52 protein-coding genes, 1 tRNA gene and 3 pseudogenes (1 of these 56 running past the window's edge) are annotated in these 57230 nt (G+C 72.4%); 32 read left to right on the forward strand and 24 right to left on the reverse strand.

Annotated elements, in window-relative coordinates; translation table 11 throughout:
* Positions 1 to 266 carry the start of a hypothetical protein gene (locus Aru02nite_RS07165; protein ID WP_239076473.1) on the reverse strand. It extends 451 nt beyond the left edge of the window, so 266 of the gene's 717 nt are visible here — the first part of the coding sequence; the start codon lies at positions 264 to 266; its stop codon lies beyond the left edge, outside the window.
* 210 nt (positions 267 to 476) lie between these two features.
* On the opposite strand from Aru02nite_RS07165, the gene Aru02nite_RS07170 reads away from it, so the two are divergent.
* On the forward strand, positions 477 to 1220 hold the full coding sequence (locus Aru02nite_RS07170) for a response regulator transcription factor (protein ID WP_203655891.1): 744 nt from the start codon (positions 477 to 479) through the stop codon (positions 1218 to 1220).
* A 28-nt stretch (positions 1221 to 1248) separates the two neighbouring features.
* Positions 1249 to 3180, forward strand: a complete 1932-nt coding sequence (locus Aru02nite_RS07175; RefSeq protein WP_373324854.1) for a sensor histidine kinase — start codon at positions 1249 to 1251, stop codon at positions 3178 to 3180.
* Between the two features lie 775 nt (positions 3181 to 3955).
* Here Aru02nite_RS07175 and Aru02nite_RS07180 read toward each other — a convergent pair.
* From Aru02nite_RS07180 to Aru02nite_RS07190, 3 genes are all read right to left on the reverse strand, one after another.
* Positions 3956 to 5893, reverse strand: a complete 1938-nt coding sequence (locus Aru02nite_RS07180) for a DUF2264 domain-containing protein (RefSeq protein WP_203655893.1) — start codon at positions 5891 to 5893, stop codon at positions 3956 to 3958.
* A gap of 579 nt (positions 5894 to 6472) precedes the next feature.
* Positions 6473 to 7600 (reverse strand): LacI family DNA-binding transcriptional regulator, encoded by a 1128-nt coding sequence (locus Aru02nite_RS07185; RefSeq protein ID WP_203655895.1) that lies wholly within the window; start codon positions 7598 to 7600, stop codon positions 6473 to 6475.
* 37 nt (positions 7601 to 7637) lie between these two features.
* Positions 7638 to 8687: a hydroxyacid dehydrogenase gene (locus Aru02nite_RS07190; protein ID WP_239076474.1), complete on the reverse strand. Its 1050-nt coding sequence runs from the start codon at positions 8685 to 8687 to the stop codon at positions 7638 to 7640.
* Positions 8688 to 8907: 220 nt separating this feature from the next.
* Between Aru02nite_RS07190 and Aru02nite_RS07195 the strand changes: the two genes are divergently transcribed.
* From Aru02nite_RS07195 to Aru02nite_RS07220, 6 genes are all read left to right on the forward strand, one after another.
* Positions 8908 to 9927, forward strand: a complete 1020-nt coding sequence (locus tag Aru02nite_RS07195) for an ABC transporter permease (protein WP_203655897.1) — start codon at positions 8908 to 8910, stop codon at positions 9925 to 9927.
* Positions 9914 to 10804 carry a carbohydrate ABC transporter permease gene (locus Aru02nite_RS07200; protein ID WP_239076475.1) on the forward strand — a complete coding sequence of 297 codons (891 nt, stop codon included), beginning with the start codon at positions 9914 to 9916 and terminating at the stop codon, positions 10802 to 10804. Before Aru02nite_RS07195 ends, Aru02nite_RS07200 begins: the two co-directional genes overlap by 14 nt.
* A gap of 32 nt (positions 10805 to 10836) precedes the next feature.
* Positions 10837 to 12510 carry an extracellular solute-binding protein gene (locus tag Aru02nite_RS07205; protein ID WP_203655899.1) on the forward strand — a complete coding sequence of 558 codons (1674 nt, stop codon included), beginning with the start codon at positions 10837 to 10839 and terminating at the stop codon, positions 12508 to 12510.
* Between the two features lie 29 nt (positions 12511 to 12539).
* Positions 12540 to 13511 (forward strand): gluzincin family metallopeptidase, encoded by a 972-nt coding sequence (locus tag Aru02nite_RS07210; RefSeq protein ID WP_203655900.1) that lies wholly within the window; start codon positions 12540 to 12542, stop codon positions 13509 to 13511.
* Positions 13496 to 13972, forward strand: coding sequence for a M1 family aminopeptidase (locus tag Aru02nite_RS07215; RefSeq protein ID WP_203655901.1), 477 nt, complete (start codon positions 13496 to 13498; stop codon positions 13970 to 13972). Before Aru02nite_RS07210 ends, Aru02nite_RS07215 begins: the two co-directional genes overlap by 16 nt.
* Before the next feature lie 184 nt (positions 13973 to 14156).
* A complete protein-coding gene (locus Aru02nite_RS07220; protein ID WP_203655902.1) occupies positions 14157 to 15434 on the forward strand; it encodes an alpha-L-fucosidase in 1278 nt (425 codons plus the stop codon).
* 355 nt (positions 15435 to 15789) lie between these two features.
* Here the strand turns inward: Aru02nite_RS07220 and Aru02nite_RS07225 are convergent, their stop codons facing one another.
* Entirely contained in the window at positions 15790 to 16251 is a 462-nt protein-coding gene (locus tag Aru02nite_RS07225; RefSeq protein ID WP_203655903.1) for a MarR family winged helix-turn-helix transcriptional regulator, read from the reverse strand.
* 57 nt (positions 16252 to 16308) lie between these two features.
* On the opposite strand from Aru02nite_RS07225, the pseudogene Aru02nite_RS37540 reads away from it, so the two are divergent.
* The 11 genes and pseudogenes from Aru02nite_RS37540 to Aru02nite_RS07275 form a co-directional block, all read left to right on the forward strand.
* Positions 16309 to 16632 (forward strand): annotated as a pseudogene (locus Aru02nite_RS37540) (NAD-dependent epimerase/dehydratase family protein); the annotation flags it as partial.
* Between the two features lie 134 nt (positions 16633 to 16766).
* Entirely contained in the window at positions 16767 to 17267 is a 501-nt protein-coding gene (locus Aru02nite_RS37160; protein WP_275408603.1) for an NAD-dependent epimerase/dehydratase family protein, read from the forward strand.
* Positions 17268 to 17356: 89 nt separating this feature from the next.
* On the forward strand, positions 17357 to 18529 hold the full coding sequence (locus Aru02nite_RS07240; RefSeq protein ID WP_203655904.1) for a Gfo/Idh/MocA family protein: 1173 nt from the start codon (positions 17357 to 17359) through the stop codon (positions 18527 to 18529).
* A gap of 313 nt (positions 18530 to 18842) precedes the next feature.
* The gene (locus tag Aru02nite_RS07245; RefSeq protein WP_203655905.1) at positions 18843 to 19202 is read left to right on the forward strand and encodes a hypothetical protein; all 360 of its coding nucleotides are present in this window, start codon (positions 18843 to 18845) and stop codon (positions 19200 to 19202) included.
* A gap of 33 nt (positions 19203 to 19235) precedes the next feature.
* The gene (locus Aru02nite_RS36495) at positions 19236 to 19586 is read left to right on the forward strand and encodes a hypothetical protein (RefSeq protein ID WP_239076476.1); all 351 of its coding nucleotides are present in this window, start codon (positions 19236 to 19238) and stop codon (positions 19584 to 19586) included.
* An 11-nt stretch (positions 19587 to 19597) separates the two neighbouring features.
* Positions 19598 to 20113, forward strand: a pseudogene (locus Aru02nite_RS37545) (hypothetical protein); the annotation flags it as partial.
* A 19-nt stretch (positions 20114 to 20132) separates the two neighbouring features.
* Positions 20133 to 22043, forward strand: a complete 1911-nt coding sequence (locus Aru02nite_RS07255) for a polysaccharide lyase family 8 super-sandwich domain-containing protein (protein ID WP_275408594.1) — start codon at positions 20133 to 20135, stop codon at positions 22041 to 22043.
* Positions 22044 to 22574: 531 nt separating this feature from the next.
* On the forward strand, positions 22575 to 23900 hold the full coding sequence (locus Aru02nite_RS07260) for a M60 family metallopeptidase (protein WP_203655908.1): 1326 nt from the start codon (positions 22575 to 22577) through the stop codon (positions 23898 to 23900).
* Between the two features lie 139 nt (positions 23901 to 24039).
* Positions 24040 to 26055, forward strand: a complete 2016-nt coding sequence (locus tag Aru02nite_RS07265; protein WP_203655910.1) for a S1C family serine protease — start codon at positions 24040 to 24042, stop codon at positions 26053 to 26055.
* A gap of 73 nt (positions 26056 to 26128) precedes the next feature.
* The gene (locus Aru02nite_RS07270; RefSeq protein ID WP_239076477.1) at positions 26129 to 27847 is read left to right on the forward strand and encodes a bifunctional 3'-5' exonuclease/DNA polymerase; all 1719 of its coding nucleotides are present in this window, start codon (positions 26129 to 26131) and stop codon (positions 27845 to 27847) included.
* Between the two features lie 100 nt (positions 27848 to 27947).
* Positions 27948 to 28670: an MgtC/SapB family protein gene (locus Aru02nite_RS07275; RefSeq protein ID WP_203655911.1), complete on the forward strand. Its 723-nt coding sequence runs from the start codon at positions 27948 to 27950 to the stop codon at positions 28668 to 28670.
* 15 nt (positions 28671 to 28685) lie between these two features.
* Here the strand turns inward: Aru02nite_RS07275 and Aru02nite_RS07280 are convergent, their stop codons facing one another.
* Positions 28686 to 29186: an Lrp/AsnC family transcriptional regulator gene (locus tag Aru02nite_RS07280; protein ID WP_203655912.1), complete on the reverse strand. Its 501-nt coding sequence runs from the start codon at positions 29184 to 29186 to the stop codon at positions 28686 to 28688.
* A 94-nt stretch (positions 29187 to 29280) separates the two neighbouring features.
* Between Aru02nite_RS07280 and Aru02nite_RS07285 the strand changes: the two genes are divergently transcribed.
* Complete coding sequence (locus Aru02nite_RS07285) at positions 29281 to 30570, forward strand: MFS transporter (protein ID WP_203655913.1); 1290 nt, start codon at positions 29281 to 29283, stop codon at positions 30568 to 30570.
* A 135-nt stretch (positions 30571 to 30705) separates the two neighbouring features.
* Here the strand turns inward: Aru02nite_RS07285 and glyA are convergent, their stop codons facing one another.
* Positions 30706 to 31980 (reverse strand): serine hydroxymethyltransferase, encoded by a 1275-nt coding sequence (gene glyA, locus Aru02nite_RS07290; RefSeq protein ID WP_203655914.1) that lies wholly within the window; start codon positions 31978 to 31980, stop codon positions 30706 to 30708.
* A 161-nt stretch (positions 31981 to 32141) separates the two neighbouring features.
* Positions 32142 to 32435, reverse strand: a complete 294-nt coding sequence (locus tag Aru02nite_RS07295) for a DUF4235 domain-containing protein (RefSeq protein WP_203655915.1) — start codon at positions 32433 to 32435, stop codon at positions 32142 to 32144.
* 169 nt (positions 32436 to 32604) lie between these two features.
* On the opposite strand from Aru02nite_RS07295, the gene Aru02nite_RS07300 reads away from it, so the two are divergent.
* The 4 genes from Aru02nite_RS07300 to Aru02nite_RS07315 all read left to right on the forward strand — a co-directional run bounded on the left by Aru02nite_RS07300 (position 32605) and on the right by Aru02nite_RS07315 (position 35648).
* The gene (locus tag Aru02nite_RS07300) at positions 32605 to 33312 is read left to right on the forward strand and encodes a Crp/Fnr family transcriptional regulator (RefSeq protein WP_203656081.1); all 708 of its coding nucleotides are present in this window, start codon (positions 32605 to 32607) and stop codon (positions 33310 to 33312) included.
* Between the two features lie 196 nt (positions 33313 to 33508).
* Positions 33509 to 33877: a group I truncated hemoglobin gene (locus Aru02nite_RS07305; RefSeq protein ID WP_239076479.1), complete on the forward strand. Its 369-nt coding sequence runs from the start codon at positions 33509 to 33511 to the stop codon at positions 33875 to 33877.
* Positions 33877 to 35052, forward strand: a complete 1176-nt coding sequence (locus Aru02nite_RS07310; protein ID WP_203655917.1) for a globin domain-containing protein — start codon at positions 33877 to 33879, stop codon at positions 35050 to 35052. The genes Aru02nite_RS07305 and Aru02nite_RS07310 overlap by 1 nt, the downstream gene beginning before the upstream one ends.
* Positions 35049 to 35648: a DivIVA domain-containing protein gene (locus Aru02nite_RS07315; RefSeq protein WP_203655918.1), complete on the forward strand. Its 600-nt coding sequence runs from the start codon at positions 35049 to 35051 to the stop codon at positions 35646 to 35648. Before Aru02nite_RS07310 ends, Aru02nite_RS07315 begins: the two co-directional genes overlap by 4 nt.
* A gap of 205 nt (positions 35649 to 35853) precedes the next feature.
* Here the strand turns inward: Aru02nite_RS07315 and Aru02nite_RS07320 are convergent, their stop codons facing one another.
* On the reverse strand, positions 35854 to 36636 hold the full coding sequence (locus Aru02nite_RS07320) for an isocitrate lyase/PEP mutase family protein (RefSeq protein ID WP_203655920.1): 783 nt from the start codon (positions 36634 to 36636) through the stop codon (positions 35854 to 35856).
* Positions 36637 to 36702: 66 nt separating this feature from the next.
* On the opposite strand from Aru02nite_RS07320, the gene Aru02nite_RS07325 reads away from it, so the two are divergent.
* The 5 genes from Aru02nite_RS07325 to Aru02nite_RS07345 all read left to right on the forward strand — a co-directional run bounded on the left by Aru02nite_RS07325 (position 36703) and on the right by Aru02nite_RS07345 (position 41484).
* On the forward strand, positions 36703 to 37662 hold the full coding sequence (locus Aru02nite_RS07325) for an ArsR/SmtB family transcription factor (protein WP_203655922.1): 960 nt from the start codon (positions 36703 to 36705) through the stop codon (positions 37660 to 37662).
* 129 nt (positions 37663 to 37791) lie between these two features.
* A complete protein-coding gene (locus tag Aru02nite_RS07330; RefSeq protein WP_203655924.1) occupies positions 37792 to 38712 on the forward strand; it encodes an ABC transporter ATP-binding protein in 921 nt (306 codons plus the stop codon).
* Positions 38709 to 39500: an ABC transporter permease gene (locus Aru02nite_RS07335; RefSeq protein WP_203655926.1), complete on the forward strand. Its 792-nt coding sequence runs from the start codon at positions 38709 to 38711 to the stop codon at positions 39498 to 39500. Before Aru02nite_RS07330 ends, Aru02nite_RS07335 begins: the two co-directional genes overlap by 4 nt.
* Positions 39501 to 39547: 47 nt before the next feature.
* Entirely contained in the window at positions 39548 to 40840 is a 1293-nt protein-coding gene (locus Aru02nite_RS07340; protein WP_203655928.1) for a sensor histidine kinase, read from the forward strand.
* Complete coding sequence (locus Aru02nite_RS07345) at positions 40837 to 41484, forward strand: response regulator (protein WP_275408596.1); 648 nt, start codon at positions 40837 to 40839, stop codon at positions 41482 to 41484. Before Aru02nite_RS07340 ends, Aru02nite_RS07345 begins: the two co-directional genes overlap by 4 nt.
* A gap of 37 nt (positions 41485 to 41521) precedes the next feature.
* Here Aru02nite_RS07345 and hutH read toward each other — a convergent pair whose 3' ends face one another.
* Genes hutH through Aru02nite_RS07375 form a run of 6 tightly spaced genes read right to left on the reverse strand, consistent with a single transcriptional unit; the run spans position 41522 to position 49437 of the window.
* Positions 41522 to 43060, reverse strand: a complete 1539-nt coding sequence (gene hutH / locus Aru02nite_RS07350) for a histidine ammonia-lyase (protein WP_203655930.1) — start codon at positions 43058 to 43060, stop codon at positions 41522 to 41524.
* Between the two features lie 4 nt (positions 43061 to 43064).
* A complete protein-coding gene (gene hutI, locus Aru02nite_RS07355; RefSeq protein ID WP_203655932.1) occupies positions 43065 to 44243 on the reverse strand; it encodes an imidazolonepropionase in 1179 nt (392 codons plus the stop codon).
* 34 nt (positions 44244 to 44277) lie between these two features.
* Complete coding sequence (locus Aru02nite_RS07360; RefSeq protein ID WP_239076481.1) at positions 44278 to 45651, reverse strand: formimidoylglutamate deiminase; 1374 nt, start codon at positions 45649 to 45651, stop codon at positions 44278 to 44280.
* Positions 45648 to 46874, reverse strand: a complete 1227-nt coding sequence (locus Aru02nite_RS07365) for an allantoate amidohydrolase (protein ID WP_239076483.1) — start codon at positions 46872 to 46874, stop codon at positions 45648 to 45650. The genes Aru02nite_RS07360 and Aru02nite_RS07365 overlap by 4 nt, the downstream gene beginning before the upstream one ends.
* A complete protein-coding gene (hutU, locus tag Aru02nite_RS07370) occupies positions 46871 to 48532 on the reverse strand; it encodes a urocanate hydratase (protein ID WP_239076485.1) in 1662 nt (553 codons plus the stop codon). Before hutU ends, Aru02nite_RS07365 begins: the two co-directional genes overlap by 4 nt.
* A gap of 56 nt (positions 48533 to 48588) precedes the next feature.
* Positions 48589 to 49437 carry a MurR/RpiR family transcriptional regulator gene (locus tag Aru02nite_RS07375; protein ID WP_203655934.1) on the reverse strand — a complete coding sequence of 283 codons (849 nt, stop codon included), beginning with the start codon at positions 49435 to 49437 and terminating at the stop codon, positions 48589 to 48591.
* Positions 49438 to 49568: 131 nt separating this feature from the next.
* Between Aru02nite_RS07375 and Aru02nite_RS07380 the strand changes: the two genes are divergently transcribed.
* Positions 49569 to 50414 carry a Gfo/Idh/MocA family protein gene (locus Aru02nite_RS07380; protein ID WP_203655935.1) on the forward strand — a complete coding sequence of 282 codons (846 nt, stop codon included), beginning with the start codon at positions 49569 to 49571 and terminating at the stop codon, positions 50412 to 50414.
* Positions 50415 to 50467: 53 nt separating this feature from the next.
* Here the strand turns inward: Aru02nite_RS07380 and Aru02nite_RS07385 are convergent, their stop codons facing one another.
* A complete protein-coding gene (locus Aru02nite_RS07385; RefSeq protein WP_203655936.1) occupies positions 50468 to 51247 on the reverse strand; it encodes a TIGR03089 family protein in 780 nt (259 codons plus the stop codon).
* 91 nt (positions 51248 to 51338) lie between these two features.
* Here Aru02nite_RS07385 and Aru02nite_RS07390 point away from each other — a divergent pair, with 91 nt between their 5' ends.
* Positions 51339 to 51758 carry an ATP-binding protein gene (locus Aru02nite_RS07390; protein WP_203655937.1) on the forward strand — a complete coding sequence of 140 codons (420 nt, stop codon included), beginning with the start codon at positions 51339 to 51341 and terminating at the stop codon, positions 51756 to 51758.
* On the opposite strand, the gene Aru02nite_RS07395 is transcribed toward Aru02nite_RS07390, so the two are convergent.
* From Aru02nite_RS07395 to Aru02nite_RS07410, 4 genes are all read right to left on the reverse strand, one after another.
* Positions 51721 to 52446 carry an SDR family NAD(P)-dependent oxidoreductase gene (locus tag Aru02nite_RS07395; RefSeq protein ID WP_203655939.1) on the reverse strand — a complete coding sequence of 242 codons (726 nt, stop codon included), beginning with the start codon at positions 52444 to 52446 and terminating at the stop codon, positions 51721 to 51723. The two genes, Aru02nite_RS07390 and Aru02nite_RS07395, sit on opposite strands and share 38 nt — an antisense overlap.
* A 32-nt stretch (positions 52447 to 52478) precedes the next feature.
* Entirely contained in the window at positions 52479 to 52703 is a 225-nt protein-coding gene (locus Aru02nite_RS07400) for an SHOCT domain-containing protein (RefSeq protein ID WP_203655940.1), read from the reverse strand.
* A gap of 142 nt (positions 52704 to 52845) precedes the next feature.
* On the reverse strand, positions 52846 to 53511 hold the full coding sequence (locus Aru02nite_RS07405) for a response regulator (RefSeq protein WP_203655941.1): 666 nt from the start codon (positions 53509 to 53511) through the stop codon (positions 52846 to 52848).
* 34 nt (positions 53512 to 53545) lie between these two features.
* A complete protein-coding gene (locus Aru02nite_RS07410; protein WP_275408597.1) occupies positions 53546 to 54712 on the reverse strand; it encodes a sensor histidine kinase in 1167 nt (388 codons plus the stop codon).
* 152 nt (positions 54713 to 54864) lie between these two features.
* On the opposite strand from Aru02nite_RS07410, the gene Aru02nite_RS07415 reads away from it, so the two are divergent.
* A tRNA-Arg gene (locus Aru02nite_RS07415) sits at positions 54865 to 54936 on the forward strand.
* A gap of 207 nt (positions 54937 to 55143) precedes the next feature.
* Here Aru02nite_RS07415 and Aru02nite_RS07420 read toward each other — a convergent pair.
* From Aru02nite_RS07420 to Aru02nite_RS07435, 4 genes and pseudogenes are all read right to left on the reverse strand, one after another.
* Positions 55144 to 55518 (reverse strand): site-specific integrase, encoded by a 375-nt coding sequence (locus Aru02nite_RS07420; protein WP_239076487.1) that lies wholly within the window; start codon positions 55516 to 55518, stop codon positions 55144 to 55146.
* Between the two features lie 92 nt (positions 55519 to 55610).
* Positions 55611 to 55697, reverse strand: a pseudogene (locus tag Aru02nite_RS37550) (DUF4259 domain-containing protein); the annotation flags it as partial.
* A gap of 58 nt (positions 55698 to 55755) precedes the next feature.
* A complete protein-coding gene (locus tag Aru02nite_RS07430; RefSeq protein WP_203655942.1) occupies positions 55756 to 56346 on the reverse strand; it encodes a hypothetical protein in 591 nt (196 codons plus the stop codon).
* A gap of 262 nt (positions 56347 to 56608) precedes the next feature.
* Positions 56609 to 57019, reverse strand: a complete 411-nt coding sequence (locus tag Aru02nite_RS07435) for a ribosomal maturation YjgA family protein (protein WP_203655943.1) — start codon at positions 57017 to 57019, stop codon at positions 56609 to 56611.
* Between the last annotated feature and the right edge of the window lie 211 nt (positions 57020 to 57230).

The following is a 57230-nucleotide window of genomic DNA, read 5'->3' on the forward strand; positions in this document are numbered from 1 at the left end:
CCGACCGGCGGTACCAGCGCGTCGAACGGGTCGGCGCTGCGGGCGCTAGCGATCAGCCGCTCCCCGTCGTACAGCGCGGCGGCGGTGTCCTCGTCGGTCTGCTCCACGTCGACGTCGAGCGCGCGCTCCAGCGGCGGCCGGGCGTGCAGGGTGACGACCGTGCCGTGCGGGCCGGGCGCGAGGCGGGCGAGCCGGCCCGCGAGGTACCCGCCGTTGGCGCTGTCGGCGGGGCCGCAGAAACGCGCGGGAATGGTCAGTTGTGTCATCAGATCGCCGTCCGTGTCCACGAGGTGTCCCTCACCGTACCCCCACGCTGTGTGACGCCGGACAGGGCATTCGGTGACTGCGAGGGTTCCTCGGCATGACCCCACGGTCTCACACGGCCGCCCGGGCGGCATCCGCTTACCCGTGCGATTTCCAGGCAACTCACAGGACTTCGTCAGTACCGGCCCAGCGCTCGTGGGCATCATGGACGCATGGCCACAGGTGCATCCGCGGGTACGAGTGACCTCACGCAGGGTCGGGTCGGTCAGCAGACCGAGGCCCGCCTGCTCGTCGTCGAGGACGACCCGAACATCCTCGAACTGCTGTCCGCGAGCCTGCGCTACGCGGGCTTCGAGGTGTCCACCGCGACCCGTGGTCAGGAGGCTACCGCGGCGGTCCAGCGCCGCCGCCCCGACCTCGTCGTACTCGACGTGATGCTGCCCGACCTGGACGGCTTCGAGGTCGCGCGGCGGATGCGCTCCGGCGGCGACCGTACGCCGGTGGTGTTCCTCACCGCGCGCGACGGTACCGAGGACAAGGTGCGCGGGCTGACCCTCGGCGGCGACGACTACGTGACGAAGCCGTTCAGCCTCGAAGAGGTCATCGCGCGCATCCGGGCCGTGCTCCGGCGCACCGGCGGCGAGTTCGAGCCGCCGGCCCGCCTCACGTTCGCCGACATCGAGCTCGACGAGGAGACCCACGAGGTGTACCGGGGCGGCCGGCTGATCAAGCTGTCGCCCACCGAGTTCAAGCTCCTGCGGTACTTCATGACCAACGCCGGGCGGGTGCTGTCCAAGGCGCAGATCCTCGACCACGTCTGGAACTACGACTTCCGGGGCGACGACTCGATCGTCGAGTCCTACGTGTCGTACCTCCGGCGCAAGGTCGACACCGCCGACCCGCGGCTGATCCACACCCTGCGCGGGGTGGGGTACGTGCTGCGCATGCCCAGCTGACCGCCGATACGAGCAGGGAACAGGGACCGTGACCGTCGCCGACAACGCACCGCCGCCGCACCGGACCGGAGTGGCGCGCGCACCGCGGATGCTGCGCGCCCTCGTCGGGCGGATGCCGCTGGCGACGCGGATGGTGGCGGCCGCGCTCATCCTGGTACTGATGGGGCTGCTGCTGATCAGCGCGGCCAGCGTGATGTTCCTGCGCAACTACCTGACCTCGCAGGTCGACGAGCAGGTCAAGTCGCTGTCGCACCAGGCGGTCAGCATCATCGAGGAGAAGATGGCGACCGGCCCGTCCGGCGGCGAGATCAAGGTCCGCGTCAGCGACCTGATCCCGTCCAGCCCGTCGAGCACGATGAGCCTGCGTGCGCAGTACGTGTTCGAGAGCCGGCTCGCCAACGGGAATCTCCGCGACCGGGTCAACACACAGACGCCGAAGCCGACCGTGTGGCCGGTGTACCCGCACTCCACCACGGCGCTGAACGCCATGGCGGACAAGCCTTTCAGTACTGGGTCGAACGCCGGCGGGCAGCGCTGGCGGGTCATGGTGCACCCGCTCACCCTGGGCGGCAGCAAGCAGTACCTGGTGGTGTCGGCGTCGATGGACTCGGTGAACCAGACCATCAGCCGGCTCATCAGCATCGAGGTCATCGTCGGCGCCGCAGTCCTGGTACTGCTCGCGATCGTCGGCGCCGCCGTCGTGACGTACAGCCTGCGACCGTTGCGGGACATCGAACGTACGGCCGGCTCGATCGCCAACGGCAACCTCGGACTGCGGGTGCCCGAACGCGATCCGCGTACCGAACTCGGCAGACTCGGCCGCGCGCTCAACGCGATGCTCGGCCAGATCGAGGCCGCGTTCGCCGCACAGGCCGGCTCCGAGTACGCGGCGCGCCGGTCCGCGGACTCCGCCCGGCGCGCGGCCGACGCCGCCCGCGAGTCCGCCGCCGCCGCACACCGGTCCGAGGCGAAGATGCGGCGCTTCATCGCCGACGCCAGCCACGAACTGCGTACGCCGCTGACCACCATCCGCGGCTTCGCCGAGCTGTACCGGCAGCGGCTCAACGCCAACCGGGCCGAGGACGTCCCCGCGACCACCGACGTACCGGAGGTGTCGGCGCCCGCCGCGCGGCCCGAGGAGGCCGACCGGCTGATGGCCCGCATCGAAGCCGAAGCGTCCCGGATGGGGCTGCTCGTCGAGGATCTGCTCATGCTCGCCCGGATGGACCAGCAGCGGCCGATCGCGCACGAGCCGGTCGACCTGCTCGCCGTCGCCGCCGACGTCGTGTCCGGCGCGCGCGCCGTCGCCCCCGAACGCGACATGTCGCTGCGCGTCGGAGCCGGCGCCGACGGACCCCCCGTCGTACTCGGCGACGAACCCCGCCTCCGCCAGGTACTCCGCAACCTCGTCGACAACGCGATGGCGCACACCCCAGCCGGCACACCGGTCGAAGTACGGGTGCGCACCGAGGACGGCACCGCCGTCGTCGAAGTCGCCGACCAGGGCCCCGGACTCACCGCCGAACAACGCGACCGCGTCTTCGAACGCTTCTACCGCGTCGACAAGGCACGGTCCCGCGAAGCCGGCGGCACCGGACTCGGCCTCGCCATCGTCGCCTCGCTCGTCACCGCACACCGCGGCACCGTCGAAGTCGACTCCGAACCCGGCGAAGGCGCCACCTTCCGCGTACGCCTGCCGCTCGCCCCCGACGAGGACGACACCGGCTACCCGCCGTCCCCCGAAGACGACGACCCCGGCTACGCCGACGGGCCCGAAGGCGACGACACCCCCGGCAACGGCAGCGCACCCGACGCCGCCGCCCCCTGGTACGGCACGGATCCCGGGCGTACCAACGGGTCTGGCGGGTCCGGGGCGGTCGGCGGGGGCGGTGGTGAACCGGGCGTGGAGCTTGGGCTGGTGACGCCCGAACGTGGCGATGGTGGGGCTTCGCGGCGCTGAGCGCGTGAGCGTGGCGTCGGGTGCTGGGTGCAGGTCGGGCTGATCGTGCCGTGCGTGCGTGCCGCCGGGTGGATTTCTGGTGCCGTGTCGGGTGTGTTCTGAGCGTGGGGGCGCTGCGCGGGGTCGGGTGATGGCGGTGCGGTGCTTGAGGCCGCAGTTCTGTTGTGTCGCTGGCGCATCTTCTGGCGTCTGATGGGCGCGGTACTGAGGTTCGGATACGCGCTGGCGGTTGTGTCAGAACGTTGTCCACTGTGGACGTTCAGTCACATTGTCCAACTGTCTCATTGTTCAACTGTCTCATTGTTGAACAATGAGACAATTGAACAATCTGTGGTGGCGTCGCGGCGACCGCGCCATGCCAGTCGCCGATCGCCGCGACGCTCTCGGCGGTCGCGCCCCCCGCGGTCGCGAATCGCGCCGGGCCCACGGGCGCGCGGCCGGGGTGGACTTCCCGTGGCTGCTCTACCGGGACCAGCTCGGGTTTGCCCGTGGAGCCGGCGCGGGCCCGGCCCGGCGTGCGCTGGATCCGTTGGACCACCGACCTTCCGAACGCTTCGAGTCGCGCCATGCCAGTCGCCGATCGCGCGACGCACTCGGGAATCGCGCCTCCTCCGTCGCGACTCGGGCCGGGCCTGCGACTCGCGCCATGTGCGTCGCCGATCGCGCCACGGTCTCGGGAATCGCGCCTCCTCCGTCGCGACTCGGGCCGGCCCGTCTGGCTCGTGCCGCCCGTCGCCGTGGCGCCCGGCACTTGTCCCAGCGACGCGCGTGTGCGTCAGGCGAGTACCGCGACGGGAGGCCCGTCGATGGGTACGCGGTGGTACCGGGCGGCCCCGGCCGGTACGTCTCCGAGGCGCAGTCGTACGAGTTCGCCGTCGGGGTACCGGATCGCGACGGTGCGGTCGGCGACGGACACCGCGAAGCCCCGCGCCAGCGCGTCGGGATGCACCGCGTCGGCGGACAGTACGACGAGGCTGACGTACACGGCGTCGCCGCCGGGATGCACGGCGCGGACGTACGGCGTGGCCGAGCGGGGCCCGAACGCGTTGGCTTCCGCCTCGGTGTGCGTGGCCGCGTTCGCCCAGCCGGACAGGCCGATCATCGCGGCGGTGAGCCCGTCCGGCGTGGTCGCGGCGGCCCATCCGGTACCGGTGGTGACGGTCGGCGCGGTCGCTGCGGCCACCGCGTACCCGCCGTCGCGGACGGTGCGGCCGGGTGCGCCGGAGACGAGGTGGATGCGGACCTCCCACGGGCCGCGCGCGACGGAAGCGGTTTCTATCCGGTAAGCGCTGTCATCGACGGTGGCGGTGTGCCAGGACGACGCGTACCGGTCGGCGACGGCGATGCGCTCGATCCGGGTACGCCGGGACGGCGTGCCCGCGGCGGACAGTACGGCGATGTGACCGTCCACGTCGCGGTTCCATGCGGCGGGCGCGGTGTCCGGCGCGGCATGCGTGGCGTACGCCAGCTTGGCGTAGTGCGGGTCGTCGCGTGCCGGCGCCGGCGCGGGAAGGTTGTGGTCGCTGCCGTGGTTGAGCAGGCGTACCACGCCGTCATGCACGGTGGACGACAGCACGAAACCGGGGCGGGGCAGGGCCATCACGGTGTCGTCGCGGTCGTTCGGCACCGACGCCTCCGGGTCCGTCCACACTGGAGCGTCCGGCGGCAGCAGCAACCCGAGAAAGCCTTTACTGGCCCAGTACGGTGAGCCGGGCCCGGAGTACTCCTGGGTGGTGGGCAGGTGCGTGTCGTACCAGCCGAGGGTGAGCAGGCCGCGTTCGTCGGGGACGCCGCGCTCGACGAAGTGCCGCACGACGTCGGAGGCGAGCCGCCGCGTCTGGCCCGGTGACAGCGGACTCGCGTCGAACAGCGCGCCGAGCCACAGCGGCGCCACGCTCGCGAAGCGGTACGTCAGCGACCGGCCCTGGTGCACCGGCGCCCCGTCCGCGCCGAAGAAGTACTGGTACTGCGCAAGGAACTCGCGCAGCCGCTGCCGGTACACCGCACCGCGGCCGCCGTCGTCCGCGACCATTCTGGTCCACAGCAACGGGTACAGGTGCATGGCCCAGCCGATGTAGTAGTCGTAGTTCGCGCCGGCGCCGTCCGAGTACCAGCCGTCGCCGCGGTACCAGGGCTCGATCGTGTCGAGGCCGCGCTCGATCTCCGCCGGGTCGTGCGGTCCGTCCACGGACGCGAGGAACTGCTCGGTGACGACCTGGAACAGGATCCAGTTGTTGTCCCAGGTGCGCTTGCCGACGAAGCCGCCGAGCCAGGACCGCACACTGTCCTGTGTGGACACGTCGAGCCGCTCGAACAGCCACGGCCGACTCTCGTGCAGCGCGATGGCGATCGCCGCCGCCTCCACCATCTGCTGCGAACGGTCCACAATGGACGGCCAGCTCCCGGCGGCGCCGGCGGCGAGACCCCGGGAGTATCGCTCGATCAGGTCGTCGACGCCCTCGCCGTTCGCGCCCGCGATCCGGAACGCGGCCAGCAGGAACGTGCGGGCGAAACCCTCCAGGCCGTCGGAGACCACCCCGGACCGGCTGTTCCGGCCGGGCATCCGGTACTGCGCGGCGTCGTCCGTCGCGTACGGCGCGACCGAGTCGAGCAGGTGGTCGGCCAGGGCCTCCCAGTGCAGGCGCCCCCATCCGGTCCGGGTGGAGCGCGCGCGGTCCAGCGGCGGCAGGTACAGGTACGGCGGGGTGCTCATCGGACTCCCGGGTCGGGCGGATGGAAAGCGCTTGCCTAGCCGACGCTATGCACCGGCGCCGCACCACGTCAAGAGCCCCGCGACCGGCCTTCGCCGTGTGCGTCCTCCGCGAAAGCCGCCGACCTCATCCCCACTCACCTTCGGCCGATCGCCCGCCTCCCACGAGCCCTCCCGACGAACGGCCGCGGGCACCGCTTACCGGGCCCGCCGGAGGAGCGCACTCGTTGCGATGTCGGAGGAGTGCCGCGGTCGGAAACGATCACGACGGGCCGTCAGCATCGACGCTCATGCTCGGCCGATCGCCCGCCGCCCGCGGGCTCTTCCGACGAACGAGCCGCGGACACCGCTCACCCGGGCTGGCCGGGGGCGCCGCATTCGTTGCGATGTCGGAGGAGTGCCGTGGTCGGAAACGGTCACGACGGGCCGTCAGCATCGACGTTCATGCTCGGCCGATCGTCCGCCGCCCGCGGGCCCTCTCGACGAACGAGCCGCGGACACCGCTCATCGGGCCCGCCGGGAGGAGCGCATTCGTTGCGGTGTCGGAGGAGTGCCGCGGTCGGAAACGGTCACGACGGGCCGTCAGCGCTGTCGACGCGCGCCTTTCGACGGCGCTGCAACGGATTCCCGTGCCACGATGTGGGTTCCGACGGTGACCGCCTGGGTGGGCGGCGCGTTGGTGTCGGTGTCCTCGCCAGCCAGCGCGAGCCGTACCGCCTCGCGGCCCATCTCCTCCAGCGGTACGTGCACGGTGGTCAGGCCGGGGCGCACCTCGGCGGCGACGGGAACGTCGTCGTACCCGACGATGGAGATGTCGTCGGGAACGGTGCGGGCGGCCTCGTGCAGGGCCTGCATGGCGCCGGCGGCGACGACGTCGTTGGCGGCGAACACGGCGGTGAAGTCGGGGCCGGCGGCGAGCAGCTCCTGCATCCGGTGGTAGCCGAAGCGCCGGCCGAACGCGCCGGTCTGGATCAGCTTGGGGTCACTGGGAATCCGGCGTGCCCGCAGTGCCTTGCGGTGGCCGGCGAGCCGGGCCCGGCTGGTGGACAGTTCGGCGGGCCCGCCCAGGTACAGGATGCGGCGGTGCCCGGCGGCGATCAGGTACTCGGTGATCGCCGCGGCGCCGCCCTCGTTGTCGTACCCGACCTGTGCGGTGGGTACGCCCGGGCCAAGGGACGGCCGGCCGCACAGCACGAGAACGGACCCGCCGGCAGCAAGCGCTTTCGCCCGCGCCGCCATCTGCTTCGTGTACGCCGGGTCGGCGACCGCGCCGCCGACCAGGACGACGGCGTCCGCGCGCTGCTCGTGCAGCAGGTCGACGATGGCCAGCTCGCGCCGGGAATCGCCCTGGGTGGCGGCGATCAGGCACATCCGGCCGCGCGCCGTCGCCTCCCGTTCGACCCCGCGCGCGATGTACGCGAAGAAGGGGTCGATCACGTCGTTGACCACGATGCCGACCGTCCGCGTCGTACTGCCCGCGAGCGCGCGGGCGTGCGCGTTCACCACGTATCCGAGGTCGCGGACGGCACGCTCGACGCGCGTGCGGGTGGTGGCGGCGACCGGATAGTTCCCGTTCAGGGTGCGGGAGACGGTGGCGGCGGAGACGCCGGCCCGGGCCGCGACGTCCTCGATCGTGACGGGGCCGCTGGCGCCGCCGCGCCGCCGGCCGGATCCGCCGCGACCGGTGGCGGCATGGGCTGGTTGTCTCATGCGGCAACAGTATCGTCCGGGTGGTAACGCCGGCGGCTCATGCGATGTGCGACAGTTCGTCGCCGTGTATGGGGTGGGCGAGCGGGGCGCCGGCGGCGAGCCGTTCGAGTTCCGCGACGGCCTGCTCGCCGAGCCGGTGCACCTCGTTGCCGAGCGCGCCGGCCACGTGCGGGGTGAGCAGCACGTTGGGCAGGTCGTACAGGGGGGAGTCGGGCGGCAGCGGCTCGGGGTCGGTGACGTCGAGGACGGCGTCGAGCCGGCCGGACACGAGTTCCGCGGTGAGCGCGCCGGTGTCCACAATGGATCCTCGCGCGGTGTTGATGACGACGGCGCCGTCGGGCAGCAGGGCCAGTCGCCGCGCGTTCAGCAGGTGCCGGGTGGCGGGGGTCTGCGGCGCGTGCACGCTGACGACGGTGCTGCGCCGACACAGCGTGTCGAGGTCGACCGCCTGGGCGCCGAGGGCGGCGGCCTCGGACGGCGTCAGGTACGGGTCGGCCACGAGCACCGTCGCGTCCAGGTTGCGCGCCAGCATGATCACGCGCCGACCGATCCGGGAGGCGCCGACGATGCCGAGAGTGATGCCGTTCGTGCCGATCTGCGGCAGTCCCTTGGTACTCCGGGTCGCGCGCCGGGTGCGCAGTTGGTGGGCGAACCGGCTGACGCGCTTGGCGCCGAACACGATCGCAGCAAGCGTGTACTCCGCGACGGGCACGGCGTTCGCGTCGGCCGCGGACGACACCTGAATGCCGCGGCCGAACACCTCGTCACCGAGGAACGTCTTGACGGTGCCGGCCGAGTGCACGATCGCGCGCAGCTTCGGCGCGTGGTCGAGGACGGCCGCGTCGACGCGCGGCGTGCCCCAACCGGTCAGCAGTACCTCGGCGGTGGCGAGCGCGGCGTACGCGTCGGCGGTGTCGAGCCGGCCGAGTACGTCGGGGGTGGTCAGGTCGGCGACCTCGTGCAGGCGGGCCAGGACCGGCGGGGTGAACAGCGCGCTCAGGTCGGCGTCACGCATCGAGATCGCGATGCGCAGCTTCTCCCGCCGGTCGCCGGGGAACACTCCGGCGCCGTCGAATCCTGACCGCAACGAACACCTCCACTGTAGTAACCGCTTACTACGACGGCCGACGGTATGGTGCCGCCGGCTCGATCGTCAAGTGTCAGGCACGTTGCGGTGTAAGGACGTCCGGTCGACGTCTTGACAACCGCTCCGGGACGGTCGTAACTTCGGGCGCCAAGCAGCAAGCGCTTTCTATCAAGCCAGCGTACCCGGGCGATCCAGGCGATCCAGCGGCAGGGAGACATCCATGAGCGGCACCGACCAGGCGCCCGCGCGGCACCGCACCGGGGACGACGCTCCGCCGGGCCCGCCGGTCGTCGCGCCGGAACGCCTCGTCGCGCGGCGCCGGAAGCTCACACTCTGGCAGCGGATCAAGCGGGACAAGGTGATGCTCGTCCTGATGCTGCCCGGCCTCGCGTACTTCGTCGTCTTCCACTACGCGCCGCTGTTCGGGTACGTCGTCGCGTTCGAGGACTACCAGCCGTACCTCGGGTTCGCGCAGTCGACGTGGGTCGGCATGGAGAACTTCGCCGCGGTGTTCGCCGATCCGGCGTTCTGGCAGTCGCTGGTGAACACGCTGGAGATCACCGCACTGCAACTCGTTCTGTTCTTTCCCGCGCCGATCGGTCTGGCACTGTTGTTGCACAGCATCATGTCCAGCACGGTGCGCCGGTTCGTGCAGAGCGTCGTCTACCTGCCGCACTTCATCGGCTGGGTCATCATCGTGTCCATCTTCCAGCAGGTACTCGGCGCGACCGGTGCGGTGCCCAACCTGCTCGACGCGGTCGGCCTGACGCGCTTCGACGCGATGACAACGCCGTGGTTCTTCCCTTTCCTGGTGACGATCCAGTCGATCTGGAAGGACTGTGGTTGGGGCACCATCATCTTTCTCGCGGCGCTGCTCAACATCGACCAGGAACTGTACGAGGCGGCCGCGGTGGACGGCGCCGGGCGCTGGCAACGGCTCTGGCGCATCACGCTGCCCGGCATCATGCCGGTCGTCATCCTGTTGCTGATACTCAACCTCGGCAGCATCCTGTCGGTCGGTTTCGAGCAGATCGTGTTGCAGCGCAACGCGGTCGGGCCGGAGCACGGCGAGGTGCTCGACACGTACGTCTACTTCCACGGCATCGTCGACGGGCAGTGGGGTCCGTCCGCCGCCGTCGGTCTCGTCAAGGGTGTCGTCGGCATGGCCCTCGTACTCGGCGCCAACCGGCTCGCCCATCTCTTCGGCCAGGAGGGGGTGTACGCCGGTGCGCGCCGCTGACGTCCGTCCGAAGTGGATGGAGCCGCCGACCCGGATCGGCCTGGCCGCAAAGGTACTCGCGCTCGCGGCCATCGCCGTCCTCGTCCTGTACCCGTTCGTCGCGGTGCTGTCGACCAGCCTGTCCAGCGAGGCCGAGATCTCCCGGCACGGCGGACTCGTACTGTTCCCGACCAGCCCGACGCTTGACGCGTACCGGGTGATCTTCGCCGGTGGGGTGGTCACCTCGGCGCTGGTGCGCAGCATCCTCATCACCGCCGTCGGGACCGCATGCTCGCTCGCGGCGACCGTCGGCATGGCGTACGGGCTGAGCCGGCGCGGCGTGGTCGGCGGCCGCTTCTTCCTGCTCGTCGCGCTGTTCACGATGCTGTTCAGCCCCGGGGTCATCCCGAACTTCCTCGTGGTCAAGCAACTCGGCCTGCTCGACACGTACGCGGCACTCGTGTTGCCGACGCTGATCAGCGCGTTCAACCTGGTCGTGCTGCGGTCGTTCTTCATGAACCTGCCGACCGAGCTGTACGAGGCGGCGCGGATCGACGGCGCCGGCGACTTCCGTGTCCTGCTGCGGATCGTGCTGCCACTGTCGAAGAGCGTGCTCGCCGTCGTCGCGCTGTTCTACGCCGTCGGTTACTGGAACGCGTTCTTCAACGCCATGCTGTACGTCAACGACGACAAGTGGCCGCTCGCGATGGTGCTGCGGCAGTTCGTCCTACAAGGACAGTCGCTCAACGACACCGTCTCGTCCAGCGAGACTTCCGTTCCGGCGCAAGCGATCCAGATGGCGGTCGTGGTGGTCAGCCTGGTGCCGATCCTCGTCGTCTACCCGTTCCTCCAGCGGTACTTCACCAAGGGCGTCCTGACCGGCGCGGTCAAGGGCTGAGCGCCCACCCACGTGTTCGGAAGGAGAAGCACGTGCCAGAAAACGCTTCGGGCCTGAGCCGTCGTACCGTGCTGCGTGCCGGTACCGGTGTCGCGGTCGCGGGCACCATCGGCGCCGGCGTACTGTCCACTGTGGCCGGTTGTGGTACGGACAGCGGCGCCGGCAAGGTGTCCAGCGCCGCCGACGTGACGCTGCCGAAGACCATCCCGTACGACGGGCCCACGCCCGACGTGCCCGGTACCCCGGAGGGTGTGCCGGCCGGTTTCTACGCGTACCCCAAGCCGGTGAAGGCGTTCGCGTCGCCGCCGCTGTCGAACGAGCGGATCACGGCCATCACCAACGTGATCGGTGCCCCGCCGCCGGACCGTTCGGCGAACCCGGCGTGGCAGGCGGTCGAGAAGCGCCTCGGCGCCAGCGTGGACATCACGTCGGTGTCCTCCGCGGACTACGAGACGAAGCTGAACACCGTCATCGCCGGCGGCAAGCTCCCCGACATCATGCTGTACGACGGTGGCGGGATGAGCGACCTGCCCGCGTTCCTGGCGGCCAAGTGTGCGGACCTGACGCCGCTGCTCCGCGGCGACAAGGTGAAGGACTTCCCGCATCTGGCGGCGATCCCGCAGCTCGTCTGGCAGACCTGCACCCAGGCCGGCAAGCTCTACCTGCTGCCCATCCCGCGCAACCTGGTGGGCGGAAGCGGTTTCTACAACAGCACCCTGTTCGGGCAGGCCGGCGTCAAGTCCACACAGGACATCAGGAACGCGGACGACTTCCTCGGCGTACTCAAGGAGCTGACCCGGCCCAAGCAGAACCGCTGGGCGCTGGGCAGCACCAACTTCGGCACCGTACCGTTCCACCACATCTTCGGCAGTCCGTTGAACTGGCGGCTGGACGGCGGCAAGCTCGTCCGCAGCTACGAGACCCCGGAGTACCAGGCGGCGTTGGAGTTTCTGGTCAAGGTGCACAAGGCGGGCTGCTTCGTGCCGGGCTCCGAGGCGTGGACCAAGCAGCAGATGATGGACGCTTTCCACACCGGCAAGGTCTCCATGGTGTACGACGGGTTGCCGGCCTTCGCCGGCCCAACCGGTTACTATGCGGCGCTTCCCGCCACGCACAAGGGATTCCAGGCACGGCCGTTCCTGCCGTTCGGGCACGACGGCGGCAAGCCGGTCACCTGGTTCGACAACAAGGCGTTCGGCTGGGTGATGCTGGCGAAGGCGGACGAGAAGCGGCTCCGCACCGTACTCAAGGCGTGCGACTTCTTCGCCGCACCGTTCGGCACCGAGGAGTACCTGCTGCTGAACTACGGGGTCGAGGGCACGGACTACCACCTCGACCCGCACGGCAATCCGGTCCTGACGGCCAAGGGGAACCAGGACACGCTCGTGCCGTGGAAGTACCTGAGCGCACCGACGCAGGTGGTGTACGACCCGACTTCCAAGGAGTACGTGGACATCCTGCACGACGCGTACGCCAAGCTGATCCCGACCGCGGTCGCCGATCCGACCGAGACGCTGTACTCGCCGACCAACGGTCGCAAGGGCGTCGCGCTCGGCCAGTTCATGAGCGACACGATCACGTCGGTGATCGCCGGCCGCAAGCCGTTCAGTGCGTTCACCGACGCGGTGAAGCAGTGGCGGAGCAAGGGCGGCGACACCATCCGCGGCGAGTACCAGGAAGCGCTGTCCAAGCAGAAGAAGCACTGAGCCGGCCGACCCGACGGGAGGGAGGCGCGATGCGTGGATGGTTGCGGTACGCGGTTGCTGTGGTGGTCGTGGCTGCGTCGCTGGCGTCGGGTGCGGCGGCGCACGCGGCACCGGACCCGCACGTACCGTCGCCGGGCGCGCCGGGTGTGGGGGATCCGTTGTACCCCACGCTCGGCAACGGCGGTTACGACGTGCGGCACTACGACATCGGGTTCGACTTCGATCCGTCCACACAGGACTTCACCGCCCGGACGGTACTGCGGGCAACGGCGGTGCACGCGCTTTCCACGTTCGACCTGGATTTCGACGGGCACACGGTGGATGCGGTGACCGTGGACGGGCGGGCCGCCGCATGGTCGCGGTCCGGCCGTGAGATGACGGTGACGCCGGCGGATCCGGTCGGCTACCGGCACCCGTTCACCACCGTCGTCACGTACCACGGGAACGTGCACGACAAGCTGGTCGGGCTGTCCGGCTGGGTGTACCCGTCGGACGGCGGCTTCGCCACCGCGGTGCAGGCGAGCCGCGCCGAGGGCGTGTACCCGTGCAACGACCATCCGTCGGACAAGGCGACGTTCACGTTCCGGCTGACCGCGCCGGAGGGCTGGACGGCCGCGGCGAACGGTGTCCGGACCGGACAGTCCACCGTGGACGGTCGGACGACGTCGACGTTTTCCATGCGGTACCCGATGGCGACGGAACTGACCGGGATGTCGGTGACCCGCTCGACCGTGGTGACCGGCACCGGGCCGCACGGGATCCGGTTGCGCAGCTACGTTCCGGCCGGCACCGAGTCGGTGTACGGCCCCATCGTGAACGAGAGCGGCGGCCAGATCGCCTGGCTGGAAAGCCAACTCGGGGCGCGGTACCCGTTCGACACCTACGGGCTGCAGATCGTGCGCAGCGGATACGGCGACGCGCTGGAGAACCAGACCCTGTCGCTGTTCGGGCCGGGCTGGTTCACCAGGCCGACGTACCGAACACGATGGTGCACGAGCTGACGCACCAGTGGTTCGGCGATTCGGTGTCGCCGGCGATGTGGCGGGACGCGTGGCTGAACGAGGGGCCGGCCATGTTCTTCCAGTACCGGTGGGCGGAGCAGCACGGCGGCACCCCGGTGACCGACGTGATGAAAGCCTTGTACGCCAAGGATTCCGGCTGGCGGCAGAAGCTCGGCCCGCCCGGTGCGACGCTCGGCCTCGGCGGCTCCAACATCTACGACGGCGCCGCACTCCTGCTGTACGCGTTGCAGCAGCGGGTCGGTCCGGCGACGATGACGCGGATCCTCGGCGAGTGGGTCTCCACGTACCGGCAGGGGACGGGGAGTACGGAGGGGTTCGTGGCGCTGGCGACCCGGGTCAGCGGCGACCCGGACGTAAGCGGTTTCCTCCGGCACTGGCTGTTCGACCAGGCGACGCCGCCCATGCCCGGGCATCCGGACTGGGTGCCGGGGATCGCCTAGACATCCGATGCTCGGCGGGTCACGTGGCGGCAGCCGCGGTACCCGTCGGGTCGGGCGTTCCCACGGATTGGGCGGACACGGTGAGGTGGAACGGGCGACAATCCTCGCGCGGACTTGACGCGCGCCGGACCGCCCGTGGAAAGATCGGATGAATCGACGGCGCGCTACCCGAGGAGTGATTGGCATGGCCGACGGCGCCGGCACCGTGGCGGACCGCACCCGCTGGCTGGTCGAAGACCGGTTCGGGCTGTTCATCCACTGGGGCATCTACGCCGCGGCGGCTCGCCACGAGTGGGTGAAGTCCCGGGAGAAGCTGACGGACGAGCACTACCAGCGCTACTTCGACCACTTCGACCCGGATCTCTACGATCCGGCCGAGTGGGCCGACGCCGCGTGGCAGGCCGGAATGCGGTACTTCGTCATCACGACGAAGCACCACGACGGTTTCTGCCTGTGGGACTCCGAACTCACCGACTACAAGGCGACGAACACCCCGTACGGCAGGGACCTGCTGCGCGCGATGGTAGACGCTTTCCGTGCTCGCGGCTTCAAGGTCGGTTTCTACCACTCGCTCCTCGACTGGCACCATCCCGAGTTTCCGGTCGACCTCTACCACCCGCAGCGCGACGACGGCGACGCGGGCGACCGCGACATCACGAAGTACGCCGAGTACCTGCACGGCCAGGTGCGCGAGCTGCTCACCAACTACGGCCGCATCGACGTCATGTGGTTCGACTTCTCGTACCCGGGGCGCGGCATGAACGCCAAGGGCCGCGACGACTGGCAGTCCGAGAAGCTGCTCGCGATGGTGCGCGAACTCCAGCCGCACATCATCGTCAACAACCGGCTCGACCTCGGCGCCGGCGACCTGGTCACTCCCGAGCAGGTGCAGCCGACCGGCGCCGTGGTCAACGCCGACGAGGCGCAGGTGCCGTGGGAGGCGTGCCAGACGCTCAACGGTTCCTGGGGGTACGACCGGGACAACCTGGACTGGAAGCCCACGGATCTGTTGGTACGCATGCTGATCGACGGCGTGTCGAAGGGCGGCAACCTGCTGCTCAACGTCGGTCCGACCGCCCGCGGCGAGTTCGAGCCGCGCGCGCTGGAACGGCTCGCCGGGATCGGTGAGTGGATGCGCCGGCACGAGCGGTCCATCCGCGGCGCCGGGCCGAGCGGGTTCGTCGCACCGCCCGACTGCCGGTACACCCAGGTCGGCAACCGGCTCTACCTCCACCTGTTCGCCTGGCCGATGCGGCACGTACACCTGGCCGGACTCGCCGGCAAGGTCGCGTACGCGCAGCTGCTGCACGACGCATCCGAGATCCAGGTACTGAACCAGGAGGGCGCCGAGCACGGCCACATGCACGTGTCGGGTGGCGAGGGTTCGCTCACCCTGGAACTGCCGATCCAGCGTCCGGACGTCGCGATCCCCGTCGTAGAGCTGTTTCTCAAGGAGTCGTGACCGCTTGTCGTGGTGGATCGGCTCAGCCGAGCCGATCCACCACGAGGCACAGCGGCCGTCGTCGGCGATCGGCGGGCGGCACCGCAGGCGTTGTACCGACCTGGCCCGCGTCGTCCTGGACGGCGCCCTGTCCCCTCCAGGTCCTGGCCGCGGCCCAGCCCGCGTCGTCCTCCGACGGCGCCTCGCCTCGGCGGGTGTTGGCCCCAGTTCGCGTGATCCGGAACGGCGCTTGGCCAGAACGGGTGTGGGACCGGCCCGCAGCAATCTGGACGGCGGCCGACCCGGTACGCAACGGACGGCCCGGATCGTGGAAAACGGTGACGGTCCCCGGTTTCCACGCACCGGCTGTCGGGTGTCAGCGGGTCGTGGTCGGCCGGCGGTCCGGACCGTCCTCATCGGACAGTCGATCGATGATCTTGGCTAGCGCGGTACGCAGATGGCGACGTTCGGTCGCCGTGAGGGTCGCGGTGGCGTGCTCGGCCAGTTCCCGGCGGGCAGCCTGAACGGGTACCCGCGCGGCGCGACCGGCGTCGGTGAGTCGCAGCCGTACCAGCCGGGCGTCGTCCGGATCGGGTTCGCGGGTGATCAGCCCGGCGGCCTCCATCCGGCGCGCGGTGTTGACGATCGTCGGCGTACTCACCTGCCAGTGTGCGGCGATCTCGCCGGGGGTGCGGCCGTCGCGTTCCCAGAGGCGGGAGAGGATCAGGTTCTGCCCGACCCGTACGCCGTGCTCGCTCATCGCCGTGTCCGCGGCCGCGCCGAGCAGCTTGTGTACGCGGGTGAACAGGGTCAGCAGCTCGGTCGGATCCTCGGTCATGCCGCCGAGGGTAACCGTTTGCATGCTAGCGAACCTCCCACTACGCTGATCGTTAGCATGCTAGTGAAATCCCGGGGTCCAGTTTCCTACCAACGCAAGGACCGCGCCGTGATACTCGTGACCGGCGGGCTCGGCTTCATCGGAAGCCACACCGCCCGCGCCCTGCTCGACCTCGACCGCGAGTGCGTGCTGACCCGGCACCGCTCCGCCGACGTACCCGATTTCCTGGCCGGCGTCCCGGTCGAACCGCTCGACTGCACCGATCCGGCCGCGTTCCGCGCGATCGCCGCGAAGTACCCGGTCAGCGGGATCGTGCACCTGGCGTCGGCGGCGGCCCGGAGCGGTGACCCGCTCGCCGCGTTGCGGGCCAGTGCGGCCGCGGCGCTGAACGCGCTTACCGTCGCCGGCGAGCTCGGCGTCCGCGTCACCCTTGCCAGCACGATCGGCGTGTCGCGGGGCTGCCGGGTCCACTGTGGTCGGAGGACGCGCCGCTGCCGATCGCCTCCCCGGGCTGGATTCCCGCGGCGAAGAAGGCCACCGAGGCGTACGCGGCGGCGTCGGGTGTCGACGCGGTGTCCGTGCGGCTCGCGGCGATCTGGGGTCCGCTGGGTCGGCCGGACTCGCCGTTCGTGGCGCTGCCCCGCCTGGTGCACGGCGCCGCCCGGGGCACCGTGCCCGACCGCCCGGCGTACGCGGAGGACGGGATCGACCTGTGCCACGTCGAGGACTGCGCCCGCGGGATCGCCCTGGTGCAGACCGCCGAACGGCTCGCGCACCGGACGTACAACGTGGGCGGTGGACGGGTCGTGCGTGACGCGGAGGTGGCCGACGCGATCCGGGCGGCACGGCCCGATGCGGCGCTGCCGCTACTCGCCGGGCGCACGCCGGGCGCACCGGACGCCGACGCCCACCTCGACCTTGGCCGCATCACCGCGGACACCGGATACCGGCCGGTACACGACATCCGGCCCCGGATCGCCGCGTACCTGGACTGGCTGGACGGGCATCCCCGGTAGTCGGCGCGTACCAGGGGAAGGCAGTATCACGGGGGAGTCAGAACACTGCTCGGCGGGCCGGCCGGGGCGGTCCGGATGGAGGACGAAACGTGGAAGACGTACGGCTGGGCGTCATCGGGTTCGGGCTGCGGCGCAGCCTCGCCGTGGCAGCGCACCGACCCGGCGAGGGGTCGCGGGTGGTCGCGGTCTGCGACCTGGATGAGGACATCCGGACAAAGGAGGCGGCGACCTTCGACGCCAAGCTCGTCACCGCCGACTACCGCGACCTGCTCACGTCGCCCGACGTGGACGCGGTCATCGTGAACACGCCCGACCACACGCACGAGGCGATCGCGCTCGACGTCCTGCGCGCCGGCAAGCCGGTGTACGTGGAGAAGCCGCTCGGCATCACCGTCGAGCAGTGCGACGCGATCCTCGGTACCGCAAGGGAAACCGGCACCCGGTTGTACGTCGGGCACAACATGCGGCACATGGGTGTCGTGCGACTGATGCGCGACATCATCGCCCGCGGTGACATCGGTACGCCGCAGACGGTGTGGGTGCGGCACTTCGTCGGCCACGGCGGCGACTTCTACTTCAAGGACTGGCACGCGGATCGCCGCAACACCACCGGTCTGCTGCTCCAGAAGGCCGCGCACGACATCGACGTGCTGCACTGGCTGGCCGACGGGTACACGGCGCAGGTCCAGGCGTTCGGCGACCTCAAGGTGTACGGCGACCTGCCGCGCCGCGCGCCCGGCGAGCCGAAGACCGACGACTGGCTCTCCCCGGCGACGAACTGGCCGCCCCGCTCCCAGCGCGGCTTCAACGACGTGGTCGACGTCGAGGACGTGTCGCTGGTGAACATGCGGCTCGACAACGGTGTGCTCGCCGCGTACCAGCAGTGCCACTTCACGCCGGACTACTGGCGCAACTACACGGTCATCGGCGACGCGGGCCGGCTGGAGAACTTCGGCGACGGGCCCGGCGACGTCGTGAAGGTGTGGAACGCCAAGCGATCCGGGTACCGGCCGGACGCCGACATCGAGTATCGGGTGCCGGACGCGGGCGGTTCGCACGGTGGTGCCGACCCGCAGATCATCGGCGAGTTCTGCCGTTTCGTGCGCGAGGGCGGCGTCACGGACACCTCGCCGGTGGCGGCGCGGATGAGCGTCGCGGCGGGCGTGCAGGCGACGAAGTCGCTGCGGGACAACGGAACCCCGTACGACGTGCCCGCGCTGGACGCCGACCTGCGCGCGTACTTCGAGCGCGGACAGGTCTGAGCCACACCGTTCCGGGCCCGTGTCCAGGGGATCGTTTCCCCAGGGCACGGGCTTTTCCGTGGGTACGCACGGGTGAGCTACACGCCGACGGGACGGCCTCCTCTCTCGATCTCGTACGACAATCGCTTACTACGGTGCGAAGCCAACGGCCCGGCGATCGAGCAAAACTGTGGACAGTACGTGGAACTTGGGGGTTGACGGGATAGAAAGCGTTTACCAAACTGGGTGCGCACAGGATATGGGCGGCGCGACCGCGCCGCGGTACCGAGCGGAACCAACGCCGACCGTCGTCGAGGACGAAGGGGTGTCTGCCATGTCCGGAACCCGTGCCGCACCGAGGATCGCCGCGATCGTGCTCGCCGTACTCGCGGCGGTCGTCGCGACCAGTCCGCCAGCCGCCGCAGCAGCCGCGGATCCGCACTACAACTGGCACTCCGGTGCCGCCGATCTGTGGAACGTCGACCAGACGGTGCGCATCACCGCGACCGCGACCGACCGGTTCTACGCCCACCAGATCGCGCAGTCCGGCACCGGCGCCGCGCTGTACATCGGGCTGCAGGACAACCAGAACGCGCCGCAGCACCGCCTGGTGTTCTCGGTGTGGAACGCGACCGGTGCGACCGGGCCCGGCGCGTCGAGCTGCCACATGTTCGGGAACGAGGGCGTGGGATGAACGTGCGTCCGCGAGTTTGCGTGGCGGGTGGGTGTGACATACACGCTGCGGGTGTGGCAGACGGCGAAACAGGCCGACGGCACCGTCACCTGGCTCGGCGAGCTGTACGACCCGGACACGGCGAGCTGGGTGGAGGCGGGCGAGATCACCAGCGCGGCCGGCGCCGACGGCCTCGGGTACTCGTCGAACTGGATCGAGAGCTTCGCCCGGCCGACCGGTTCGTGCGACACCGAACCCGCCGCCGCCGCGGTCGTCGGGTACCCGATCGGAAACGCGGGCGCGGCACCGGGGACACCGAACTACGGCGCGGACGGCACCTGCGGCACGCACCACAGCAGCGAGGTGCTCGATCCCACCGCGAGAACCGTGACGCTGACCCAGTGAAGGAGACCGCGATGACCGGCTTGAGCCGCAGACGGGCACTGTCGTGGGGAGCGGTCGCCGCGGGTGCGGTGGGGCTCGGATTCGGCCCCACGGCCGCGTTCGCCGCACCGCGGGCCGACGGCGCCGCGGATGCCGTGACGCCTGCCGACGACGCCGATCCGTACGAGACGTTGCGGTTGCGCTGGGCGGCGCTGCTGACGGGCGGCGACGCCGACGCGTCCGATCCCGACGTGGCCCGCGCACTGTCCACGGTGGACAGTGCCGCCGAGGACGTGTGGCGGACCATGGACACCGCGGCGGATGCGGCGACCCCGTGGCCGGACCTGCCGCTCACCGCGACCGACGGCGTCAACGCGAAGGCGTGCCTCAACCGGCTGCTGACCCTGGCGATCGCCTGGGCGACGCCCGGCGCCGCCCGCGCCGCCGATCCGGACGTGGCCAGGGCCGTCGTCACCGCGCTGGATCTGGTGTACCGCAAGCGGTACAACGAGAGCGCCCGCGAGGTCGGCAACTGGTGGAACTGGGAGATCGGCTGCCCGAAAACGCTTGCCCAAGGTGCTCGTGCTGCTGGCCGGTCAGGTACCGGCCGACCAGCTCGCCAACCACCTGCGGGTGATCGACCGGTTCGTACCGAACGCCGACCGGCGCACCAACTACCCGACGCTCGCCGAGACCGGCGCGAACCGGATGGACAAGGCAGTCATCGTGGCGCTGCGCGGGATCGTCGGCCGGGACGGCGATCGCATCGCCCTGGCCCGCGACGGCATCTCGGACGTCCGCGACAGCGGTCGCTACAGCATCTTCCAGTACGTCGCGAGTGGCGACGGTTTCTACCGGGACGGCTCGTTCATCCAGCACGACGCGGTCCCGTACGTCGGGTCGTACGGCACGGTGTTGCTGGACGACATCGCGCGGCTGTTCCTGCTGCTGGCCGGATCCCCTTGGGCCATCACCGATCCCAGCCAGAACGTGCTGCTCGACGCGGTCGGCGCGAGCTTCGCGCCGTTCGTCACCGACGGCGCGATGATGGACTGCGTACGCGGCCGTGCCGTGTCCCGGGAGTACAGCAGCGATCACGTGACCGGGCACGGGGTGATCGCCAGCGTGCTGATGCTCGCCGCCGGCGCGCCCGCACCGTACGCGGACCGGTTCAGGGCGCTGGCCAAGGGATGGATCGAGCGGGACACGGCGCTGCCCTATCTGGCGTCGGCGAGCGTGCCGCAGATCGTCGCGGCGAAGGTGGTGCTGGCCGACACGACCGTACCCGCCGAGCCGGAACCCTCGTACCACAAGCAGTTCCCGCACCAGGACCGGATCGTGCACCGCCGGCCGGACTGGTCCTTCACCCTCGGCCTCTCCTCGTCCCGAATCTTCCGGTACGAGTGCGGCAACGGCGAGAACCTGCACGGCTGGTACACCGGCGACGGCATGACGTACCTGTACACCGGGCGCGACCGGAACCAGTACGCGGACGGGTTCTGGCCGACGGTCGACCCGTACCGGTTGCCGGGCACGACGGTCGGCACCGAGCCGCGCAGCGACGCGGTCAGTACCGGGACCTCCGGGCCGATCGCGTTCGACCCGTGGGTCGGCGGCGCCGTGCTCGCCGACCGGTACGGTGCGGTCGGCGCGGCGTTCACCTCGTACGACCGGACCATCACCGCGCGCAAGTCGTGGTTCCTCACCGACGATGCGGTCATCGCGCTCGGCGCCGGGATCACCCGCACCGGCGACGACCATCCCGTACTGACCGTCGTGGAGAACCGCAACCTGCACGCCGACGGTACGGCGGGACTGGTTGTCGACGGGCACGCGCAGCCGGTCGAGCCCGGCTGGCAGAAAGCGTTTCCTTCCGCTCGCTGGGCCCATCTCACCGGCGTCGGCGGGTACGTCTTCGGCGACGGCGCGGCGCTGCATGCCGAACGCGCCGAACGTACCGGTCGCTGGTCGGACATCGACACGGGCGCCGACACCGGCGGCGGTGGCGAGGCGATCACCCGTCGGTACCTGACGCTCTGGTTCGACCACGGTGCCACGCCGACCGATGCGACCTACCAGTACGTGTTGCTGCCGAACGCATCGCCGGACGCCACCGCGCGCTGGGCCGCCGACCCGCCCGTCCGCGTCCTGGCCAACACCCCTGCGGTACAAGCGATCCAGGTGTCCCGGCCGTACCTGACCATGGCGACGTTCTTCGCCGCGGGCGAGGCCGGTCGGCTGTCCTGCGACGGTCCCGCCGCGGTACTCGTCCGCGTCGACGGCGACCGGATCACCGTCGCTGTCAGCGATCCAAGCCGTACCGCGGACACGATCCGGCTCACGCTGCCGTACCCGGTGCGCCGCGTCGCCACCGCCGACGACACGGTACGGCTGGAGTCGAGCCGGCCGCAGGCGGTGCTGTCGATCGCCGTCGGCGGTTCCGTCGGCGCCACTCACACCGCCACCCTGCTCCGCTGACCCGCCCGACCAGACCGACAGACGCGGGGCCGCATCGACCGTGGCACAACCGATCGCGATGCGGCTCGCGTCCACAACCAGGTCGCCGACCGCGGCAGCAGTCCGACGTCGGCGGCGCGGGCGCACCCTGGTCGCCTCCGGCCACCGGTCGCGGCGCCGACGACTCCCGACCGACGACTCCCGACCGACGACTCCCGACCGACGACCCCCGTCCGCCGACTCCCGCCCGACGACCCCCGTCCGCCGACTCCCGCCCGACAACCTCCGTCCGACCGCACCAACCTGCCGTCCGTCGGGTCGGCGGCATCTCCTGCGCTTGCCCTGCCAGGCGTAGAGCTCATCTGGCAGCCACCACCGCCCGGCCATCGGGAGGCTCCGTCTACTCGGCGGCGCCACGGCCGTCGGGCGACCTGACGTCACGCCACTTTCGACCGCACCGCACCGCACAGCAGCGCCGTGACAGCCGGAACGGCACCGGGCTGGTGCCGTCGATACGTACCACGACCTTGTCCATCCACTGTGGAGGTTCACATGACACCGTCCAGACGGGCATTCCTCGGTACGGCCACCGTCGCCGCCGCCGTCGCCGTGACCGGATCCGGTACGCGCCGGGCAGCGGCGGCGCCCGGTCCGGTCGACGACCGTACGGTGACGCTCACGGCGAAGCCGGATGCGGAGTCGGAACGGCTGCGGCTGGCGCAGGCGCTGCGGGCCACCGATGTCGAGTCGACGGGCTGGTACCTGCCGCCGAACACGCCGGTGACGGTGCGCGTGCCGCACGGGCCGGTGGTACCGACCGTCCACATCGGAGCGCCGGACGCCGACGACGCCGCGAAGACACCGCGGCAGTACGCGCTTGCCGTGGGGGACACCACGGTGCGCGATCCGTACGGCGGGATGATCTATCTCAGCGCGGTCGGCGACGGCGAGCCGGTGGCCGCGCGGATCGGTGCAGGCGCGGTCCGGGCGCCGTACTTCCGGCTCGGTGCAACGGATCCGGCGGAGTTCCGGGCGGCACTGTCCACCGTGGACACCCCGTACGCGGAGCTGACGGCGGACCACGTCATCCTCACGGTGAAGCGCGAGTCGGCGCTGGCGTACGCGGGGGAGGACCAGGCGGCGCTGCTGGCGCTGTTCGCGCGAATCGTGCGGATCGAGGACGAGGCGAGCGGGCTGGACGGCCGCAACCCGCGCGACCGGCGCAACGCGCACCCGTACCACTTCGTGAACATCACGGCGACGAAGCCGGGCGTCGGCGCGTACACCTCGCACGGCTACATGGCGTTCCCGAACGCGTACCTGAACCGGCTGCTCGCGGTGGCCGGGCTGCACGACAACGGCTGGGGCATGTGGCACGAGCTGGGCCACGAGCACCAGCAGTTCGCGTACAAGCCGGCGGTGCTCACCGAGGTCACCGTCAACCTGTACGCGCTGGCGGTGAACCGCGCGCTCGGCACCACGCCGCGGCTGACGGTGCCGGACGCGACGACCGGGCGCACGCCGTACGAAAGCGCTCTCACCAAGCTTTCGCAGTCCACTGTGGACTACGACACGACGTTCGACGGGTACGAGAAGCTCGTGATGCTCAACCAGCTGACGCTGGCGTACGGCGAGGGGTTCTGGCCGCGGCTGCACCGGCTGATCCGGCAGGAGAACCCGCCGACGCAGTGGGACGCGCCGGGTGCGGACGGGATCCGGTGGGGCTACCTCGCGGCGTACACCAGCCGGATCGCGCGGCACGACCTGACCGGCTTCTACGACCGCTGGGGCGTACGGCTGACCGACGACGCGCGCGCCACCGTCGCCGGCCTCGCCCTGCCCGCCCCGCCGGTGGACCCGAGCACGCTGCACGAGTGACCCCACGACGCCCGGGTACGCGCCGTTCGTACCGGGTGCGTACCCGGGCCGTCACGCAGTGATCGTCATCGTTCCCTCTCCCAGGCGATTCCCAGGGTTGGCTCAGGCCCGGCGCAGCCTAACGGGACAATCTGGGGCCATGAGTGAAGAGGACCGCGACACCAGCCGTGCCGACGAGCCGGCCGCGGCGGAGTCGACCAAGCCCGCGCAGCCGGACGCCGGCGCGGCCCCCGCGGCCCCGGCAACGCCCCGGCCCGCGGCCGCGAACACGCCCGCCGCGCCGTCGGAGGCCCCGTCCCCGGCGGACGCCGGCCCGGCGCGCCCCGACGAGCCGACCGAGACCCTGCCCGCCGCGGCGACGACCGGGCCGACCAGCGCCACGCCGGCCACGCCGACGGCTGCCGACACGCCCGCAACGCCGGCCGCTGCCACGCCGGCCGCCGACGGCACGCCCGCCGTACCCGCAGCCGACACCACGCCCGCCGCGGCGGACGCGACGCCGAGCGGCGACGAGTCCACCGAGATCCTGCCCTCGGCGTACGCGACGGACGACCTGGGCGCGCAGCCCACGGCGGCCGCTCCCCACCAGCCGGCGCCCGGCGCGGGATGGCCGCAGCCCGGACAGCCCGGCGGTGAGCCGCAGCCCGGCGTACCGGCGCAGCCCAGTGGCGAGGCGCAGCCCGGCGTGCCGGGGCAGCCCGGTGGCGAGGCGCAGTGGCCGCAGCCGGCCGGCGACCAGCCCGGGTGGGGCGCGCAGTCCGACCCGACCGGCTCCTACCCGCAGCCCGGCACCGAGGCCGCGTTCGCCCAGCCCGGCCAGCCCGGCCGGGCCGGTCAGCCGGGGCAGCCCGGTGGCGAGGCCGCGTTCGGTCACCCCGGACAGCCGGGACCGACCGGGGAGTACCCGACGCAGCAGGTGCCGCCGATGGGTCCGGGCGGGTGGCAGCAGCCGGGACCGTACGGGCAGCAGCCGCCGAAGCGTCCGGCGCGGCGCTGGCTGGCGGCGGGCGCCGCGGCGCTCGTACTCGTGCTGGGTGGGGGTGTGGTCGGTGGGGTGACCGTGCACGCGCTCGGCGGCAACGGGGTGACCGAGAGCCCGGTCGTGTCGAGCCCGGTGTCGAGCAAGGGCGGCTCGCTGGCCGACATGGTCGCGCAGGTACAGCCGAGTGTCGTGTCGTTGAAGGTGCAGCCGGACGGCAGCCAGTCCGGTGACGAGGGTTCGGGTGTCGTGATCCGTTCCGACGGCATGATCCTGACGAACAACCACGTGGTGTCGTCGGTGGCCGACGGCGGCGGCACGATCACCGTGACGTTCTCGGACGGCAAGCAGGCGTCCGCGAAGGTCGTCGGTACCGACCCGGCCGGTGACCTGGCGGTGGTGCAGGCGCAGCGGCAGTCCGGGCTGAAGCCGGCGACGCTGGGCGACAGTTCGAAGATGCGGGTCGGGGACGGTGTGGTCGCGATCGGCAGCCCGCTCGGCCTGGAGGGTTCGGTCACCGAGGGCATCGTCTCGGCGCTGAACCGCAGCTACAGCGTGGCGGCCGAGGACCAGCAGCCGCAGCAGCAGAACCAGAACCCGTTCAACTTCGGCCAGCCGAAGAAGAACCAGCAGAACCAGCAGAACCAGGGCGGCGGCAGCACCGTCACCATCCCGAACGCGATCCAGACCGACGCCGCGATCAACCCCGGCAACTCGGGCGGTCCGCTGCTGAACATGGCGGGCCAGGTCATCGGCATCAACTCGGCGATCCGCGGCTCGGACAGCAGCAGCGGCCAGGCCGGCAACATCGGCATCGGCTTCGCCATCCCGATCAACACCGCGCACGCGACGGCCAACCAGCTGATCCAGGGCAAGAAGGTGCAGCACGCGCTGTTCGGCGTGAAGGTCGGCGACGCGGTGAGCGACGGCCAGGGTGCCAGCGGTACGCCGCAGGGAGCGCTCGTCGCCGACGTCACCAAGGGCGGCCCCGCCGCGAAGGCCGGCCTCAAGAAGGGCGACGTGATCACCTCGATCGACGGTACGAAGGTGACCGACTCGGCGTCGCTGGTGTCGATCATCAGCGAGCACAAGCCGGGCGACAAGGTCAAGGTCACGTACACCCGGAACGGGTCGTCGAAGACCACCACGGCGACGCTCACCAAGTCGCCGAACTGACCCACCCGCACCAGCACGACGGCCCGCCGGTCCCGCACCGGCGGGCCGTCGTCGTACCTGCGCCGGACTGTCGGTGGGTGGGTGCAGGATCTGGGGTGTGTGGTGGGCGGTGCACCCCGACCGGGAGTCCGGCGGTGACCTGACCGAGCTGGATGCCGCGGGCGTACCGGCCGGTCCGGTCGCCGTGCCCGACCTCGCCGCCGCCGTCGCCGACCGGGAGCCGGCCGGTGGCCGCTGGATCTGGCCCGACACCCCCGACTGTTACGGGCCGCTGCACCGGCGCGGCGTCCGGGTGGCGCGCTGCCACGACCTGGCGCTGACCGAGACCCTCCTCCTCGGGTACGACGGGCGGTGGGGTGAGCCGCGTTCGCTCGCCGCCGCCTGGGCCCGGCTGCACGACCTGCCGGTACCGGACGACGCGCCGGTCACCGTGGCCCCGCAGCCCGGCCGGCCGACGCAACCCGCGCTGTTCGAGCCGGTCGCCGACGAGCTGCCGGGCGCCGCGTCACCCCTGGACGCCGTCGTCGCCGTGTACGCGGACCAGCGGCGTCGCATCGCCGCGCTGCCCGCGCCGGAGCGGTTCCGGCTGCTGGTGGCGGCCGAGTCGGCCGGCGCGCTGGCGGCGACGGAGCTGGGCGCGGTCGGCCTGCCGTGGCGGGCCGACGTGCACGACCGGCTGTTGACCGAGCTGCTCGGGCCCCGTCCGGTCGGTGGCGGCCGGCCGCCGGTGCTCGCCGGGCTGGCCGCCGAGATCGAGGCGGGTTTCGGCTTCCGCGTCAACCCGGACTCGCCGGCCGACCTGGTCCGCGCGTTCCGCCGGGCCGGTGTCCCCGTCACCTCCACCCGGGCGTACGTGGTGCGGCAGGTGGACCATCCCGCGGTGCCGCCGCTGCTGCGGTACAAGGAGTTGGCGCGGCTGCACAGCGCGAACGGGTGGCAGTTCCTGGCCGACTGGGTGATCGGCGGCCGCTTCCGCGCGGAGTACGTGGCGGGTGCGGTCGTCTCCGGTCGCTGGGGTACCCGGGGCGGCGGGGCGCTGCAGATCCCGAAGGCGGTGCGCCGCGCGGTGGTCGCCGACCCGGGCTGGGCGCTGGTCGTGGCGGACGCCGGCCAGCTGGAGCCGCGGGTACTGGCCGCGGTGTCCGGTGACCGCGGCATGTCGGCGGCGGCGGGCATCCCCGCGGACGCCGCCGCGCCCGGCGCCGGCGACATGTACGGTGCGCTCGCCGCGGACGCGTTCGGCGGGGACCGGCAGAAGGCGAAGATCGCGCTGCTCGCCGCGATGTACGGCGGGACCAGCGGGGACGGTGGCGCGCTGCTCGGCACGCTGCGCCGCCGGTTCCCGGACGCGGTGGAGTACGTGGAGTCGGCGGCGCGGGTCGGCGAGCAGGGCGGCCTGGTCCGTTCCGTACTGGGGCGCACGTGTCCGCCGGCATCGGCGGCCTGGTCGGGTACGGGTGAGCCCGGGGAGGCGGTGTCGACGTCGGCGGCGTCGGCGCGCGCCCGCGGCCGGTTCACCCGCAACTTCGTCATCCAGGCGACGGCGGCGGAGTGGGCGTTGCTGCTGCTGGCCGATCTGCGCGGCCGGCTGCACCGCCTGGGTGCGGGCGCGGAACTGGTGTTCTTCCAGCACGACGAGGTGGTGGTGCACTGCCGGCGGGAGTTGGCGGGCGAGGTGACGGCGGCGGTGTCGGCGTCGGCGGAGGAGGCGACGCGGCTGCTGTTCGGGTCGACGCCGGTACTGTTCCCGCTCGACATCGCCACCGTCGACTGTTATGCCGATGCGAAGTAAGCGCCACCTGATGGGATGAACAGCAGAAGATCACGGGATGAAGGTCTAACCTGGTCTGCCTCGCCCCCGATGCGAGAGGAAGCGAGGACCCTCTACCGGTATGACCCATCTGTTGGCTTTCGGCGAACCCACCGGCCAGGGCTGGACGCAGGTCGGCGAGCTGGCACTGGCGCTGCTGCTCTGCAGCGCCATCGGCCTCGAACGCGAGCTCGCCCAGAAGAGCGCCGGCCTCCGTACGCACACCCTGGTCGGCGTCGGCGCCGCCCTCATCATGCTGATCTCCAAGTACGGGTTCACCACCGTGCTCGGTCCGCACGTCTCCCTCGACCCGTCCCGGGTCGCCGCGCAGATCGTGTCGGGCATCGGCTTCATCGGCGGCGGGCTCATCTTCGTCCGCCGCGACGCGGTCCGCGGCCTCACCACGGCGGCCGTGATCTGGATGTCCGCCGCGGTCGGCATGGCCTGCGGCGCCGGCCTGTGGCTGCTCGCGCTCGTGGTGACCGCCGGCCACTTCCTCGTCCTGTACGGGTACCCCGCGATCGGTCGTCGGCTGCCGCGGTCGAAGTGGGCGCCGTCCACGCTGACCATGACGTACCGCGGGGGGCAGGGGGTGTTGCGGACGGCCCTCGCCGCGTGCACCGACCGGGGGTTCGCGGTCAGCGAGATCTCCACCGACCAGGTCGACCACGGCGACGACGGCCTGGTTCGCGTCGCCCTGACCCTCCAGGGTGTACGGATGCTCGCGGACCTCGCCGCCGCCCTCACCGAGATCGACGGGGTGGTCGCGGTCCGCGCGGGTGACGTGAACGTCGAGTCCGACTAGGTGGCGCCGGCCGGGTCACCAGCCGTCGGCGGGGGTGACCCGGTCCGGCTCGTCCGGCGGCGGCTCGATCTCGTGCCGCTCGTACTGGGTGGACAGCACGATGTGGGAGCGGAGCTCGCCGTGCCGTTCGCCCATGCGTTCGAGGAAGCCTTCGAGGTGGGCCATGGACGTGACGCGCACCTTGAGCAGGGCGCACGAGTCGCTGCCGAGCTTGTGTACCTCGGTGATCTCCGGGTAGTCGGCGGCCCGACCGGTCCGCAGCAGGCAGCGGCCGGACGCGCACCGCAGCATCAGGAACGCGCTGAGCGGCAGCCCGGCCCGCGCCGGGTCGACGCGCGCCTGGTAGCCGGTGATGACGCCGGTGTCGCGCAGCCGCCGCACCCGGTCGGCGACCGCCGGCGCCGACAGGTTCACCCGACCCGCGAGCTGCTTGTACGACAGGCGTCCGTCCTGTTGCAGCTCGTGCAGGATGCGCCAGTCGATCTCGTCGAGCGGTACGTCCGACCGGAAGGTCATCGGCCGATCATTCCTTCCGTACGACAGGTGATGGCGCCCGAACGCCTGCCACAGGCCATTCAGATCGGGCCCCGACTTTTCTAACCTGCCCGACATGGAACTGTCCAGGACACGGTCGCTGGTGGCGCTGTTCGCCGGGGCCGCGGCGGTGAACGCGGCGACGGTGACCGCGAGTACGGCGTCGGCGTTGCTCACCGCGGACACGCTCGGCGCCGGCTGGAGCGGACTGCCCGGCGCCGCGAGCGTCGCCGGTACCGCGGCCGGGGTGGCGGTGCTGTCGCGGCTGATGGCGCGGTGGGGCCGGCGTACCGGGCTGCTCGCGGGCGCCGCCACCGGTACGGTCGGCGCCGCGGTGGCCACGGTCGCGGCGGCGACCGCGACGGTGCCGCTGCTCGTGGTCGGCATGGTGCTGCTCGGATCCGGCAACGCCGCCGCCCAACTCGCCCGGTACGCCGGCGCGGACCTGTACCCGCCGGCCCGGCGCGGGTTCGCGCTCGGCGCCGTGGTCTGGGCCGGTACGGTCGGTGCGGCCGGCGGCCCGCTGCTGCTCGCCCCGGTGACCCGGCTCGCGGGCGCCACCGGCTGGCCGCCGCTGGCGGGCGCGTTCGGGTTCGCGTTGCTGTGCGTCGGCGCCGCCGCCGCGACCCTGACCCTCGTCGTACGCCGGCCGGCGCCGGAGCCGGAAACCGGTGTGCGGCAACCGATCCGGCCGCTGCTGGGGCACCCGACCGTACGCCTGGCGCTGGCCGCGATGGCGACCGCGCAGGTCGTGATGGTGGCGATCATGACGGCGGCCCCGGTCGACATGCACGAGCACGGCCAGCCGATGAGCATGGTCGGGCTGGTCCTGTCGACGCACACGCTCGGCATGTTCGCGCTGGCGCCGCTGTCCGGGAAGCTGGCCGACCTGATCGGCGGCCGCTCGGTGATCGCGCTCGGGCTCGGCGTCCTCGCGCTGTCCGCCGTCCTCGTCGTCACGACCGTACGCACCGGCGTGCCCGGCCTGCCCGTCGCCCTGTTCGCCCTCGGGTACGGCTGGAACCTGGCGTTCGTCGGCGGCAGCACCCTGCTGGTACGCGGGTTGCCGGCCGCGGCGGAGGCCCGCGTACAGGGTGTGGTGGAGACGATCTCGTGGTCCGCCGGGGCCGCCGCGACCCTCGCCTCCACCGCGGTGCTCAGCGTCACCGGGTACCCGCCGCTCGCGGCAGCGGCCGGTGCCCTCGTCCTGCTCCCCGCCGTACTGCTCGTCGTCCCGCCGCGCGGGCCGGGGCACCCCGACCGGCGGGACGCGGACGAGCAGGTGACCGACCCCGCACCGGACCCGGAGGTACCGGCGGTCGACCGGGCCGGCCACCGTGGCGGCCGGCCCGGACCGTCGACCTAGAGCGTGCCTGCACAGGTTGCTGGCCGGCTGCGCCGGGCCCGTTCGTCGTCTCGCCGCGTTGTCGGCACGAGCAGACAACGCACTCGCGCCTCCGGCTTGCGAGACGACGAATCGCTCGACCGAACCTGTGAGGACCTAGAGCGTCGGGTAGAGCGGGTACTTGCCGGCGAGCGCGGCGACCCGGTCGCGCAGCGCGGCGGCGCGGGCGTCGTCGAACCCGGGCAGCAGCGCCTGCGCGATCACGTCGGAGACCTCGGCGAACGCGTCGGCGTCGAAGCCGCGGGTGGCGAGCGCGGGCGTACCGATGCGCAGGCCGGAGGTGACCATCGGCGGGCGCGGGTCGAACGGTACGGCGTTGCGGTTGACGGTGATGCCGAGGTCGTGCAGCCGGTCCTCGGCCTGCCGCCCGTCCAGTTCCGAGTCGCGCAGGTCGACGAGTACGAGGTGCACGTCGGTGCCGCCGGTCAGCACGCGTACGCCGGCGGCGGCCAGCTCGGGCTGGCTGAGCCGGTCGGCGAGGACCGACGCGCCGGCCAACGTACGCCGCTGGCGGTCGGCGAAGTCGTCGGACGCCGCGACCTTGAACGACACCGCCTTCGCGGCGATGACGTGCTCCAGCGGCCCGCCCTGCTGTCCCGGGAACACCGCCGAGTTGATCTTCTTGGCCAGCTCCGGCGTGTTCGTCAGGATGACGCCGCCGCGCGGGCCGCCGAGGGTCTTGTGCGTGGTGGTGGTGACGATGTCGGCGTGCGGCACCGGGTTCGGGTGCAGGCCGGCGGCGACCAGCCCGGCGAAGTGCGCCATGTCGACCAGGAGCAGCGCGCCGACCTCGTCGGCGATCTCCCGGAACGCCGCGAAGTCCAGGTGCCGCGGGTACGCCGACCAGCCGGCGACGATCATCTTCGGCCGGTGCTCCACCGCGAGCCGGCGTACCTCCGCCATGTCGACGCGGTGGTCGGACTCGCTGACGTGGTAGGCGACCACGTTGTACAGCTTGCCGGAGAAGTTGATCTTCATGCCGTGGGTCAGGTGGCCGCCGTGCGCCAGGTCGAGGCCGAGGATCGTGTCACCCGGCGTCAGCGTGGCGAACATGGCGGCGGCGTTGGCCTGCGCCCCGGAGTGCGGCTGCACGTTCGCGAAACCGGCGCCGAACAGGCCCTTCACCCGTTCGATCGCCAACTTCTCGATCACGTCCACGTACTCGCAGCCGCCGTAGTAGCGACGGCCGGGATACCCCTCGGCGTACTTGTTGGTGAGCACGGAACCCTGCGCGGACAGTACCGAGACGGGCGCGAAGTTCTCCGAGGCGATCATCTCCAGCGTCGACTGCTGGCGGTGCAACTCGGCGCCGATGGCCTCCGCGACCTCCGGGTCGGTGTCGGCGAGGGAACGGTTGAGCAGATCGGTCATGCCCCCATCCTCCCCGCTCCGGCCCGCGCCGACCGGACGGGGTCCGGGCCGTCCACCGTGCGGCACCGCGACCGGGTCGGTACCGGCGGCCCCGCCCCGGGATCAGGGCAGCATCGTACGAACCGGGCACCGTCCGCGCGGTGCCCGGGAGTACGCGGGGGTCAGGCTTCGATCTCGGCGGGTTCGTGCTCGTGACCGGGGGGTTCGTTGCCGGTCAGGGACCGCCAGACGACCGCGGCGCCGCGCGCGGCGACCAGCTCGGCCGCGGCGATGGCGACCCCGGACACGGCGGCCCAGACCAGGGTCTCGCCCCAGCCCGCCTCGAAGTCGTTGTGGTGCTCCGGCGGGTCCTCGTGCCGCACCGCACGCCAGCCGGCCGCGACCGCCTTGCGCGCCGCGAACCCGAGCGGCAGCGCGAAGGCCAGCGCCGTCACCTTCCAGCCCAGCTTGCTCATGGCCGCCACGGTACGGCCCACCCCCTCGCCAGTTCCTGATGTGCATCGTGCCACGCCGGTACGGTTCGGGTGACGCCGCACGGGGCGTTCTCTTCGCACGACGCTCCGCGGGACCAGCAACCCCGCTAACCTGGACATGCACCTCTGAAGGGGGAGGTCGGGGCGGTTGGTGGACTGGCGTGCTGTTCCGGGCGATCCGTTGCGGGGGATCGCCCTGTTCGCCGGGCTGGATCAGCGGATCCGGCGCCGGCTGGCCGCCAGTGCCGAGACCCGGGCGTACCGGGAGGGGCAGATCATCTTCGCCGAGGGCGACCCGGGCGACGCGCTGCTGGTGGTGAAGCGGGGCGCGGTCGCGGTGTTCCGGTCCGGGCCGTCGGGCGACCGCGCGGTGCTGACGCTGGTCCGCGCCCCCGGCGTACTCGGGGAGCTGTCGTTGTTGGACGGTGCGCCCCGGTCGGCGTCGGTGGAGGCGGTCGGGGCGACGGAGGTGCTGGCGCTGCCGCGTACCGCGTTCCTCGACCTGGTGCACTCGGACCACCGGCTGCTGGAGGAGGTGTTCCGGGCGCTCGGCGAGATGGTGCGGCGGCTGACCGAGCAGAAGACCGACCACATCTTCCTGGACCTGCCCGGGCGGGTGGCGAAGACGCTGGTCCGGTTGCTGTCGCCGACCGAGGACGAGCTGGAGCCGATGCACCTGAGCCAGGGCCGGGTGGCGGAGCTGGTCGGTGGTTCCCGGCAGAGCGTGAACCAGGTGATCCGGACGTTCGCGCACCGCGGGTGGCTGCGTACCGAGGGGCGGGCGATCGTGCTGACCGACCTGGCCGCGCTGCGGCACCGCGCCGGTCTGCCGACCCAGCCGCCCGATTCCGGCGGGTGACCGTCCGCCAGCTCCGCGCGTCCGCCGCGCACCGTCCGGTGCCGGCTCGTACCGGGCTGTGCACCGCGGCCCCGTCCGTACCGTGACGGGTCGCTTTCCGCGGGGTTCCGGGGTGTTGCCCGGACCGTACCGTCACTAAACTCCATCGACCGTCGTCGATCTCTCTGGTCGGCGGGACGGATTCGATGGAGGAAACGTGGCGGACGAGGCGACAACCGACTACGCGCGGATCGGCGGCGGGGACGCCGTCCGGCAGGTCGTCGGCCGGTTCTACGAGATGGTCCTGGCCGACCCCGAACTGGCCGGCTACTTCACCGGCGTCGACCTGCCGAAACTCAAGCGGCACCAGGCACTCCTCATCTCCCAGGTACTCGGCGGGCCCGCCGAGTACGACGGGCGGGACCTGAAGGCGGCGCACCGTGGCATGGCCATCAGCAAGGACCACTTCGGGCGGGTCGTGGTGCACCTGGTCGCGGCGCTGCGCGAGGCGGGCGTACCGGAGGACGTGATCGGCCGCGTCGGCCAGGCGCTGGGCGGCACCGAGGCGGACATCGTCGAGGGCTGATGGACCCGCGGGCGCTCAAGGAGAGCTGGGCCGCGCTGGCCCGGCACGGCGACGAGGTGCCGCTGTTCTTCTACTCGCACCTGTTCCTGGCGTGCCCGGAGACGCGGGGCATGTTCCCGATGTCGATGGCGGGCCAGCGGGACAAGCTGGTCGGCGCGCTCGGCCGGATCGTCAGCAACGTGGACCAGCTCGACGAGGTGGTCCCGTTCGTCCAGCAGCTCGGCCGGGACCACCGGCGCTTTGCGGTGGTCGCCGAGCACTACCCGGCGGTCGGTGCCTCGCTGCTGGCCACGCTGGCGCACTTCCTCGGCCGGGCGTGGACCGACGACCTGGCCGCGCAGTGGGCCGAGGCGTACGGGCTGGTCGCGAAGGTGATGACGGACGCGGCGGAGGAGGCGGCGGCAACCAGGCCCGCCTGGTGGAACGGCGAGATCACCGCGGTGGACCGGCGCGGCATCGACGTCGCGGTGCTCCAGGTACGCACGGACGTGCCGTACCCGTTCGCGCCGGGACAGTCGGCGGCGGTCGAGTTCGCCCGGCGGCCGCGGCTGTGGCGCTGGCTCACCCCGGCGAACGCGCCGCGCTCGGACGGCAGCCTCGAACTGCACGTGAAGATCGTCGACGGCGGCCAGGTCAGTCCGGCGCTGGTGCAGTCGGCGGCGGTCGGCGACACGCTGCGGATCGGGGCCCCGGTCGGCGACCGGCTGGTACTCCCGGCCGACGAGCGGGACCTGTTGATGGTGGCCGGCGCGACCGGCCTGGCGCCGCTGCGCGCGGTGCTGGAGCAGATCGACCGGGACTGGCAGTCGAACCGCGCGCAGCGTCGGGTGCACCTGTTCCACGGCGCGCGTACCGGGTGGGACCTGTACGAGAACGACCTGCTCAGCGAGCTGGCCGCGGCGCGCGCGTGGTTCGAGTACACGCCGGTGGTGTCGGACGATCCGTTCTTCCGTGGGGAGCGCGGACTGGTCGGCGAGACCGCGGTACGCGCGGGCCGGTGGACGGACCGGGACTGCCTGGTCTGCGGTCCGCCGGCGATGGTGGAGCACACGGTGGCGCAGCTGGCCACCGCCGGCGTACCCGACGAGCGGGTGCGGTTCGACGAGTTCACGCCCGGCGCCGCCGCCGAACCGGTGCCGGTCGCTCCGGACGGTGGGGAGAGGTGGGGCCGATGACCGGTGAGAGCAGCGGGACGCCCGGACGGGCCCCGCTCAGCGCGGACAAGGTCCGTACGACCACGTTCTCCCGGCCGCCGTTCGGTCGCCGCGGGTACCACGAGGACGAGGTGCGGATGTTCCTGTCCCGGGTGGCGGACGACATCACCGCGGCGGACGCGGAGAAGGCGGCACTGCGGGCGGAGATCTCCCGGCTGGTGAACTACTACCGGGAGCACGGGCAGGATCCGAACGCGGAGTCGATGCGCGAGCGGATCAGCGTGGACGCGGTGAACCTGATGAGTCAGGCGCAGCAGGCCGCGGACAGCCAGGTCGCCCAGGCCGAGGAGTACTCGCGGAGGTTGGTGGGGCAGGCCCGCCAGCGGTACGAGGAGCTGTTGCGGCACGCGCAGGAGCAGGCGCGGCAGGCGGCGGACGAGGCGAGCCGGGCGTCGGCGGAGCTGGACACCGGCGCCAGCCCGCTGGAACGGCAGGCGCTCGAACAGAAGATCGCGTACCTGCGGACGTTCGCCGAGGTCACCGAGGTCCAGCTGCGGTCGGTACTGACCGCGCTGACCCGGGAGGTGGACAAGCTGGGCGACGTGTCCAAGCCCTGAGAGGTCCTGGCAGAGAGGCGTCGGATGGCTGGCGAGGCTCAGGGCGGGGCTGCCAAGGCGGAGGTGCGGTTGCATACCGGTGTTGTATGCGTCTGTGCCGACAACGTCGGCAGCGTCGTCCTGAGTCCGCCAGGCGCCGACAGTCCTTACTGTCAGGACCTCTGAGGTGGTGCGGCGGCGGGCGGGCCCGTCGCCGCACCAGCGGTCAGGACAGCAGCCCGTCGACCGTGCCGAAGTCGAGCGCGCCGTCCAGCGCCGTCCAGGTGCCCGTGGCGTACGCCTCGGTGGCGGCGCGGCGGGCCACCGTGTACGCGGCCTGCGCGACGGCCGAGCCGACGCTGACCCGGGCGACACCCAGCTTCGCCAGTTCGCCCACGGCGGGGGCGCCGGGCCCGGCCATCACGTTGACCGGCGCGGCGATCCGCTCGACGAGTACGGCGATCACGTCCGGCGCGGTGACCCCGGGCACGAAGACGCCGTCGGCGCCGGCCGCCAGGTACGCGGTGGCCCGCTCGACGGTCTCGGCGACCCCGCCCAGCCCCCGCAGGTACGTGTCGATGCGGGCGTTGAGGAAGACGGTGTCGTCGGCGGACCGGGCGGCGGTGAGCCGGGCGCACTGGTCGGCGGTGTCGCGCAGGCCGCCGGTCGCCGGGTCGACGTCCTCGATGTTCACGCCGGCGGCGCCGGCGGCGACCACCTCGCGCACGGTGGCGGCCACGTCGGCCGGCGCCGCGCCGTACCCGGTCTCGATGTCGGCGGTGACGGGGACGGAGACCGCACCGGCGACCCGGCGTACGAGGGCGAGGGCGGCCGCGCGGTCGAGGTGGTCGCCGTCGGCGGTGCCGAGGCTCCAGGAGACGCCGGCGCTGGTGGTGGCGACGGCGGGGGCGCCGGCCGCGGCGACGATCCGGGCGGACGCCGCGTCCCAGGCGTTGACCAGGACGAGCGGGGAGCCGGGGACGTGCAGGGAACGGAAGGCATCGGTCATGCGGCCAGTCTCGGTTCTGTCGGTGCGGCCACCTAACCTTTCGAACTGAGCTGAAAGGAACGGGTGATGGTCTCGATCGGGCTGTCCGGCGACGCCGTGTCCCGGCTGCGGTTCGCGCTGTCCTGCCTGTGGGAGGTCGTCGCGAGCGTCCGCGTACTGCGCGAGCCGGGCGCGCACGCGGTGCACCTGCCGTGGGTGGCGGCCGTACGGAACCGGCTCGATCCCGACCTCGCCGACGGCCTGCTGTGGCGCCTCGTGCCCGCCGGCCGGCGGTACCTGCCGGACTTCCTCACGCCGCCGCCGCAGGGCCTCACCCCCGACCTCGACGCCGAACTGGCCGCGCTGTGTGCCACGCCCCCGGCCACCGTCCGCGCCGAACTCGACCTGTACGGCGGCGCCGGGCTCACCGACCTGTACGACGATCCGGTCGGCGGGCTGCACCGCCTCGCCACCGAGATCCGCCGGTACTGGGCGGTCGCGCTGGCGCCGGACTGGCCGCGCATCCTCGTCCTGCTGGAGGCGGAGGTGTTCCGGCAGGCGCGGCGGCAGGCCACGACCGGCGCCGCGGACCTGCTGAACGACCTGCACGAGTGGGTGCACTGGTCGGACGACACGCTGTCGATCGCGCAGCGGCACTGCGCCGCGCCGGACGTACCGGGTGGGACGGGGCTGGTGCTCGTCCCGTCGGTGTTCGTCTGGCCCACGGTGCTCAGCGTCGCGGCGGGCACCGTGCCGCAGCTGGCGTACCCGGCGCGCGGGGTGGCGACGCTGTGGGAGCCGACGGGTGACGTGTCCGGCGCGCTCGGCCGGCTGCTCGGGCAGGGCCGCGCGGCGCTGCTCGGCGCGCTGTCCGCGCCGCTGTCCACGAGCGAGCTGGCCCGGCGTACCGGGATGTCGGTGGGCGGGGTGTCGCAGCAGCTCGACACGCTGTCCGCGACCGGGCTGGTCCGTCGTACGCGGCAGGGCAAGGCGGTGCTGAACAGCCGGACGGCGCTGGCCGACGCGTTGCTGTCCGCGGCGCGCTGAGCATCAACCGATCGGTGGACCGGCCGGATCAACCGGGGTTCGGTGCGCCGGCCGTACGCGCGGTCGATCCGTTGCGGCGGCCCGGAAAATAGCGTCGGTCCCGACGGTGGACGTCGGGAGGAGCCGGGCATGCCGGTCATCGAGGTACGCGGACTGCACAAGCGGTACGGCGAGAAGGTCGCCGTGGCGGACGTGTCGTTCGCGGTGGAACGGGGCGAGATCTTCGGCATCCTCGGCCCGAACGGGGCGGGGAAGACCACCACGGTCGAGTGCGTGGCGGGGCTGCGCGCGCCGGACGGCGGCGGGATCGACGTACTGGGGCTGGATCCGCGGCGAGAGCGGGACGAGCTGCGCCGGGTACTCGGCGTGCAGTTGCAGGAGAGCGCGCTGCCGGACAAGATCACCGTGACCGAGGCGCTGGAGCTGTACGCGTCGTTCCACCCGGATCCGGCGGACTGGCGGGCGCTGGTCGAGCGGCTCGGGCTGGGCGACCGGCTGCGGGCGCAGTACCGGCGGCTGTCGGGTGGGCAGAAGCAGCGGCTGTCGGTGGCGCTGGCGCTGATCGGGAAGCCGCGGATCGCGGTGCTCGACGAGCTGACGACGGGGCTGGATCCGCAGGCGCGGCACGACATCTGGGACCTGATCGAGGAGATCCGGGCGGGCGGCGTGACGGTGCTGCTGGTCACGCACTTCATGGCCGAGGCGGAACGGTTGTGCGACCGGGTCGCGGTGATCGACGCGGGCCGCGTCGCCGCGCTGGACACCCCGGCCGCGTTGACGTCCACTGTGGACAGTGAGCAGCGGATCACGTTCCGGCCGTCCCGTCCCGTCGACGACGCGGTACTCGCGGCCCTGCCCGACGTCACCGCCGTCACCCGTACGCGGGGCGGCGACGAGCTTCTGGTGACCGGTACCGGGAACGTGCTCGCGTCGGTGGTCGGCGCGCTCGCCTCCGCCGGCATCGTCGCCGAACACCTGCGTGTCGAGCAGGCCAGCCTGGACGACGCGTACCTGGCCCTGACCCACCGCGGCGAAGGAGAGCAGCGATGACCGCAGTCGACGGTACGACGACCGCGCGGGGACGGCGCGGACCACGGGCCGCACCGTTCGTCCGGCTGGTACGTACCGAGGCGCGGTTGTTCCTGCGGGAGCCGATGGCCGTGCTGTGGGCGCTGGTGTTTCCCCCGGTGCTCCTGGTGATCCTGGGCTGCGTGCCGTCGTTCCGGGAACGCAGCGCCGATCTGCACGGCCTGCGCGTGATCGACCTGTACGTGCCGATCATGGTGATCTTCGTGGTGGCCATGACGGCGGTGAACGTGCTCCCGGCGACGATCACCTCGTACCGGGAGAAAGGGATCCTGCGGCGGTTGTCCACGACGCCGCTGCCACCGTCCCGGCTGCTGCTCGCCCAGGTCGTCCTCAACGTCGTACTCGAAACCCTGGTACTGGTGCTCGTCGTGGCGGTCGGCCGGATCGGGTTCGGCGTCGCGCTGCCGAAGCAGCCCGTGGCGTACGCGATCGTGTTCGCGTGCGCGGTGCTCGCGTTGCTGGCGCTCGGCATGGTCATCGCCGCGGTGTCGCCCAACGCCAAGGTGGGCAACGCGCTCGGCATGATCCTGTTCTTCCCGCTGATGTTCTTCGCCGGGCTGTGGCTGCCGGTCGCCGCGATGCCCGCGGTCCTGCGCCGGATCGCCGAGTACACGCCGGTCGGTGCGGCCACGCAGGCGCTCGGGCAGGCCGCCGCCGGCGACTGGCCGAACCCGGTGCACCTGCTCGTGCTCGTCGGGTACGCGGTGGTGTTCAGCCTGGTCGCGATCCGCTTCTTCCGGTGGGAGTGAGAGAATCCCGCCGGGCGGCGCCACTCGGAACGGAACGGGGGATCGCGATGACGTGCCAGACCGCGTACCCGACGCCGCGGGCCGTCGACGGGCCGGACTGGGAACGCCGGGCGGTGCTGTTCTACCGGATCCTGCCGTACCCGCTGCTCGCCGCGTCGCTCGGGCTGGCCGCCCTCAGCGTCGGCCAGGGCTGGTCCGACTGGAACCGGTTCGCCCTGGTCGCCGCCGTGTCCCTCGTCGCCGGCGGCGTCGTGCTGTGGTTCTCCACCCTGCACCCCGACTGGGAACGGCACCGCGGCCGGATGACCGGGTACCTGGCGCTCCGGCTCGCCCTCACCGCCGTACTGGTGGTGCTGAACCCGTGGTTCGGCATCTTCGCCTGGATCGGGTACGTGGACGCGATGCGGCTGCCGGCGTACGGCGGGCGCGCCGCCTCGGTGGTCGTCGTCCTGGTCACCGCCGGGCTGATGGCCGGCACCGAGATCGGCGGCTTCTTCGCGCCCACCCCCGCCCGGATCGCCGCGTTCGTCGTGGCCTTCCTGCTGAACATGCTGCTGGCCGGCACGATGGGCGCCATCTTCGCCTTCGTACAGGCGCGGAACGAGCAGCGCCGGATCGCGCTCGACGAGCTGGCCGCGGCCAACGAGAAGCTGTCCGCCACCCTCCGGGAGAACGCCGGGCTGCACGCGCAACTGCTGTCCGCCGCCCGCGAGGCCGGCGTACTCGACGAGCGGGCGCGGCTGGCGCGCGAGATCCACGACACCATCGCGCAGGGACTCACCGGCATCATCACCCAGTTGCAGGCGGCCAAGGGAGTACCCGAGAAGGAGCGGTACCTGGAGACCTCGCTCGGGCTTGCGCGGCAGAGCCTCGGTGAGGCGCGCCGTTCGGTACAGGCGCTGCGGCCGGCGCCGCTGGAGGACGCGCACCTGCCCGAGGCGGTGACGCAGGTCGTCGCCGACTGGTCCGCGCTGCACGGGGTGCCCGCCACCGCCGACACCACCGGTACGCCCCGGCGGATGCACCCGGAGGTCGAGGTGACCCTGCTGCGCGCCTGTCAGGAGTCGCTCGCCAACGTGGCCCGGCACGCGCGGGCCGGCCGCGTCGGCGTCACACTGTCGTACATGGAGGACGTGATCACGCTGGACGTGCGGGACGACGGGGTCGGCTTCGACCCGGACGACCGGCCGGAGGCCGGCGCCGACGGCGGTTTCGGCCTGACCGGGATGCGCCAGCGCGTCACCCGGCTCGGCGGCTCGCTGAGCGTCGAGTCCGAACCGGGCGCCGGTACCGCGATCTCCGCCATCGTCCCGGCCGAACCCGCGGCGGGGTCGGCGTGAGCGCCCCGGCGGCGACGATCCGGGTGCTGCTCGTCGACGACCACCCGGTCGTACGGGACGGGTTGCGCGGGATGCTGTCCGGTGCGGCCGACATCGAGGTCGTCGGGGAGGCGTCGGACGGCGCCGAGGCGGTCGACCGGGCCGCGGTGGACCGGCCCGACGTCGTACTGATGGACCTGCGGATGCCGAACGTGGACGGCGTCACCGCGATCCGCCGGCTGCGCGAACGCGGCCTGCCCTGCCGCGTCCTCGTCCTCACCACGTACGACACCGACCAGGACGTGCTGCCCGCGATCGAGGCCGGCGCCACCGGGTACCTGTTGAAGGACGCGCCGCGCGAGGACCTGTTCCGCGCCGTACGGTCGGCGGCGCGCGGCGAGGCGGTGCTCGCCCCGTCGGTCGCCACCCGGCTGATGGGCCGGGTGCGTACCCCGGTGGCGGAGCCGTTGAGCCAGCGCGAGCTGGAGGTGCTGTCGCTCATCGCCGCCGGGAGTACGAACCGGGACGCGGCGTCCCGGCTGTTCATCTCCGAGGCGACGGTCAAGACGCACCTGCTGCACATCTACGCGAAGCTCGGCGTGAACGACCGGGCCGCCGCGGTGGCCGCCGCGTTCCACCGGGGGCTGCTCCGCCCCGACACCTGATCCCCTTGGTACGCAAGGGGATCAGGTGTCGGCGCGGTCAGGCGAGCGGGCCGACCGCGGCCTCGATCTCGGTGCGCAGACCGGGCTCGGTGACCAGGGTCCGGGTGTGTTCCAGGATCGGCGCGAGGAAGGCGTCCGGTCCCGGTTCGCCGGCGTACGCGGCGAAGTGGCGGACGGCGATGGCGCCTGCCGGGCTCGGCGTGAGCGGCGCGCGCAGCTGGAGTCCGCGGCAGGCGGCGAGCAGCTCGACGCTCAGCAGGTGCGACAGGTTGGTCAGCACCGTACGCAGCTTGCGCGCGGCGGACCAGCCCATCGACACGTGGTCCTCCTGCATGCCGGAGGTCGGGATCGAGTCCGTCGACGCCGGTACGGCCAGGCGCCGGTTCTCCGCGACGATGCCGGCCGCCGTGTACTGCGCGATCATCAGGCCGGAGTTGACGCCCGGGTCCGGCGACAGGAACGCGGGCAGCTCGCGCGAGCGCGTCACGTCGAGCAGCCGGTCGACCCGCCGCTCGGAGATCGAACCGACCTCGGCGGCGGCGATCGCCAGGTAGTCGCAGGCGAAGCCGAGCGGCGCGCCGTGGAAGTTGCCGGTGGACTCGACGCGCCCGTCCGGGAGTACGACGGGGTTGTCGACGACGGACACCAGTTCGCGGTCGGCGACCTGTGCGGCGAAGTCGAGCGTGTCCCGCGCGGCACCGGCCACCTGGGGCGCGCACCGCATCGAGTACGCGTCCTGGACGGCGTGGGTCAGGTCGTCGCGGTGCGAGTCCATCACGCCGGACCGTTCGAGCAGGCGGTGGATGTTCGCGGCGGACGCGGCCTGGCCGGGGTGCGGCCGGATCGCGTGCAGTTCGGGCAGGAACGGGCGGTCCGAGCCGAGCATCGCCTCGACCGCCAGCGCGGCCGTCACGTCGGCCATCGTGAACAGGTGCCGGGCGTCGGCGATCGCCAGCAGCAGCATGCCGAGCATGCCGTCGGTACCGTTGATCAGCGCCAGACCCTCCTTGCTGGCCAACGTGATCGGGCTCAACCCGGCCCGCCGCAACGCATCCGCGGCCGGGACGCGGCTGCCGTCGTCCGCGCGTACCCAGCCCTCGCCGAGGAGTACGAGGGCGCAGTGCGCGAGCGGGGCCAGGTCCCCGGATGCGCCCAGCGACCCGTGCTCCGGTACCCACGGCGTGACGTCCGCGTTCAGCAGGTCCACCAGCGCCTGCGCGACGAGCGGTCGTACGCCGGAGCGGCCCATCGCCAGCGAACGGACCCGCAGCAGCATCATGGCGCGGACGACCTCGGCCGGCATCGGCTCGCCCATCCCGGACGAGTGCGAGCGGATCAGCGCGTGCTGCAACTCGGTCCGGCGCTCCGGCGCGATGAACGTGTTGGCCAGCGCGCCGAACCCGGTGGACACGCCGTACACGGCGCGGGCGTCCCGCTCGATACCGTCCACAATGGACCGACTGGTACCCATCGCGGACAGCGCGGCCTCGGACAGCTCGACGCGCGCACCGTGCCGGGCCACCGCGACCACGTGTTCCGGCCGTACCCCGTCGGGGCCGACGGTCACCGTCTTCATCGTTCTACATCTCCTGCCGGTAAGCGATTTCGCCGCCCGACACCACGGTGTGCACGAGCGGGACACCCGGCCGGTACGCCAGGTGGAGGTACGTGGGTGCGTCCAGTACGACCAGGTCGGCGCGGGCGCCGGTGGTCAGCGTGCCGACGTCGTCGCGACGCAGTGCCGCGGCACCGCCGGCCGTCGCCGACCACAGCGCCTCGGCGGGCGTCAGCCGCATCTCGCGTACGGCGAGGGCCAGGCAGAACGCCATCGACGAGGTGAACGACGAGCCCGGGTTGCAGTCGGTCGCGATCGCGACGGTGGCGCCGGCGTCGAGCAGCCGCCGCGCCGGCGGGTACGGGGAGCGGGTGGAGAACTCGACGCCGGGCAGCAGCGTCGCCACGGTGTCCGATGTGGACAGTCCGTCGACGTCCGCGTCGGACAGGTACGTGCAGTGGTCGACGCTGGCGGCACCGAGTTCCAGGGCCAGCGCCACACCGGGGCCGGGGCCGAGCTGGTTGCCGTGCAGCCGCGGCAGCAGTCCGCGCCGCGCGCCGGCGGTGAGGACCGCGCGGCACTGGTCGGCGTCGAACGCGCCGCGCTCGCAGAACGCGTCGACCCACCGCGCGTGCGGCGCGCAGGCGTCCAGCATCGGCCCGCACACCAGCTCGACGTACTCGTCCGCGCGCCCCTCGTACTCCGCGGGCACCACGTGCGCGCCGAGGAACGTGGTCTCCGGCGTCACCGTACGGGCGGCCCGGAGCTGGCGCGCCTCCTGCTCGACGTCCAGCCCGTACCCGGACTTGCACTCGAACGTCGTGGTGCCCTGCCGGACCAGTTCCCGTTGCAGGTAAGCGAGATTCGCGGCCAGCTCGGTGTCCGGCGCCGCCCGCGTCGTCGCGACGGTACGCCGGATGCCGCCGCCGGTGTAGGGTTCTCCGGCCATCCGGGCGGCGAACTCGCCGGACCGGTCGCCCGCGAACACCAGATGCGTGTGGCTGTCGACGAATCCGGGGATCACGGCCCGTCCGCCAGCGTCGACGTGCGTGTCGCAGGCGGGCGCCGAGCCGGCCGGACCGATCCACGCGACCCTGCCGTCGACGGCCACCAGCGCGACGTCGCGCCGGATCCCCAGCGGTTCGGCGCCGCCGGGCTCGTTGGTGACCAGCTCGCCGATGCGGTCCACGAGCGTCGCGGTCATCGGTGGTCCTCCCGGATCCGTCCACAGTGGAATGTCATGACGCGGCCTCCGCCCAGACGGCCCGGACCGCCCGGTCCAGCCGCCCCGGTACGTCCTCGACCAGCTGGTGCACGCCGTCCCGGACCACCTCGCGGCCGGCGACCACGACGTGCCGTACGTCGGCGGCGGTGGCCGCGAAGACCACCGCACCGAGCGCGTCGGCGTCCGTGCCGAGGTCCGCGCCCGCCAACCGGACCGTGTCGGTACGCACCGTCGTCAGGTCGGCGTCCGCCCCCGGTACGAGGACCGGCGTGCGGCCCAGTGCGCCACGCCCCGCCGGACCGGCCGCGTACAGCAGGTCCGCGGCGGCGAAGTGGCCGCGGCGTTCGCTGCGCAGCCGCTCGTTCAGCTCCACCGCGCGCGCCTCCTCGAACGGGTCGACCACCGCGTGGCTGTCGCTGCCGAGGCTGAGCGAACCCGGCCGCGCGGCGTGCAGGTCCGGCGCGGGGCCGATGCCGTCGCCCAGGTCCCGTTCCGTGGTGGGGCACAGGCAGACGCCGGCGCCGAGGTCCGCGATCAGGTCGCGGTCGGCGGGCGACAGGTGCGTCGCGTGCACCAGCAGGCTGCGCGGGCCGAGCGCGCCGGCCTCGCCGAGCAGCTGCGTCGGGCTCAGCCCGTACGCCGCCTGGCAGGCCGCGTTCTCCGCGCGCTGCTCGGACAGGTGCACGTGCAGGTCGGTCGCGAACGGGGCGCCGGCCACCACCCGCATCGCGTCCGGCGGCATCGCCCGTACCGAGTGGATCGCCTTGGCCACGGTGACATCCGGGTGCGGCGGCCGGAACGCGGCGGCGCGCTCCGCCCACGCCTCCGCCGTACCGTCGCCGAAGCGGAGTTGCGCACCCTGCAAGGGAAGCAGCGCGCCGCGCTCGTCCAGCCCGCCGTTCAGGTAGCAGGTGTCGGCGAGGACCAGCCGGATCCCGGCGTCGGCGGCGGCCTGCGCGAGCGCGGCACCCATCACGTTCGGCTCGTCGTACGGCTTGCCGCCGGGCGCGTGGTGCAGGTAGTGGAACTCGCCGACCACGGTGATCCCGGCCAGCGCCATCTCCGCGTACGCCGCCCGCGCCAGCGCCAGGTACGTGTCCGGCGTGAGTACGGCGGCGATCCGGTACATCTGCTCGCGCCAGGTCCAGAACGAGCCCCGGTCCGCGTGCGTACGCCCGCGGAGCGCCCGGTGGAACGCGTGCGAGTGCGCGTTCGCCAGGCCGGGCAGGGTGATCCCGGCCAGCCGTACCGCGTCGGGTGGTGCGGGCCGGTCCCGTTCGATCGCCGCGATCGTCCCGTCCCGCACGGTGACGAGCGCGTCCCGCAGCAGCGAGCCGGGACCGGGCTCACCGGTCCACAGCATGGGGCACCAGTACCGGGCGGTCACGACAGCTCCCGGAGGGCGTCGGCGAGGGCGGTCACGCCGGCGACGCAGTCGTCGTCGGCGGTGGTCTCGGCGGGGGAGTGGGACACGCCGGTCGGGTTGCGGACGAACAGCATCGCGGTCGGGATCCCTGCCGTGGCAAGGATCCCGGCGTCGTGCCCGGCACCGGTCGGCAGCGCCGGCACCGGCTTCCCCGTACCGATGCCGCGGGCGAGGCGTCCGGCGAGCGCCCGGTCGAACTCGACCACGCCGCTCACCGACTCGGCGGTGACCGTCAGCCCGGTACCGTCCCGGTCGACCCGGTCCCGCGCCTGCCGTTCCAGGTCCGCCAGCATGGCGTCCAATGTGGACTGTTCGGCCGCGCGGGCGTCCAGCCACGCGGTCACCCGCGACGGGATCGCGTTGGTACCGTTGGGTTCCACCTGGATCCGGCCGAACGTGGCGCGCGCCTCGTGCAGCCGCGCCTGCTTGTTCGCGGCCAGCGCGGTCATCGCGTAGCTGAGCATCGGGTCGTGCCGGTCGGCCATCAACGTGGTGCCGGCGTGGTTCGCCTCGCCGGTGAAGTCGAAGCGCCAGCGCCCGTGCGGCCAGATCGCCGTACCGACGCCGACCGCGGCGTCCAGCTCGGCGAGCCCGCGGCCCTGCTCGATGTGCAGCTCGACGTAGTGGCCGATCCGGCTCAACCGCACCGGATCCGCGCCCAGCCCGGACGGGTCCGCGCCCGCCGCGGCCATCGCGTCGACCAGCGTCGTACCGGTGGGGTCGGTCAGCTCGGCGCCGCGTTCGGCGTCCAGCGCGCCGGTGAGCAGCCGCGAGCCGAGGCAGGCCACGCCGAACCGGGAGCCCTCCTCCTCGCAGAACGCCACCACGCCGATCGGCCGGGACGGCTGGAATCCCTGCTCCCGCAACAGATCCACCGCGAGGAACGCGGACACCACGCCGAGCGGCCCGTCGTACGCGCCACCGTTCGGTACCGAGTCGAGGTGGCTGCCGGTGACCAGCGCGTTCCCGGCGGCCGGGTCACCCCACCACGCCCACAGGTTACCGTTGCCGTCCGGGTCGACGGTCATGCCGCGGGCCGTGGCCTGCGCGGTGAACCACTCGCGGCACGCCTGGTCCGCGTCGGAGAAACCGTGCCGCGCGTACCCGCCGCCGCTCGCGCGGCCGATCGGCAGCAACTCCTCCCACAGCGTACGGAAGCGGTCCCGACCGTCCACAGTGCTCACTCGCCCTCGCGCATCGGTACCCGCACGCCGGTGTGCTCGGCCACGTGCTCGGCCAGCTCGTACCCGGCGTCCACGTGCCGGATGACGCCCATGCCGGGGTCGTTGGTGAGGACGCGGTCCAGCTTCGCCGCGGCCAGCTCCGTACCGTCGGCGACGGTGACCTGGCCGGCGTGGATGGACCGGCCCATGCCGACCCCGCCGCCGTGGTGGATGCTCACCCAGGTCGCCCCGGACGCGGTGTTGACGAGCGCGTTCAGCAGCGGCCAGTCGGCGATGGCGTCCGACCCGTCGGCCATCGACTCGGTCTCCCGGTACGGCGAGGCCACCGAGCCGGAGTCCAGGTGGTCGCGGCCGATGACGAGCGGCGCGCTGATCCGGCCGTCCGCCACCATCTCGTTGAACCGGGCGCCCGCGCGGGCGCGCTCGCCGTACCCGAGCCAGCAGATGCGGGCCGGAAGTCCTTGGAACGCAACGCGTTCGCGGGCCATCCGGATCCACCGGCCGAGGGATTCGTTCTCCGGGAACAGATCCAGGATCGCGTCGTCGGTGGCGTGGATGTCCGCCGGGTCGCCGGACAGCGCCGCCCACCGGAACGGCCCCTTGCCCTGGCAGAACAGCGGCCGGATGTACGCCGGCACGAAGCCCGGGAACGCGAACGCCCGCTCGTACCCGCCGAGCTTCGCCTCGCCGCGGATCGAGTTGCCGTAGTCGAAGACCTCGGCGCCGGCGTCGAGGAAGCCGACCATCGCCTCGACGTGCTTGGCCATCGACGCGCGCGCCCGGTCGGTGAACTCCTCCGGCTTCTGCGCCGCGTAGTCCGGCGCGTCGTCCGGGTCGATCCCCTCCGGCAGGTACGACAGCGGGTCGTGCGCGGAGGTCTGGTCGGTCACGATGTCCACCGGTACGCCCCGGCGCAGGATCTCCGGTACCAGCGTCGCGGCGTTCCCGACGACCCCGACGGACAGCGCCTTCCGGTCCTGCTTCGCCTGTACCGCAAGGTCGATGGCTTCGTCCAGAGTGGACGCGATGGTGTCCAGGTAGCGGGTGTCGACGCGGCGCTGCAAGCGCTTACGGTCCACGTCGACGATCAGGCAGGCGCCGTCGTTCATGGTGACCGCGAGCGGCTGCGCGCCGCCCATCCCGCCGCACCCGGCGGTCAGCGTGAGCGTGCCGGCGAGCGTGCCGCCGAACCGCTTCTCCGCCACCGCGGCGAACGTCTCGTACGTGCCCTGGAGGATGCCCTGCGTGCCGATGTAGATCCACGACCCGGCGGTCATCTGGCCGTACATGGTCAGGCCCAGGTGCTCCAGCCGGCGGAACTCCGGCCACGTCGCCCAGTCACCGACCAGGTTCGAGTTCGCGATGAGGACCCGCGGCGCCCACTCGTGCGTCCGCAGCACGCCGACCGGCTTGCCCGACTGCACCAGCAGCGTCTCCTCCGGCCCCAGCGTGCGCAGCGTCCGCACGATCGCCTGGTACGCCGGCCACGAGCGCGCCGCGCGCCCGGTCCCGCCGTACACGACGAGGTCCTCGGGTCGCTCGGCCACGTCCGGATCGAGGTTGTTCATCAGCATGCGCAGCGGCGCCTCGGTCTGCCAGCTGCGCGCGGACAGCGTCGTACCGCGGGGTGCGCGGATCGGTTGCGACGGTGCGGTCACCTCGGCGCCTGCCTTTCGGATCGTCTCGTGCCCAGTCTTGCGGGTGTCGGTGCGCGTCATCCGGCGAACAGGCCACGCCGGTTCGCGGAGCGTTCGAAGGATTCGAGCCGGGCCTGGGTCTCGGTCGGCCGGGCGTCGCAGATCGCCTGCAACAGCACCATCGCCAGTACCATCGGCGCGCTGTGCAGGTCGAACACCAGCTGCGCGCCGACCGGGGCCGGGAGTACGAGGTCGGACTCCTCGGCGGCCGGGCTCATCGGACCGTCCGTGATCGTCACGACCCGCAGCCCGCCCGCGCGCGCCGCCCGCAGCGCCGCCAACGCCTCCACCGGGTACCGCGGCAGTACGAACGTCAGCAGCGCGGTCGCGCCCGCCGCCTGCGCCTGCTCCAGCCGGTCGGCCAGGACGCTGCCGCCCGCCGTACAGACCCGGACATCCGGCAGCACCTTGGCCGCGAAGTACCCGAAGTACTCGGCGATCGGGCCGCCGGCGCGCAGGCCCACGACGGGCAGCGGGCGGCTGTCCGCGAGTACCCGGGCGGCGGCGAGCACCGGCTCCGGATCGGCCAGGAAGCCGGACAGGCTGGTCAGGTTGTCGTGCTCGGCGGCGACGGCGCGCTGCCACTCGTTGCGCCGCGCCTCGTCCGGCGTCTCCGCCCGCCCGTCGGTACGGATCAGCTCGCGGATGCGGTCCCGCAGCGCCGGATACCCGTCGTACCCGACGGCGGTGGCGAAGCGGGTCACCGACGGCTGGCTCACCCCGGCCAACTCGGCGATCTCGCCGCTGGACAAGTAGCCGGCGCGCGGCGCGTGCTCGACGAGCGACTGCGCGATGCGCCGCTGGGTCGGGGTCAGCCGCTGCCCGGCGAACAGCCCGAGCAGCCGCGACGACGGGCTCTCCTCCACGGCCGCAGCCTATGCATGGATGCTTTCACGAGTCAAGACGGTGAAAGCATCCATGCAGGACGGCCGCCATCCGCCCGACGACCGGCGCGGACCAGTAGATTCGCCCTCGACGTCGGACGCAGGAGGACACCGTGCGGGTGGGCATCGTCGGTACCGAGAACTCGCATGTCGACCACGCGGTCGAGTACCTGAACACGGCGCGGCGGCAGGGCGACGGGGCGCGGGTCGTCGCGCTGTCCGGCGGCGCCACCGACCGCAACCGGCAGCTCGCCGACGCCGGCGGCATCGACATCGTCGTCGACGACCCCGCCGACCTGCTCGGCCACGTCGACGCCGTCCTCGTCAGCGACCGCGACGGCCGGCTGCACCGCGCGCACGCCGTCCCGTTCCTGTCCGCCGGCCTCCCGGTACTCGTGGACAAGCCGCTCGCCACCACCGTCGCCGACGCCGAGGCGATGCTCGCCGTCGCGCGCGCCCACGGCGCCCTGCTCACCTCGTACTCCACGCTCCGGTACGGGCCGGACGCCCAGTCCCTGCGCGACGCCGCCGGCGGGATCGGCGCGCTGCAGAGCGTCGTGGCCACCGGGCCCGCCGACGAGACCAGCGAGTACGGCGGGATCCACTACTACGGCATCCATCCCGTCGACATCGCGCTCAGCCTGGTACCCGGCCCCGTCGGGCCGGTACGGGTCGACCGGGCCGGCGACACGGTCGTCGCGCACGCCCGCGTCGGCGCCACCCACGTCACCATCAACCTGGTACGCCCCGGCGACCGGCCGGTGCCGTTCCACGCCCTCGCCGTCGGGCGTACCGGGATCGCGGAGCGGACGCTCGGGGTCGGCCCGCACTACGTGTGGCCCGGCCTCGACGAGTTCTTCCGGATGATCGCGACCGGACGGCCGCCGATCGCGCCGGACGACCTGCTCCGGCCGGTGCGGTTCCTCGCCGCGCTCGACGAGGCCCTCGGCGCGTCCTGACGGCGGGTCAGGCGCGCGGTCGGGCCGCAGCGCGACGCCGTCCAGCCGGCGGGTCAGGCGGTCGGCCGGGCGGCGCGGGACGCCTCCAGCCGGCGGGTCACGCCCTCGGCCGCCGACCGGGCCGCCAGGACCGTACGGTCCAGGTTCGCGCAGAGCACCACCGTCGCCCCCACCGCCAGCGGCGCGAGCAGCCAGTACGCCGGGTGCTCGTACTCCTCGACCTCGACCAGTACGCGGTCGCCGGGGTGCAGGCCGACCATCGCGGCGATCTCCCGACCCAGCGAACCCCACTGCCGGTAGCTGGTGCCGTCGACGCTCGCCGCACCGTCCGCCGGCAGCGGCGCCGGATCGACGGCCGGCGCGTACCGGGCGAGCTCGGTGGCGTAGTCGCGGTAGCCGGGCGGCGGCGCACGGTGCCCGGCCGGTACGCGGGGATCGGTGTCGGCGTCCAGTACGAACCGGTGCGGCGCCTCCGGTACGTCGTCCAGCCAGTCGTCGATCCGCCGCCGGTCCGCGAACGTCACGTCGATCGGGTCGTCGGCGCCCGCCCCGAGCACCGGCAGCCCCGCCGTCGCCGCCAGCCGTACCGAGACCAGCAGGCCGGCCGACCAGGCGCCCAGGAGTACCGCGGCGGTCTGCCAGTGCGGCGGCAACATGACCGCCGCACGGTCGCCCGGCCCCAGCCCGCAGCCGTCCCGCAGCAGCCGCGCCGTCCGCGCCGCCCGGTCGGCGACCTCCGCCGCGGACAGCTCCACCCGCAGCCCGCACGCGTCGTCGTAGTACGTGACGAGCGGCCGGTCCGCGGGACGTCCGGGTACGGGGAGTTCGGACATGGGAGCGCCTCCCGGGGCGGAACGGCAGTCGGTGCCGAGACTATCGAAGACGAGGAATGAAACCGGCCGCCACCGGGTATTCCCGGGTGCGATGGACATGGAGCGGGAGCTGCGCATCGAACCGTACGGCGGGGCCGTACGGGCGGCCCGTGGCTTCGTGGCCGACGCGCTGCACGACTGGCGGCTCGGCACCCGGGCCCGGGACATCACCCTCGCCTGCCACGAACTCGTCGCCAACGCCGTCCTGCACGCCGCCACCCCCGTCCTCGTCCGGCTGCGCCGCGATCCGGACGGCGTCCTCGTGGAGGTCGCCGACTCGGACCCGCACCCCCCGTGCCCGCGCCTCGCCGACGACCCCCTGAGTACGTCCGGGCGGGGGCTGCTGATCGTCGAACGGCTGTCGCGGCGGTGGGGGGTGCGGGCGCTCCCGGTGGGCAAGGTCGTCTGGGCCGAACTGCCCGGCGACGACCCGGTCAGCGCATCACCATTCCGCCTGCGACATCCAGGGTGACCCCGGTCAGGAACGCCGACGCGTCGGACGCCAGGTAGAGCGCCGCGTTCGCGACGTCCGCCGGAGTACCGATGCGGCCCACCGGGTGCGCGCGCTCGGCCTGCGCCAGGATCTCCGGCGACATCGCGCCGAGCACCCGGTCGGTACCGATCGACGCCGGTGCGACCGCGTTGACCCGTACCCCGGAGGCGGCGACGTCCCGCGCCACCTGCCGGGTCATCGTGAGTACGCCGGCCTTGGCCGCCGCGTACGCGATGGGGCCGCGGGACACGTACCGCGCCGCCGCCGACGCCATCGTGACCACCGAACCGCTGCCGCGGTCCAGCATCGGCGGCAGGAACACCTTGAGGCAGAAGAACGTCGACAGCAGGTTGCCGTCCACCGCGGACCGGAAGTCCGCCTCCGTCATGTCCACCAGCGGCGCTGGCGGTGCCGTACTCCCGCCGGCGAACGCCAGCAGCACGTCAGCCGGGCCGTACTCCCGCTCCACGCCGGCGCGCAGGGCCCGCACCGACTCCAGCGAGGTCACGTCCGCCGCGACACCGACCGCCGTACCGCCGTCGGCGCGGATGTCGGCGACGACCGCGTCGATCGCCGCACCGTCCCGCCCCGACACCACCACGCGCGCGCCGTTCGCCGCGAACGCCCGGCAGGTCTCCGCGCCGATCCCGCGTGACCCGCCCGTCACCACCGCCACCCTGCCCGCCAGATCCGGACACCTCACGGCTTCCCCTTACGCAGCACCGACATCCGCTCCAGGTACTCGTCCTCGCCGATCTCGCCGCGGGCGAACCGGTCCGCCAGCGTCTGCTCCGCCGGCGCCGTACGCAGCGCCGCCGGCCAGCCGCGCCGCCGGCGCAGTACGCCGAACACCAGGACCGCCACGCCCAGCCACATCAGCGGGAAGATCGGCCAGAAGAACACCGGGCCATGCCACCACATCACCGGTCACCACCCTCGTCTCGTCGTTCCGGTACCGCCAAGACTGGCCCCGCCCGCCGCGCCGCGACATCTGCCGGCGGGCGACACCTCCGCTACCACCGCCGGCGTACCGGTGGCCCCGGACGCGACTACGGGGAAACCCCGGTCAGCCCAGCCAACCCGGCCGCACCAGCCCCGACTCGTACGCGATGACGACGAGCTGCGCCCGGTCCCGCGCGGCCAGCTTCACCATCGCGCGCGACACGTGCGTCTTCGCGGTCGCCGGGCTGACCACCAGCGTGTCGGCGATCTCCTCGTTCGACAGGCCCTGCCCGACGAGCGCCATCACCTCCCGTTCCCGGTCCGTCAACGACGACAGCCGCGGGTACGCCTTCGGCTGACGTGCGCGTACGGCGAACTCGGCGATCAGCCGCCGCGTCACGCTCGGGGACAGCAACGCGTCGCCCCGGGCGACCGCCCGTACCGCCTGCACCAGCTCCGCCGGCTCGGTGTCCTTCACCAGGAAACCGCTTGCGCCGCAACGGATCGCCTCGAACACGTACTCGTCCAGCTCGAACGTGGTGAGGATGACGACCCGCACCCCGGACAGGCGCTCGTCCGCGGCGATCCGCCGGGTCGCCTCCAGCCCGTCCGTGCCCGGCATCCGGATGTCCATCAGCACCAGATCCGGTACCAGCCGGCGGACCAGCGTCACCGCCTCGTCCCCGTCGCCCGCCTCGCCGACCACCTCCACGTCGGCCTCGGCGTCCAGCAACGCCCGGAAGCCCGCGCGTACCAGGCCCTGGTCGTCGGCCAACAGCACCCGGATCACGTGTCCCCCTCCCGCGGCACCGGCCCGTCCGCCGTCACCCCGCCGGTACCCCCGCCAGCGGCAGCCGCGCCGTCACCCGGAACCCGCCGCCCGGCGCCGGACCGGCCGTCAGGCTACCGCCGAGCGCCGTCGCCCGCTGCCGCATGCCCGGGATCCCGTTGCCGCCGCCGTCCGGGTCGTCCGTCGGCATCGGCGCCCCCGTACCGTCGTCGGTCACCGTCACCGTCAACGTGTCCTCCCCGTACGCCAGCTTCACGACCGCCTCCGCCGCGTTCGCGTGCCGGTACACGTTCGTCAACGCCTCCTGCACGATCCGGTACGCGGCCAGGTCCACCTCCACCGGCAGATCCCGCCGCCGCCCCGACACCGCCGTACGCACCGGCAGACCCGACGCGTCCAGCCGCGCCGTCAACTCGCCCAGCCGGTCCAACCCCGGCGTGGGGGAACGCGGCGCGATCCCGTCACCCCGCAGTACCGCGAGGGCCGAACGCATCTCGCCCAGCGCCTCCTTGCTGGCGTGCTTGATCGTCGTCAACGCCGTACGCGCCTGCTCCGGCCGCTGGTCCATCAGGTGCAGCGCCACCCCCGCCTGCACGTTGATCAACGAGATGTTGTGCGCCAGCACGTCGTGCAGCTCCTGCGCGATCCGCAGCCGCTCCTCGTTCGCCTGCCGCCGCTCCTGCTCCGCCCGACTCCGCCGCCTCGCCAGGTACTCCCGGCGCCGGTACCGGATCAGCTCGGCCAGCGCCACGATCACCGTCACCGCCGCCAGATGCCCGACGATCGACGCCCAACTCGGCGCCCGGTCGCCCGCCACCACCACGCTGAGCAGGAAGTACATCCCCAGGCCGGCGACCACCGCCACCCACGCCAGCACCCGGTGCCCCGCCCCGACCGCCGCCAGCGCCGCCACCACCAACGACAGGAACGCCGGCCCGTACGGGAAGCCCAGCCCGTAGTACACGACCAGGCCCGCCACCGTCACCACCAGCGTCGCCGCCGGCCACCGCAACCGGCCCAGCAACGCCACCGGCCCGACCAGCAGCAACAGCACACCCCACAACCCCAGGTGCTGCCCGCCCCGGTACGCCGCCGCGTACGACCCCGCGATCTGGAGCGCCGCCACCACCCCGCTGACCAGCGGCAGCGACCACGGCCGCTGCCACCACACGCCCCGATCGTCACCGCCGCCCCACGTCACGCGCCCACCGTAGGCCGGCCCACCACCCCCCGTCATCAGCCCACACCGACACCCGCCTGCTCCTCTGGCAGTACCCCCGGCTGCGCCCTCCGCGGTACCCCGGCCCCCCGCCGCCCGTCCACCCCCACCTGCTACGCTTCTCGACGTCCCTGGCCCCCGTAGCTCAGGGGATAGAGCATCGGCCTCCGGAGCCGTGTGCGCAGGTTCGAATCCTGCCGGGGGCACCCAGCAAGGCCAGGCAAAACCCCGGTTGACCAGCAGAAACGCTGAGTCCCGGGGTTTCTTCATGTGCAGCCGGATGCCGCCGGAAGCGGCCGTCTGCCAGGGCTCGTGCAAGATACGTGCAATGGATCTTGGGGCGTTTTCCCAGGTCATCCCGGCTGCGGCGGAGGGGCTGTGCAAGGCGCTGCGGTCCGAGGAGGCTCCCGGCGTCACGCGACATCGCTCAGGGCGTCCTCGATGCGCTTGTTGATCACGTCACGCTGCCCGTCGATGCACTTCGCGTACACCTTCAACAGCACATCGACGGTATGTCCGGCTCGTTCCGCGACCTCCGTCGCCGGTACCCCGGCGTTGAGCCAGAGCGACACCGCCGCATGGCGCAGGTCGTACGGCCTGGCGGCGACCGGCGACTCCACCTGGTCCGGACGGAGCGCGATCGGCCGGGCGGTCTGCCACACCCGGAAGTAGTTCGAGCCGCTGACCACGTTGCCCCGCTCGCTCCGGAACAGCCGGCCGTCGTCCGCCAGGCCGAAGTCGGCGATGTGTTCCCGGAGGATCCGCACCAGCTCCGGCGGGATCGGCACCTCCCGGGTGTCACCGTCCCCACGGTGCTTGAATCCGCGATCGTCGGGTGTCGGCAAGGTATCCGTTGTTGTGAGCCGCATTCGAGCGTTTCACGGAGTGCTGCCGAGCGCTGTGTTGGGTCCATGTCGTCGATGGCGTCGCACCAGTCGGCCGCGGTGTCGTCATCGAAGGGACCGTCGCCCCACGTGCCCGTCGAGCCTCCTGCTGGTCGGACGTGTCAGCTGGATCATCGGCACTCAGAACAGCGTGTCCATGTTGGATGGCGTTTCGATGTGCCTGGACGGGCGGCGCGTGATGGGAGTGCCGGGTGGGCCGGTCAGGACGGCGTCAAGATCCGCGGCGGATGCTTCGGACAGGCGGTAGATGCCCTGGACGCTGATCGGATGGACGAGGCGCCCGTCTTCGCTGACATGCTTGACCGGTCTTGGTCCCCGCCGTGGGCGGTACGTCAGCCGTTTGAGCACCTCAGCGGGTACGGCCCGATCAAGCACGATGCCCGTCCCCTCCTCGCCGAGAACCACCTCGTCGGTGCAGGTCGGCGCAAGGAAGCGCCAGGCCCGAAACTGCGCGAAGTACTCCAACAGTGGGCCGTCATCGTCGGTGCCAACGACGCGGATCTGCCGGACCCGCATCCGTCCGAACACGTAGAGAGCCTGATCGCAGACGCCGATCGGGTAGAGCACGTCACCGGTCCGCACCGCGGCACGCCGGAAGCTTGGTTCGGAGCTGTGGGGGCCGCCGAAGAGCACAGCCAACGGGCTTGGCCCCACCGCCACCGCTTGACGCCATCGCTCTTGTGGCCAGTAGACCGTGTACGCGTCGCTCATGGCGGGCAAACGTAGACGACACCACCGACAGCTAACCAGGCGGAGGATGTTGCGGCCGACGTCGCACGCCCGGACCTCGCCGCCAGCGGATCGACCTCGGCCGACGTTGACACACGATCAGCGCGGGCTCGGCACGGCTGAGGGCCCGATGCGGAAGCTCTGCGACGACACGTCGGTGTCGAGGACGACGTAGCGGGCCATGGGCTACGCGACGGCTGGCGTACAGGCCGGTCAGGAACTCCTCGTCCGAGCCGTGCGGCGGTCAGCGGACGTCGGGTTGCGGTCGGGTACGGGTGCGGGCGCGGAGGTACCAGTGCACGGCGAACAACGCGATCACGCCGACTGGGTACCAGGCGACGTCGACGAGGTCGAACTGTGCGCCGACCAGTTGCCGCGCGAACCAACTGTGCCCGGACAGCGCCGCGGGTACGGGGGTGAGCTGCGCGAACTCGATGAGCCAGCAGTACGCGACGGAGACGGGGCCGGCGATCAGCGGGGAGATCCGCGGCCGGATGAAGATCACGATCGTGTAGACGATGGCTCCGGACAGGGCGGCGCCCGAGTACTGCTCGATCGGTCCGTCCAGGACGGCGCGGATCGTGTAGGCCGCGGCGGCGAAGACGACCGCCAGCAGTACCGTCAGCAGCCGGATCCAGCGCACTGGGAGCGACATCGCGCCATCATAGGTGGCACCGCCGCCGAGCCGCCGCCGCAGGACGCCTGGCGCGTCATCGCCTGGTACTGAGCCGAACTGGCCGTCACGCGGGGTTCACCGCACCCGGGCGATGGGGGCCGCCAGGCAGTAGCGGGAGTACAGGAGCATGAAGCGGCTCAGGGCGCGAACAGCGGCCCACCGCTTCGCCCAGGCGCTTGTACCGGCCTGC

Source organism: Actinocatenispora rupis, assembly GCF_016861975.1.
In the GTDB taxonomy this organism is placed as follows: domain Bacteria; phylum Actinomycetota; class Actinomycetes; order Mycobacteriales; family Micromonosporaceae; genus Actinocatenispora; species Actinocatenispora rupis.

Bases quoted from the DNA above. Each gene is read 5' to 3' on its own strand.
- Aru02nite_RS07210 (WP_203655900.1), top strand. From the start codon at position 12,540: ATGCGTGGATGGTTGCGGTACGCGGTTGCTGTGGTGGTCGTGGCTGCG.
- Aru02nite_RS07245 (WP_203655905.1), top strand. From the start codon at position 18,843: ATGTCCGGAACCCGTGCCGCACCGAGGATCGCCGCGATCGTGCTCGCC.
- Aru02nite_RS07260 (WP_203655908.1), top strand. From the start codon at position 22,575: ATGACACCGTCCAGACGGGCATTCCTCGGTACGGCCACCGTCGCCGCC.
- Aru02nite_RS07185 (WP_203655895.1), bottom strand. From the start codon at position 7,600: ATGAGACAACCAGCCCATGCCGCCACCGGTCGCGGCGGATCCGGCCGG.
- Aru02nite_RS07430 (WP_203655942.1), bottom strand. From the start codon at position 56,346: ATGAGCGACGCGTACACGGTCTACTGGCCACAAGAGCGATGGCGTCAA.
- Aru02nite_RS07280 (WP_203655912.1), bottom strand. From the start codon at position 29,186: ATGACCTTCCGGTCGGACGTACCGCTCGACGAGATCGACTGGCGCATC.
- hutI (WP_203655932.1), bottom strand. From the start codon at position 44,243: ATGACCGCGACGCTCGTGGACCGCATCGGCGAGCTGGTCACCAACGAG.
- Aru02nite_RS07315 (WP_203655918.1), top strand. From the start codon at position 35,049: ATGACCGGTGAGAGCAGCGGGACGCCCGGACGGGCCCCGCTCAGCGCG.
- Aru02nite_RS07325 (WP_203655922.1), top strand. From the start codon at position 36,703: ATGGTCTCGATCGGGCTGTCCGGCGACGCCGTGTCCCGGCTGCGGTTC.
- Aru02nite_RS07195 (WP_203655897.1), top strand. From the start codon at position 8,908: ATGAGCGGCACCGACCAGGCGCCCGCGCGGCACCGCACCGGGGACGAC.
- glyA (WP_203655914.1), bottom strand. From the start codon at position 31,980: ATGACCGATCTGCTCAACCGTTCCCTCGCCGACACCGACCCGGAGGTC.
- Aru02nite_RS07285 (WP_203655913.1), top strand. From the start codon at position 29,281: ATGGAACTGTCCAGGACACGGTCGCTGGTGGCGCTGTTCGCCGGGGCC.
- Aru02nite_RS07330 (WP_203655924.1), top strand. From the start codon at position 37,792: ATGCCGGTCATCGAGGTACGCGGACTGCACAAGCGGTACGGCGAGAAG.
- Aru02nite_RS07225 (WP_203655903.1), bottom strand. From the start codon at position 16,251: ATGACCGAGGATCCGACCGAGCTGCTGACCCTGTTCACCCGCGTACAC.
- Aru02nite_RS07340 (WP_203655928.1), top strand. From the start codon at position 39,548: ATGACGTGCCAGACCGCGTACCCGACGCCGCGGGCCGTCGACGGGCCG.
- Aru02nite_RS07295 (WP_203655915.1), bottom strand. From the start codon at position 32,435: ATGAGCAAGCTGGGCTGGAAGGTGACGGCGCTGGCCTTCGCGCTGCCG.
- Aru02nite_RS07310 (WP_203655917.1), top strand. From the start codon at position 33,877: ATGGACCCGCGGGCGCTCAAGGAGAGCTGGGCCGCGCTGGCCCGGCAC.
- Aru02nite_RS07390 (WP_203655937.1), top strand. From the start codon at position 51,339: ATGGACATGGAGCGGGAGCTGCGCATCGAACCGTACGGCGGGGCCGTA.
- Aru02nite_RS07180 (WP_203655893.1), bottom strand. From the start codon at position 5,893: ATGAGCACCCCGCCGTACCTGTACCTGCCGCCGCTGGACCGCGCGCGC.
- Aru02nite_RS07385 (WP_203655936.1), bottom strand. From the start codon at position 51,247: ATGTCCGAACTCCCCGTACCCGGACGTCCCGCGGACCGGCCGCTCGTC.
- Aru02nite_RS07215 (WP_203655901.1), top strand. From the start codon at position 13,496: ATGGTGCACGAGCTGACGCACCAGTGGTTCGGCGATTCGGTGTCGCCG.
- Aru02nite_RS07265 (WP_203655910.1), top strand. From the start codon at position 24,040: ATGAGTGAAGAGGACCGCGACACCAGCCGTGCCGACGAGCCGGCCGCG.
- Aru02nite_RS07335 (WP_203655926.1), top strand. From the start codon at position 38,709: ATGACCGCAGTCGACGGTACGACGACCGCGCGGGGACGGCGCGGACCA.
- Aru02nite_RS07275 (WP_203655911.1), top strand. From the start codon at position 27,948: ATGACCCATCTGTTGGCTTTCGGCGAACCCACCGGCCAGGGCTGGACG.
- Aru02nite_RS07320 (WP_203655920.1), bottom strand. From the start codon at position 36,636: ATGACCGATGCCTTCCGTTCCCTGCACGTCCCCGGCTCCCCGCTCGTC.
- Aru02nite_RS07435 (WP_203655943.1), bottom strand. From the start codon at position 57,019: ATGTCGCTCCCAGTGCGCTGGATCCGGCTGCTGACGGTACTGCTGGCG.
- Aru02nite_RS07170 (WP_203655891.1), top strand. From the start codon at position 477: ATGGCCACAGGTGCATCCGCGGGTACGAGTGACCTCACGCAGGGTCGG.
- hutH (WP_203655930.1), bottom strand. From the start codon at position 43,060: ATGAAGACGGTGACCGTCGGCCCCGACGGGGTACGGCCGGAACACGTG.
- Aru02nite_RS07220 (WP_203655902.1), top strand. From the start codon at position 14,157: ATGGCCGACGGCGCCGGCACCGTGGCGGACCGCACCCGCTGGCTGGTC.